General features: G+C 72.4%; 44 protein-coding genes, 6 tRNA genes and 2 pseudogenes (2 of these 52 running past the window's edge). 21 read left to right on the forward strand and 31 right to left on the reverse strand.

What is annotated here, in order from left to right; genetic code table 11:
• A protein-coding gene (locus ACXNSR_RS18200) for a MarR family winged helix-turn-helix transcriptional regulator (protein ID WP_030733189.1) crosses the window boundary here: on the reverse strand, window positions 1-277 show its 5' portion. 260 nt of this gene lie to the left of the window's left edge; only the first 277 of its 537 coding nucleotides appear in the window; the start codon lies at window positions 275-277; its stop codon lies beyond the left edge, outside the window.
• Between the two features lie 125 nt (window positions 278-402).
• On the opposite strand from ACXNSR_RS18200, the gene ACXNSR_RS18205 reads away from it, so the two are divergent.
• Entirely contained in the window at window positions 403-1,716 is a 1,314-nt protein-coding gene (locus tag ACXNSR_RS18205; protein WP_458643336.1) for an MFS transporter, read from the forward strand.
• 67 nt (window positions 1,717-1,783) lie between these two features.
• Here the strand turns inward: ACXNSR_RS18205 and ACXNSR_RS18210 are convergent, their stop codons facing one another.
• Window positions 1,784-3,622 carry an ATP-binding SpoIIE family protein phosphatase gene (locus ACXNSR_RS18210; RefSeq protein WP_458643337.1) on the reverse strand — a complete coding sequence of 613 codons (1,839 nt, stop codon included), beginning with the start codon at window positions 3,620-3,622 and terminating at the stop codon, window positions 1,784-1,786.
• 135 nt (window positions 3,623-3,757) lie between these two features.
• On the reverse strand, window positions 3,758-5,176 hold the full coding sequence (locus ACXNSR_RS18215; RefSeq protein ID WP_458643034.1) for an NAD(P)/FAD-dependent oxidoreductase: 1,419 nt from the start codon (window positions 5,174-5,176) through the stop codon (window positions 3,758-3,760).
• Window positions 5,177-5,514: 338 nt separating this feature from the next.
• On the opposite strand from ACXNSR_RS18215, the gene ACXNSR_RS18220 reads away from it, so the two are divergent.
• Together ACXNSR_RS18220 and ACXNSR_RS18225 are read left to right on the forward strand one after the other, a co-directional pair.
• On the forward strand, window positions 5,515-6,288 hold the full coding sequence (locus ACXNSR_RS18220; RefSeq protein ID WP_458643035.1) for a TetR/AcrR family transcriptional regulator: 774 nt from the start codon (window positions 5,515-5,517) through the stop codon (window positions 6,286-6,288).
• A 149-nt stretch (window positions 6,289-6,437) separates the two neighbouring features.
• A complete protein-coding gene (locus ACXNSR_RS18225; RefSeq protein WP_458643036.1) occupies window positions 6,438-8,426 on the forward strand; it encodes a sigma-70 family RNA polymerase sigma factor in 1,989 nt (662 codons plus the stop codon).
• Here ACXNSR_RS18225 and ACXNSR_RS18230 read toward each other — a convergent pair.
• Together ACXNSR_RS18230 and ACXNSR_RS18235 are read right to left on the reverse strand one after the other, a co-directional pair.
• The gene (locus ACXNSR_RS18230) at window positions 8,413-11,718 is read right to left on the reverse strand and encodes an ATP-binding protein (RefSeq protein ID WP_458643037.1); all 3,306 of its coding nucleotides are present in this window, start codon (window positions 11,716-11,718) and stop codon (window positions 8,413-8,415) included. The genes ACXNSR_RS18225 and ACXNSR_RS18230 overlap by 14 nt on opposite strands.
• A gap of 144 nt (window positions 11,719-11,862) precedes the next feature.
• On the reverse strand, window positions 11,863-12,369 hold the full coding sequence (locus tag ACXNSR_RS18235) for a MarR family winged helix-turn-helix transcriptional regulator (RefSeq protein ID WP_458643038.1): 507 nt from the start codon (window positions 12,367-12,369) through the stop codon (window positions 11,863-11,865).
• Window positions 12,370-12,509: 140 nt separating this feature from the next.
• On the opposite strand from ACXNSR_RS18235, the gene ACXNSR_RS18240 reads away from it, so the two are divergent.
• The gene (locus ACXNSR_RS18240; protein ID WP_458643039.1) at window positions 12,510-13,766 is read left to right on the forward strand and encodes an MFS transporter; all 1,257 of its coding nucleotides are present in this window, start codon (window positions 12,510-12,512) and stop codon (window positions 13,764-13,766) included.
• Window positions 13,767-13,776: 10 nt separating this feature from the next.
• On the opposite strand, the gene ACXNSR_RS18245 is transcribed toward ACXNSR_RS18240, so the two are convergent.
• A complete protein-coding gene (locus ACXNSR_RS18245; protein WP_458643040.1) occupies window positions 13,777-15,963 on the reverse strand; it encodes an asparagine synthase-related protein in 2,187 nt (728 codons plus the stop codon).
• A 630-nt stretch (window positions 15,964-16,593) separates the two neighbouring features.
• Between ACXNSR_RS18245 and ACXNSR_RS18250 the strand changes: the two genes are divergently transcribed.
• From ACXNSR_RS18250 to ACXNSR_RS18265, 4 genes are all read left to right on the forward strand, one after another.
• The gene (locus ACXNSR_RS18250) at window positions 16,594-18,375 is read left to right on the forward strand and encodes a sporulation protein (protein ID WP_458643041.1); all 1,782 of its coding nucleotides are present in this window, start codon (window positions 16,594-16,596) and stop codon (window positions 18,373-18,375) included.
• A 45-nt stretch (window positions 18,376-18,420) separates the two neighbouring features.
• Window positions 18,421-19,653: an L-2-hydroxyglutarate oxidase gene (gene lhgO / locus ACXNSR_RS18255; protein WP_458643042.1), complete on the forward strand. Its 1,233-nt coding sequence runs from the start codon at window positions 18,421-18,423 to the stop codon at window positions 19,651-19,653.
• A gap of 201 nt (window positions 19,654-19,854) precedes the next feature.
• The gene (gene trmB, locus ACXNSR_RS18260) at window positions 19,855-20,601 is read left to right on the forward strand and encodes a tRNA (guanosine(46)-N7)-methyltransferase TrmB (protein WP_458643338.1); all 747 of its coding nucleotides are present in this window, start codon (window positions 19,855-19,857) and stop codon (window positions 20,599-20,601) included.
• 43 nt (window positions 20,602-20,644) lie between these two features.
• Complete coding sequence (locus tag ACXNSR_RS18265) at window positions 20,645-22,054, forward strand: PrsW family intramembrane metalloprotease (RefSeq protein WP_458643043.1); 1,410 nt, start codon at window positions 20,645-20,647, stop codon at window positions 22,052-22,054.
• Here ACXNSR_RS18265 and ACXNSR_RS18270 read toward each other — a convergent pair.
• From ACXNSR_RS18270 to ACXNSR_RS18285, 4 genes are all read right to left on the reverse strand, one after another.
• Window positions 21,963-23,015 carry a M23 family metallopeptidase gene (locus tag ACXNSR_RS18270; protein ID WP_458643044.1) on the reverse strand — a complete coding sequence of 351 codons (1,053 nt, stop codon included), beginning with the start codon at window positions 23,013-23,015 and terminating at the stop codon, window positions 21,963-21,965. The genes ACXNSR_RS18265 and ACXNSR_RS18270 overlap by 92 nt on opposite strands.
• A gap of 302 nt (window positions 23,016-23,317) precedes the next feature.
• Window positions 23,318-24,487, reverse strand: coding sequence for a PP2C family protein-serine/threonine phosphatase (locus tag ACXNSR_RS18275; RefSeq protein ID WP_458643045.1), 1,170 nt, complete (start codon window positions 24,485-24,487; stop codon window positions 23,318-23,320).
• A 205-nt stretch (window positions 24,488-24,692) separates the two neighbouring features.
• Window positions 24,693-24,766 (reverse strand) — tRNA-Met (locus ACXNSR_RS18280).
• 74 nt (window positions 24,767-24,840) lie between these two features.
• Complete coding sequence (locus ACXNSR_RS18285; RefSeq protein ID WP_458643046.1) at window positions 24,841-25,362, reverse strand: GNAT family N-acetyltransferase; 522 nt, start codon at window positions 25,360-25,362, stop codon at window positions 24,841-24,843.
• Between the two features lie 510 nt (window positions 25,363-25,872).
• Here ACXNSR_RS18285 and ACXNSR_RS18290 point away from each other — a divergent pair.
• Together ACXNSR_RS18290 and ACXNSR_RS18295 are read left to right on the forward strand one after the other, a co-directional pair.
• The gene (locus ACXNSR_RS18290; RefSeq protein WP_458643047.1) at window positions 25,873-27,129 is read left to right on the forward strand and encodes an MFS transporter; all 1,257 of its coding nucleotides are present in this window, start codon (window positions 25,873-25,875) and stop codon (window positions 27,127-27,129) included.
• Window positions 27,129-27,677 (forward strand): annotated as a pseudogene (locus ACXNSR_RS18295) (IS5 family transposase); the annotation flags it as partial. The gene ACXNSR_RS18290 and the pseudogene ACXNSR_RS18295, both read left to right, overlap by 1 nt.
• 19 nt (window positions 27,678-27,696) lie before the next feature.
• On the opposite strand, the gene ACXNSR_RS18300 reads toward ACXNSR_RS18295, so the two are convergent.
• The 4 genes from ACXNSR_RS18300 to ACXNSR_RS18315 all read right to left on the reverse strand — a co-directional run bounded on the left by ACXNSR_RS18300 (window position 27,697) and on the right by ACXNSR_RS18315 (window position 30,798).
• Window positions 27,697-28,941, reverse strand: a complete 1,245-nt coding sequence (locus ACXNSR_RS18300) for an esterase/lipase family protein (protein ID WP_458643048.1) — start codon at window positions 28,939-28,941, stop codon at window positions 27,697-27,699.
• A 485-nt stretch (window positions 28,942-29,426) separates the two neighbouring features.
• Entirely contained in the window at window positions 29,427-29,930 is a 504-nt protein-coding gene (locus tag ACXNSR_RS18305; protein WP_458643049.1) for a hypothetical protein, read from the reverse strand.
• A complete protein-coding gene (locus tag ACXNSR_RS18310) occupies window positions 29,927-30,637 on the reverse strand; it encodes a phytanoyl-CoA dioxygenase family protein (protein ID WP_458643050.1) in 711 nt (236 codons plus the stop codon). Before ACXNSR_RS18310 ends, ACXNSR_RS18305 begins: the two co-directional genes overlap by 4 nt.
• On the reverse strand, window positions 30,637-30,798 hold the full coding sequence (locus tag ACXNSR_RS18315; RefSeq protein ID WP_458643051.1) for a hypothetical protein: 162 nt from the start codon (window positions 30,796-30,798) through the stop codon (window positions 30,637-30,639). The genes ACXNSR_RS18310 and ACXNSR_RS18315 overlap by 1 nt, the downstream gene beginning before the upstream one ends.
• A 177-nt stretch (window positions 30,799-30,975) precedes the next feature.
• Between ACXNSR_RS18315 and ACXNSR_RS18320 the strand changes: the two genes are divergently transcribed.
• Complete coding sequence (locus ACXNSR_RS18320) at window positions 30,976-32,238, forward strand: hypothetical protein (RefSeq protein WP_458643052.1); 1,263 nt, start codon at window positions 30,976-30,978, stop codon at window positions 32,236-32,238.
• Window positions 32,239-32,250: 12 nt separating this feature from the next.
• Window positions 32,251-32,805 carry a GNAT family N-acetyltransferase gene (locus ACXNSR_RS18325; RefSeq protein ID WP_458643053.1) on the forward strand — a complete coding sequence of 185 codons (555 nt, stop codon included), beginning with the start codon at window positions 32,251-32,253 and terminating at the stop codon, window positions 32,803-32,805.
• 452 nt (window positions 32,806-33,257) lie between these two features.
• Here the strand turns inward: ACXNSR_RS18325 and ACXNSR_RS18330 are convergent, their stop codons facing one another.
• From ACXNSR_RS18330 to ACXNSR_RS18345, 4 genes are read right to left on the reverse strand one after another with little or no spacing between them, the layout of a single operon-like run.
• Window positions 33,258-34,826 (reverse strand): hypothetical protein, encoded by a 1,569-nt coding sequence (locus tag ACXNSR_RS18330; protein WP_458643054.1) that lies wholly within the window; start codon window positions 34,824-34,826, stop codon window positions 33,258-33,260.
• Window positions 34,823-35,869, reverse strand: a complete 1,047-nt coding sequence (locus ACXNSR_RS18335) for a bifunctional DNA primase/polymerase (RefSeq protein ID WP_458643055.1) — start codon at window positions 35,867-35,869, stop codon at window positions 34,823-34,825. Before ACXNSR_RS18335 ends, ACXNSR_RS18330 begins: the two co-directional genes overlap by 4 nt.
• Window positions 35,870-35,873: 4 nt before the next feature.
• Window positions 35,874-36,176: a hypothetical protein gene (locus ACXNSR_RS18340; RefSeq protein WP_458643056.1), complete on the reverse strand. Its 303-nt coding sequence runs from the start codon at window positions 36,174-36,176 to the stop codon at window positions 35,874-35,876.
• Entirely contained in the window at window positions 36,173-36,394 is a 222-nt protein-coding gene (locus ACXNSR_RS18345; RefSeq protein WP_079431846.1) for an integrase, read from the reverse strand. The genes ACXNSR_RS18340 and ACXNSR_RS18345 overlap by 4 nt, the downstream gene beginning before the upstream one ends.
• A gap of 128 nt (window positions 36,395-36,522) precedes the next feature.
• Between ACXNSR_RS18345 and ACXNSR_RS18350 the strand changes: the two genes are divergently transcribed.
• Together ACXNSR_RS18350 and ACXNSR_RS18355 are read left to right on the forward strand one after the other, a co-directional pair.
• Window positions 36,523-37,026: a helix-turn-helix domain-containing protein gene (locus ACXNSR_RS18350; RefSeq protein ID WP_458643057.1), complete on the forward strand. Its 504-nt coding sequence runs from the start codon at window positions 36,523-36,525 to the stop codon at window positions 37,024-37,026.
• Window positions 37,023-38,621 (forward strand): annotated as a pseudogene (locus ACXNSR_RS18355) (tyrosine-type recombinase/integrase); the annotation flags it as partial. The gene ACXNSR_RS18350 and the pseudogene ACXNSR_RS18355, both read left to right, overlap by 4 nt.
• Before the next feature lie 37 nt (window positions 38,622-38,658).
• Here ACXNSR_RS18355 and ACXNSR_RS18360 read toward each other — a convergent pair.
• The 6 genes from ACXNSR_RS18360 to ACXNSR_RS18385 all read right to left on the reverse strand — a co-directional run bounded on the left by ACXNSR_RS18360 (window position 38,659) and on the right by ACXNSR_RS18385 (window position 43,439).
• Window positions 38,659-38,731, reverse strand: a tRNA-Lys gene (locus tag ACXNSR_RS18360).
• A 218-nt stretch (window positions 38,732-38,949) separates the two neighbouring features.
• Window positions 38,950-41,271, reverse strand: coding sequence for a DEAD/DEAH box helicase (locus ACXNSR_RS18365; protein ID WP_458643058.1), 2,322 nt, complete (start codon window positions 41,269-41,271; stop codon window positions 38,950-38,952).
• 278 nt (window positions 41,272-41,549) lie between these two features.
• The gene (locus ACXNSR_RS18370) at window positions 41,550-42,095 is read right to left on the reverse strand and encodes a hypothetical protein (protein WP_458643059.1); all 546 of its coding nucleotides are present in this window, start codon (window positions 42,093-42,095) and stop codon (window positions 41,550-41,552) included.
• A 110-nt stretch (window positions 42,096-42,205) separates the two neighbouring features.
• Window positions 42,206-42,580, reverse strand: a complete 375-nt coding sequence (crcB, locus tag ACXNSR_RS18375; protein ID WP_458643060.1) for a fluoride efflux transporter CrcB — start codon at window positions 42,578-42,580, stop codon at window positions 42,206-42,208.
• Window positions 42,577-43,092 carry a FluC/FEX family fluoride channel gene (locus ACXNSR_RS18380; RefSeq protein ID WP_458643061.1) on the reverse strand — a complete coding sequence of 172 codons (516 nt, stop codon included), beginning with the start codon at window positions 43,090-43,092 and terminating at the stop codon, window positions 42,577-42,579. The genes crcB and ACXNSR_RS18380 overlap by 4 nt, the downstream gene beginning before the upstream one ends.
• A complete protein-coding gene (locus ACXNSR_RS18385) occupies window positions 43,089-43,439 on the reverse strand; it encodes a metallopeptidase family protein (RefSeq protein ID WP_030012899.1) in 351 nt (116 codons plus the stop codon). The genes ACXNSR_RS18380 and ACXNSR_RS18385 overlap by 4 nt, the downstream gene beginning before the upstream one ends.
• A gap of 103 nt (window positions 43,440-43,542) precedes the next feature.
• On the opposite strand from ACXNSR_RS18385, the gene ACXNSR_RS18390 reads away from it, so the two are divergent.
• The 3 genes from ACXNSR_RS18390 (at window position 43,543) to ACXNSR_RS18400 (ending at window position 43,827) form a co-directional block, all read left to right on the forward strand.
• Window positions 43,543-43,615 (forward strand) — tRNA-Glu (locus tag ACXNSR_RS18390).
• Window positions 43,616-43,654: 39 nt separating this feature from the next.
• Window positions 43,655-43,728 (forward strand) — tRNA-Asp (locus ACXNSR_RS18395).
• A gap of 22 nt (window positions 43,729-43,750) precedes the next feature.
• Window positions 43,751-43,827: transfer RNA gene (locus ACXNSR_RS18400), tRNA-Phe, on the forward strand.
• Between the two features lie 38 nt (window positions 43,828-43,865).
• On the opposite strand, the gene ACXNSR_RS18405 is transcribed toward ACXNSR_RS18400, so the two are convergent.
• From ACXNSR_RS18405 to ACXNSR_RS18415, 3 genes are all read right to left on the reverse strand, one after another.
• Complete coding sequence (locus ACXNSR_RS18405; RefSeq protein WP_458643062.1) at window positions 43,866-44,711, reverse strand: cytochrome c biogenesis CcdA family protein; 846 nt, start codon at window positions 44,709-44,711, stop codon at window positions 43,866-43,868.
• On the reverse strand, window positions 44,708-45,451 hold the full coding sequence (locus ACXNSR_RS18410) for a DsbA family protein (RefSeq protein ID WP_458643063.1): 744 nt from the start codon (window positions 45,449-45,451) through the stop codon (window positions 44,708-44,710). Before ACXNSR_RS18410 ends, ACXNSR_RS18405 begins: the two co-directional genes overlap by 4 nt.
• Window positions 45,452-45,599: 148 nt before the next feature.
• Complete coding sequence (locus tag ACXNSR_RS18415) at window positions 45,600-45,788, reverse strand: hypothetical protein (protein ID WP_458643064.1); 189 nt, start codon at window positions 45,786-45,788, stop codon at window positions 45,600-45,602.
• Between the two features lie 804 nt (window positions 45,789-46,592).
• Here ACXNSR_RS18415 and hrpA point away from each other — a divergent pair.
• Together hrpA and ACXNSR_RS18425 are read left to right on the forward strand one after the other, a co-directional pair.
• The gene (hrpA, locus tag ACXNSR_RS18420) at window positions 46,593-50,516 is read left to right on the forward strand and encodes an ATP-dependent RNA helicase HrpA (RefSeq protein ID WP_458643065.1); all 3,924 of its coding nucleotides are present in this window, start codon (window positions 46,593-46,595) and stop codon (window positions 50,514-50,516) included.
• Window positions 50,517-50,597: 81 nt separating this feature from the next.
• A tRNA-Asp gene (locus tag ACXNSR_RS18425) sits at window positions 50,598-50,671 on the forward strand.
• Between the two features lie 645 nt (window positions 50,672-51,316).
• Here the strand turns inward: ACXNSR_RS18425 and bldC are convergent.
• Complete coding sequence (bldC, locus tag ACXNSR_RS18430; protein ID WP_003949541.1) at window positions 51,317-51,523, reverse strand: developmental transcriptional regulator BldC; 207 nt, start codon at window positions 51,521-51,523, stop codon at window positions 51,317-51,319.
• A 567-nt stretch (window positions 51,524-52,090) separates the two neighbouring features.
• Complete coding sequence (locus tag ACXNSR_RS18435) at window positions 52,091-52,945, reverse strand: hypothetical protein (RefSeq protein ID WP_458643066.1); 855 nt, start codon at window positions 52,943-52,945, stop codon at window positions 52,091-52,093.
• Window positions 52,946-53,124: 179 nt separating this feature from the next.
• Between ACXNSR_RS18435 and ACXNSR_RS18440 the strand changes: the two genes are divergently transcribed.
• Window positions 53,125-54,234 (forward strand): Leu/Phe/Val dehydrogenase, encoded by a 1,110-nt coding sequence (locus tag ACXNSR_RS18440; protein WP_458643067.1) that lies wholly within the window; start codon window positions 53,125-53,127, stop codon window positions 54,232-54,234.
• A gap of 290 nt (window positions 54,235-54,524) precedes the next feature.
• Complete coding sequence (locus ACXNSR_RS18445; RefSeq protein WP_030009392.1) at window positions 54,525-54,788, forward strand: DUF3073 domain-containing protein; 264 nt, start codon at window positions 54,525-54,527, stop codon at window positions 54,786-54,788.
• 79 nt (window positions 54,789-54,867) lie between these two features.
• On the opposite strand, the gene purM is transcribed toward ACXNSR_RS18445, so the two are convergent.
• Together purM and purF are read right to left on the reverse strand one after the other, a co-directional pair.
• Entirely contained in the window at window positions 54,868-55,938 is a 1,071-nt protein-coding gene (gene purM, locus ACXNSR_RS18450; protein WP_458643068.1) for a phosphoribosylformylglycinamidine cyclo-ligase, read from the reverse strand.
• 91 nt (window positions 55,939-56,029) lie between these two features.
• On the reverse strand, window positions 56,030-56,900 hold the 3' portion of the coding sequence (gene purF / locus ACXNSR_RS18455) for an amidophosphoribosyltransferase (RefSeq protein WP_030009390.1). The gene runs 647 nt beyond the window's last position; 871 of the gene's 1,518 nt are visible here — the last part of the coding sequence; the start codon falls outside the window, past its right edge; it ends in the stop codon at window positions 56,030-56,032.

Consider the following 56,900-nt stretch of genomic DNA (forward strand, 5'->3'; position numbering starts at 1 on the left):
TGAGGCCCAGCTGCTTCGCCAGTTCGCTCGGGCCCATCCGGTAGGGGGCGCCGGAGATGACGAGGGCCTTGAGGACCTCCCACTCCGCGTTGCTGATGCCCAGGGCCGCCGTCTGGCGGCCGTACGCGACGTTCATGCGGCGGTTCAGGCGGCTCAGTGCCGAGACGACCTTCTCGACCTGGGGGTCCAGGTCCTGGAACTCGCGCTGATAGACGGCGATCTGTTCGTCGAGGCTCGGCTCGTGGACGGCCGCAGTGCCGTCGGGGGTGTCACCCATGGGTCGAAGTATCGCACGAGCTCGTTGGCGTCTAACTCCTTCGATGTGTAGTGTTAAGGCTTGAAGTTTAGCTATGAAGTCTTCAGGCTTCAGGTCTCAAAGGCAGGTGAGAAGTGACCAAGGTGATGGGCGCTGCGATGCGGCGGATCCAGGCCGGCAACGCGCTGACCGCGTTCGGCATCGGCTTCACGGTTCCGTTCCTCTACATCTACGTGGCGCAGGTGCGAGATCTGGGTTCCATGGCCGCCACGTGCGCGTTCGTGGCCTTCGCCCTCGGCGCCCTGGTCGCGCTGCCCTTCACCGGTCGGGTCATCGACCGACGTGGTCCGGTGCCCGTGGTCATCGGGGCGGCCGTCACCGCTTCCGTCGGTGCGCTCGCCCTCGGGCTCTCCACCGACATCGCGGCGATCCTCCTGTCGGCCCTGGCGCTCGGCGCCGGGCAGGCCGTGATGCAGCCGGCGCTGGCCACGATGATCGTGTGGTGTTCCACCCCGTCCACCCGGACCCGCGCCTTCGCCCTGCAGTTCTTCATGCAGAACCTGGGTCTGGGCATCGGCGGTCTGCTCGGTGGCCAGATCGTCGACGAGAGCCGGCCCGGCAGCTTCACCCTGCTGTTCGGCATCGAGGCCGTCATGTTCCTGGTGCTGGCCGCCGTCATCCTCAGCGTGCGGCTGCCGCAGGCGCCGAGCATCAAGGACGCCGTGCCGAAGGACCCGTCCCAGGCGGGCGGCAGCGGCTGGAAGCGACTGCTCCGGCACAAGGCCATGGTGCAGCTGTGCGTGCTGGGCTTCGTGGTCTTCTTCGCCTGCTACGGACAGTTCGAGTCGGGTCTGGCCGCCTTCGGTACCGAGGCCGCCGGGATCTCTCCCTCCACCCTCGGGTTCGCGCTCGCGGCCAACACGGGTGCGATCGTCGTCGCGCAGTTCGTCGTGCTCCGGCTGGTCGAGAAGCGCCGCCGGTCGCGGGTGATCGCGCTCGTCGGGCTGGTCTGGACCGTGGCGTGGCTCATCGCCGGGTTCTCGGGGCTGGGGCACGGCAGCGCCATGATGGCCGCCGCCGCGTTCATCACCACGTACGCGCTCTTCGGCATCGGCGAGGCCATGCTGTCGCCGACCCTGGCGCCGCTGGTGGCCGACCTGGCGCCCGAGGGCTCGGTGGGGCAGTACAACTCGGCCTTCGCGCTGGTCAAGCAGATGGCACTGGCGCTGGGGCCGCTCGGGGTGCCGCTCGGTGCGGGGGTTCCGATGCTCTACATCGGGGTCTTCGTGCTCGTGTCGCTCGGGATCGCCGCTCTCGCGCTGCGGCTCGGCAGGCGGCTGAGTCCGGTGCAGGACAACCCGTGGGTGGCGAGCAGGGTCGTGGCGCAGGGTGGCCCCGCCGCCGAGGTGACTGCCGTGGACGTCGCCGAGGACGTCGCCGTGGAGCGTGTGCACGCGTAGGGACGTACGTATATATGTGCGGGAAGCAGGAGGGCCCCGGTCCGGGTGGATCGGGGCCTTCCTGCTTCTACTTGTCCGGCAGGGCGAACTCGCACCAGACGGCCTTGCCGCCGCCCGGGGTGCGGCGCGAGCCCCAGGCGGAAGCGATGGTCGCGATGATCGAGATGCCGCGGCCGGTCTCGTCGGCCGGTTCGGCGCGGCGGCGGCGCGGGAGGTGGTCGTCCCCGTCGGTGACCTCGATGATCAGTCGGCGGTCGGTGCGGCGCAGCCGCAGGCGCATGGGCGGGGTGCCGTGCTGGAGGGAGTTCGCGACGAGCTCGCTGGCGGCCAGGACGCCGAGGTCGCAGAGCTCTACGGGGAACCGCCAGGAGGCGAGGACACCCTGGGCGAAGGCGCGGGCGCGCGGGGCCGCCTCGATGCCGCCGAGGAGTTCCAGGGCGGCGTTGTGGAAGAGCTCGGCGTCCGATCCGGTACGGGCGGGCTGCTGGAGGACCATCACGGCGACGTCGTCGTCGTGGTCGGCGTCCACGCCGAGGGCGCGCATCAGGCGGTCGCAGATGACCGCCGGGGTGCCCTGGGCTCCGGAGAGGGCGCGTTCGAGGGCGGCGACGCCCTCGTCGATGTCCTCGCCCCGGCGTTCGACCAGGCCGTCGGTGTAGAGGACGGCGGTGGAGCCGGGGCCGAGCGCGATGGTGCCCGAGGTGTGCAGCCAGCCGCCGGTGCCGAGCGGTGGGCCGGTGGGGTCGGCGGCTCTGCGTACGGTGCCGTCCTCGTCGCGGACCAGGATCGGGAGGTGGCCGGCGGAGGCGTACGCGAGCAGGCCCTCGTTGGGGTCGTGGACGGCGTAGACGCAGGTGGCGATCTGGCTGGCGTCGATCTCGGCGGCGAGGCCGTCGAGGAGCTGGAGCACCTCGTGCGGGGGCAGGTCGAGGCGGGCGTAGGCGCGGACTGCGGTGCGCAGCTGGCCCATGACGGCGGCGGCGCGCACGCCGCGGCCCATGACGTCGCCGATGACGAGGGCGGTGCGGCCGGCGCCGAGGGTGATGACGTCGTACCAGTCGCCGCCGACGGCCGCCTCGGTGCCGCCGGGCTGGTAGGTGGCGGCGATCCGCAGGTCGTCGGGCTGTTCCAGCTCCTGGGGGAGGAGGGAGCGCTGGAGGGTGACGGCGGCCTCGCGCTGGCGGCGTTCGCTGGCGCGGAGGCGTTCGACGGCTTCGGCGTGGTCGGTGACGTCGGCGAGGTGGATCAGGACGCCGGTGTGGTGGGGTGCGGGCTCGCCGTCGGTGTCGGACTCGGGGAACTCGACGGGGGTGCAGGTGACGGTGTACGAGCTGCCGCCGCCCGGTGCGGTGCGGTTCTTGGCGGTCCGGGACCTGCCGCTGCGCTGGACCTGGTCGAGGAGCGGGAGGAGGCCGAGCTCGCCGAGTTCGGGGAGGGCCTCGTGGGCCGGGGCGCCCGGGGTGCGGGCACCGAAGCCGGCGGTGTAGGCGTCGTTGACGTAGGCGACACGGTGCTCGGGGCCGTGGACGAGGGCGACCAGGGCCGGGAGCCGGCCGAGGACCTCCCGTACGGAGAGTTCGTCGAGGGAGGGCACGGTGGTGAGGACGCCGGCGTGCCGGGGCGGGGATGCGGCCGGGGACGTCGGCGTGGGCGCGCCGGTGTCCGTGCCCGTGCCCGGGCCTGTGCCCGTGGTGCCGGTGCCGCCGTTTCCGGTCCCGGAGACCGTGGGGTCGGCGGGCCGGCCGTCGGCGGGCGTGGACCGCTCGGCCGCGGGGTCGGCGCGGCCGCCGCGGGCTGCCGGGACCGCGCCTTCACCTCGCTTGGCCTGGGCGGCGGCGTGTTCGGACCGGGCGGCGGCGCGGCGCTGCGTTCCGGGGAACCGGGCGCTCCAGCGCGTGAAGTTCACTGCGTTCAAGCCTCGTGGTGTCGCGAGTGGTCGCTGTGTCGCTCGTGGGCGGTCGCTGACTGGACGATGTCACTCTGTGCAGGGGTGAGCGCACCTATGGTCACACGTCCAGTGTGGCCGACCGCACTGACAACGTCAGCCCTGGCCGTTCTGCGGGGGGTTGGGGGCGGGGTGAGGTGGAGGGGGCTTGGGGCCGCCGCCTGCGGCCAGTTCGAATTCTGCCCTGGGGTGTTCGAGGGAACCCAGGGAGACGATCTCACGCTTGAAGAGGCCGGAGAGGGTCCATTCGGCAAGTACGCGCATTTTGCGGTTGAAGCTCGGAACGCGGCTGAGGTGGTAGGCGCGGTGCATGAACCAGGCCGGGTAGGCCTTGAGCTTGCGGCCGTAGATGTGGGCGACGCCCCGGTGCAGGCCGAGCGAGGCGACGGAGCCCGCGTACTTGTGGGCGTACTCGGTCAGGACCTCGTCGCGCAGGGCGGCGAGGAGGTTGTCTGCGAGGACCTTGGCCTGGCGGACGGCGTGCTGGGCGTTGGGGGCGCAGACGCGGCCCTTCTCGCCGGCGGTGATGTCGGGGACGGCCGCGGCGTCGCCCGCGGCCCAGGCGTGCTCGACTCCTTCGACGGTGAGGAAGGAGGTGCAGGCCAGGCGGCCGTGTTCGTTCCTGGGGAGGTCGGATGCGGCCAGGATGGGGTGCGGTTTGACGCCGGCGGTCCACACGACGGTGCGGGTGGGGAAGCGGGCGCCGTCGCTGAGGACGGCGACGCGGTTCTCGCAGGACTCGAGCCGGGTCTCCAGGCGTACGTCGATGTTGCGTCGGCGCAGTTCGCGGACGGTGTAGACGCCCATCTCGGGGCCGACCTCGGGGAGGATCCGGTCGCTGGCCTCGACGAGGACCCACTTCATGTCCTCGGGCTTGATGTTGTGGTAGTACCGCGCCGCGTAGCGGGCCATGTCCTCCAGCTCGCCGAGGGCCTCGACGCCCGCGAAGCCGCCGCCGACGAAGACGAAGGTGAGGGCTGCGTCGCGGAGGGCGGGATCGCGGGTGGAGGAGGCGATGTCCATCTGCTCGATGACGTGGTTGCGCAGTCCGATGGCCTCTTCGACCGTTTTGAATCCGATGCCGTAGTCGGCGAGCCCCGGGACGGGGAGGGTGCGGGAGATGGAGCCGGGGGCGAGGACGAGTTCGTCGTACTCCATCTCCACGGGGCCGGTGCCCTCGTCGGCGGTGGCGAGGGTGTTGACGGTCACGGTCCGTTTGGCGTGGTCGATGCGCTGGGCCTCGCCGATGACGATGCGGCACTTGCCGAGGACGCGGCGCAGCGGGACCACGACGTGCCGTGGGGAGATGGCGCCCGCGGCCGCTTCGGGAAGGAAGGGCTGGTACGTCATGTAGGGCTCGGCGCTGACCACCGTGACCTCGGCTTCGCCGGCTCTCAGCTTTCGCTGGAGGCGGAGCGCCGTATACATGCCGACGTAGCCGCCGCCGACGATCAGGATGCGCGTACGGGGCGGGGTACCGGGGTCCGTGCCCCGGGAGTTAGCAGCCTTCACCATCCCATGACGCAACGTGGCTGGGAGTTTGTCCACAGGCCCGGCAAATTGTGTGACCGGAGTGAGTGCTGGGGCGGAGGGCAAGAGGACCTCAGCTTGTGGCGAAAATCTGCAGGTCAAGGCATACGGAATGCAAGATTCCGGAGGCACGGATCGGAAAAGTGGGGGTGAATGCTCCGATCGGGCGGTGCTCCGTCCGGGGCTGCCTCTTCTGAATTGACTCTGGCTCAACTATGTTCGTATCTCGTCGAGGAGTAGGACCGGGCCCGAGACCGTGGCCACCTCGACGTGAAGGCGGGGAGTGTCTCCGGGGGGAGACAAATGATTACCGGGGGATACATATGAACATTTCCGATTTCCATGGTTCTGCGACCGCGCTCTCGGTCGAGAGCAACGGACGCGGCATCGCGGGCGGCACCACGCACGGTGTGGGCCGGTCCACGCCGCTGCGCGTCGATGCCCAGCGCAACCTGGAGCACGTTCTGCGGGCGGCCCGCGAGGTCTTCGGCGAGCTGGGCTACGGGGCTCCGATGGAGGACGTGGCTCGCCGCGCCCGGGTCGGCGTCGGCACCGTGTACCGGCGCTTCCCGAGCAAGGACGTCCTGGTGCGGCGCATAGCCGAGGAGGAGACCGCTCGACTGACCGAGCAGGCCAAGGCCGCGCTGGGCCAGGAGGAGGAGCCGTGGCAGGCGCTGTCGCGCTTCCTGCGCACCTCCGTGGCCTCGGGCGCGGGGCGGCTCCTGCCGCCGCAGGTCCTGCGGGTCGGCTCGGCCGCCGAGGACGAGGCCGAGGAGGCGGAAGCCGCCCGGGTGCCGCAGCAGCGGCAGGCCGTGCCGTCCGCCGGGGCTCCCGACCTGCGGGTCGTGGGCACGCGGAGCTCCGTCGAGAACGAGCCCTCGGACGACGCGGGTGCGGGTGCGCTGCTGGAGGTCGTCGGCCGGCTGGTGCACCGGGCGCGGGAGGCCGGTGAGCTGCGTGCCGATGTCACGGTGGCCGATGTGCTGCTGGTCATAGCGACGGCGGCGCCCGCGCTGCCCGACCCGGCGCAGCAGGCGGCGGCCTCGACGCGGCTGCTCGACATCCTGCTCGAAGGGCTGCGGTCGCGGACCGTGTGACCCGGACGGGCACGGGCGGGGCCCGGTAGGGCGATTCGCCGGAATGTGCCCGGACGGGTGGAAGGCGCGCAGACGGGTCCGGTGCCCGTCCCCCGTGTGACACGCTTGGCCGGTGTACCGGTTGAGAGTGTCGTGCGGGAGTCTCCGCGATGAGCGTTGACGGTCGGGAAGAGCCACGCGGTGGCGGCGGCAGCGAGGTGGAGGCGGGCAGTCCGCCCGCCCGACAGGTGCCGGCGCAGCGCGACCCGGGCGGGCGGCACGCACGCCCCTCGGGCTCTTCCGGACCCGGCCCCGCAGGCACCGGCGGCGAGCTGCCTCCGTCCGACGGGGACTTGATCGCCCGGATGCGGGGCGGTGACGACGGCGCGTACGAGGAGCTGTTCCGCCGGCACGCCGATTCGGTGCGCCGCTACGCCCGGTCCTGCTGCCGGGACGCGCACACCGCCGACGACCTGACCGCCGAGGTGTTCGCGCGGACCCTGCAGGCGGTACGGGGCGGGGCCGGGCCGGACCAGTCGGTGCGGGCCTACCTGCTGACCACCGTGCGCAGGGTCGCCGCGGCCTGGGCGAAGACCGCCAGGCGCGAGCAACTCGTCGAGGACTTCGCCGTCTTCGCCGAGCAGGCCTCCACGGGTTCGGAGGGCGGGGCCGCTCTGTCCGGGCTCTCCGGGCTCTCCGGTGGCGACACGCTCGAACTGGGCGCGGATGTCCGGGCGATGCACGAGGCCGAGCGGTCGCTGGCCATGCAGGCCTTCCGCAGCCTGCCCGAGCGGTGGCAGGCCGTGCTGTGGCACACCACCGTCGAGGAGGCGTCGCCGAGTGCGATCGCCCCGCTGTTCGGTCTGAGCGCCAACGCGACCGCCGTGCTGGCCAGTCGGGCCCGGGAAGGCCTCAAGCAGGCCTATCTGCAGGCCCATGTGAGTTCGGCGCTGAGCGAGGGCGGCGACTGCGCGCGCTACGCGGACCGGCTGGGCGCCTACGCGCGGGGCGGGCTGCGGATGCGGGCGGAGCGGGGGCTGCGGGGGCACCTGGAGGAGTGCGTGAAGTGCCGGCTGGCCGCCGGGGAGCTCCAGGACGTCAACGCGGGCATTCCGGCGCTGCTTCCGGTCGCGGTCATCGGGTGGTTCGCCGCCGGGTACGCGGGCAAGGCCGCCGGGGTGCTGGCCGGTGGAGCCGTCGCCGCGGGCGGGGCCGCCGCAGCCGCCGCCGGGGGTTCGGCCGCGGGCGGGGCCGCGGGTGCCGCCGGTGCCGGTGGTGGGGCTGCCGGAGCGGGTGGCGGGGCCGGGGGGTCCGTGGCCGCCGAAGGGCTCGGGCTGCCGGCCAAGGCCGCCATCGCCGCCGGGATCGCGGTGGCCGCGGCCGCCGGGGTGGTGTTCGCGCTGTCCGGGGACGACACCGAGCCGCGGGTCCGGGCGAAGCCCGCGCCCAGTGTGGCGGCGCCGGCGGTGCCGTCGGTGCCTTCCGTCCCTGCGGCCCCGGAGGCTCCGGCCCCGGCCGAGCCGGAACCGCCCGCGCCGGAACCGCCGGCGGCGCAGGGCTCCGTAGCTCCGCGGCCCGGACCGACGCCCTCGGCCTCCGCGGCTCCGGGACCCGCGCCCTCCGCGTCCCCGTCGCCCTCCCCCGGCCGGGAGAAGGCCTCCCCCACTCCGTCCCCGGAACGTCCCTCCCCGAAGCCGACACCGCCGCCGGCCCCGAAACCTCCGCAGGGGTTCCAGCTGGCCGGGCTCGCCCACTCCGTGTACGGGGACCACAGCGGTCCGGAGCTGCAGACCTGGCGCAGCGGCTGGGTGTGGCAGCGCCGCGGGCTGGAGGTGGGCGGCCGGCGCTTCGCGCACGGCATCACCGTGAACTCGCGGTCCTCGGTGGAGATCACCCTCAACCGGCAGTGCACGAGCTTCTCGGCGTGGGCCGGGGTGGACGGCCTGTCGCTGCTCACGAACGGCTCGGTGCGGTTCTCCGTGTACGCCGACGGGGAGCGGGTCTGGCAGTCCGCCGCCCTCGGGCACGAGGACCCGCCCGCGGCCGTGCAGGTCTCCCTCGCGGGGCGCACGTCGCTGCGGCTGGTCGTCGAGAAGGCCGGGCCGGGCGGCCTGCCGACGCTGGCGAGCTGGGCCGACTCCGTGCTCAGCTGCCGCTGAACGCCCCGGTCAGCGTCGCGGCGACGGCCGCCGGGGTGAGCCCGGCGCCGGCCTCCTCCTCGCGGCGGTAGCGGTCCGGGCCGAGCAGGGCGCGGGCCCGCTCCGGGAGGCCGTCCACGGCGACGCTCTCCGGAACCGGGCGCGGATGCCCCGCACGCCAGGTGGTGGCCGCCGCGAAGGCGCGTACGGCCTCGGCAGGGCGGTCGGCGTCGGCCAGCAGCAGGGCCGCCGCCTCGGCCATGCCGGCCAGGACTCGCTCGGCGCACCGGGCCTCGACGGCGGCGGCCATGGCCGGACCGATCCTGGTCAGAGCGGCCACCGGGCCCTGTTCGCGGCCGGTGAGGACGGCGTCGACGATGGCCAGCCCGGCGGTGAGCTGGGCGGGCACGGTGAACCGTTCGGCTTCGGCACGGGCCCGGTCGCACTCCTTGCGCGCCCGGGCGTCGTCGCCGCGCTCCAGGGCGACGAGGGCGGAGAGGAGCCGGGCGAAGGTGCTGACGTCGTACACCCCGCCGTACCGGTCGGATTCCCGGTCGGCCTCGGCCAGCAGCCGCTCGGCGTCGTCGATGTCCCCCGCGCAGTAGGCGGTCTCGGCGATCCGGGCGATGGCGAAGGGCGCCTCGACGGTGGCCCCGACCTCGCGGGCGAGGCGCAGGCACTCCTCGTACTCGATGCGGGCGTCGGCGTACCGGCCGCGCGAGAGGGCGACCTCCCCGGCCGCCCCCGCCACCTGGGCACGGGTCCAGCGGTCGCCGACGCGCTCGGCGAGCTCGTGCAGCTCGGCCAGGTCGGCGTCGACGTCGGCCAGGCCTCCGGTGACGTCGATGGCGACGTGGGCGCGGAGCATGAGGACCACGCCCAGTTCCCATTCCCCGGCGTGGGCGCGGCAGTTCGCGACGGACCGGTCGAGGTCGGCGTGGAAGTCGAGGGAGGTGCCGGTGAGGAAGGTCGTCGCGGGCCAGAGCATTCCGGGGAAGCGGGTGGTCTCCGGGGAGCCCTGCCGGAAGGTTTCCTTGATGCGGGTGGCGAGGTCCCGGTAGCCGGAGGTACGGAACTTCTCGGCGGAATTGCTCTCCGCGAGCAGGAACATGTCGAGGACGAGCAGGCGCATGAAACGCCAGTACGCGGGTGTGCCCTCGGGGGGCACCCCGGAGGTGAGGGCGAGGGTCCGGGTGGTCCACTCGGCGCCCTCGGCGCGGTAGTTGCGCAGCCACCAGAACCAGCCGAGGGCGAAGACGAGGCGCTCGCCGGCCTCGGTGTCGGCGTTCTCCACGACGGTGGTGTGGAGGGCGGCCCGGAGGTTGTCGAGCTCGGTCTCGACGCGCCGGATCCAGGGGAGCTGGGCGGCGGAGCGGATCAGGGGTTCGGCCTCCTCGGCGAAGGCGAGGTAGTGGGCGGCGTGGCGGCGGGCGGTGGCCCGGGCGTCGGCGGGGTGGGCGGCGGCGCGCTCGGCGGCGTACTCGTGGATGGTTTCGAGCATCCGGTAGCGCATGCCGTCACTGCCGGGGCCCTGGCCCGGTTCGGCCAGGACCAGGGACTTGTCGACGAGGGAGCCGAGGACGTCGGCGGGGTCGTGGTCATCGGTGGGGTCGGCGCAGACGGCTTCGGCGGCGGCGAGGTCGCAGCCGCCGGCGAAGACGGACAGTCGGCGCAGGACGGTGCGTTCGGCCTCGTCGAGGAGCTCCCAGGACCAGTCGACGACGGCGCGCAGGGTCTGCTGGCGGGGCAGGACGGTACGGGAGCCGCTGGTCAGGAGGCGGAAGCGGTCGTCGAGCCGGTCGGCGATCTGGCGCGGGGTGAGCAGCCGCAGCCGGGCGGCGGCCAGCTCGATCGCGAGCGGCAGACCGTCGAGGCGGGCGCAGATCTCGGCCACGGCGGCCGGGTCGTCGGCGGGGCTGAAGCCGGGGCGGGCGGAGGCGCCGCGGTCGGCGAAGAGCTGGTGGGCGGGGTCGGGCGGCAGCGGCTCGACGGGGCGGACCGTTTCCCCCGGGACACCGAGGGGTTCGCGGCTGGTGGCCAGGATCCGCACGCCGGGGCAGTGCGTGAGGAGCCGCTCGGCGAGCTCGGCGGCGGCGCCGATGACGTGCTCGCAGTTGTCGAGGACGAGCAGCAGGCTGCGGTGGGCGCAGTGTTCGACGAGTCGGGTGGTGGGGTCGGTGGCGGCCGGGTTCGGGGTCTCGCGGGTGACGAGGGAGCTCTCGCGCAGGCCGAGGGCGCTGAGGACGGCGCCGGGAACGGCGGCGGGCTGGTCCAGGCGGGCGAGTTCGACGATCCAGCCGGCTTCGGGGTGGGCCGCGGCGGCGTGCTCGGCGAGGCGGGTCTTGCCCGAACCTCCGGGGCCGGTGAGGGTGACGAGACGCAGGCGGCCCAGATCGCTGCGGAGGGCGGCCAGTTCGGGTTCGCGGCCGACGAAGGAGGTCAGGCGGGGGCGGAGGTTCCCGCGGGGGGCGCCGGGGGCATCGGGGACGTCGGAGCTGCCAAGGGTGTCCGGGGTGCCCGGGGTGTCGGACGCCTCCGGCCGGGGCTGCGGGGGCCTCGGGAGCGGCAGGGGCAGGGCCTGCGGCTGGAGGAGTTCCGCGTGCAGGGCGGCGAGTTCGGGGCCCGGGTCGGTGCCGAGGCCGTCGGCGAGGGCGCGGCGCGTGCGCTCGTACGCGGCCAGGGCCTCGGCGGGGCGGCCGGCGGCCCGCAGGGCGCGGAGCTGCTGCGCGCGGAGCGTTTCGTCGTACGGGGACTCGTGGACCAGTGTCTCGATCTCCGGCAGGAGCGCGGCCGGGGCGGTGGCGCCGCTGCGCAGGTCCGCCTCAATGCGCTGGCGGAGGGCGCCCGTGCGGCGGGCCTCGGCGACGGCCGCATGGGCGGTGCGGGCGGGCTCGGGCAGGTCGGCGAAGGCGGGTCCGCGCCAGAGGGCGAGGGCGGCGCGCAGGGTGCGGGAGGCGGCGGCCGGATCGGTGGCGAGTTCCTGGCCGCCCCGGACCGCGAGCCGGTCGAAACGGTGCAGGTCGATGTCGTCGCGGTCGGCGGCCAGGAGGTAGCCCCCGGTGGGGGCGGAGTGGACGGCGTCGCGGCCGCCGAGGGTGCGGCGGAGCCGGGAGACGAGGGCCTGGAGGGCGGCGGGGGCGTCCAGGGGCGGGTCGTCGCCCCAGACGTCGTCGACGAGTTCGGCGACCGAGGCCGGGCGGCCGGCCCGGAGGGCGAGGGCCGCGAGGAGCGCGCGCAACCGGGCGCCGCCCACGGGAAGAAGGGCGCCGCTCTCGTCGCGCGCCTCGGTGACACCCAGGATGAGATACCGCACCGGGCAATTCTGCCCGGCCCGTTGAGCCCCCGGGCCGGCTCTTTCGGATCTTGTCTGCCGATCCCGCGGCGTCCGGGCGCCCCGACAACGCGGCGAGGTGCGGTGCCGGGCAGCGCGGGCCCGGCAAGATCCGAAAGAGACGGCCTAGGTGAGCGAGGTGTCCCCGTTGTCCTCCAGGAGCGTGCGCAGGGCCTCGGCGACCGTGGTGCGGGTGGCGGGGTCGAGCGGGGCGAGCAGCTCCGCGTAGCCGCGCAGGTGCTCGGTGATCAGCGTCTCCGTCAGCGCGAGGCTCCGTTCGGTCAGCCGGATCCGCACCGTGCGGCGGTCCTGGCCGTCCCTCACCCGCTCGACCAGGCCCTTGGCCTCCATGCGGTCGATGCGGTTGGTGATCGCGCCGGAGGTGACCATGGCGGCCGGGATCAGGGCACCGGCGGTCAGCGCGTACGGGGGGCCGGAGCGGCAGAGGGTGAAGAGGATGTCGAGCTCGCCCACCTCCAGCTCGTGCTCGGTCGCGAAGGCCTTCAGGTGCTTGTCGATGACGCGGTTCATCCGCTGGATGCGGGCCACCACCTCCACCGGCCACAGGATGTCGGCCAGATCCGGGCGCTCCGCCGCCCACTGGCCGACGATCGCGTCCACTGCGTCGCTCATGCGCTGCTCCTCCTTCGCTCGTGCCCCCGCACCCCACCAAGATATCTCAACGTTCAGACATTTGACGTTGAGAGAACCGCATGCTTTTATCTCAACGTTGAGATTCTCAGCCTTGAGATGAATCGGAGCGGGCGCCACCCATGACCACCACCGCCATCACCCCCGTGACCACAACCGCCACCGCCACCGCCCGCGCCACGTTCCGGGTGGGCCCCGTCCCCGTCCTGTGGCTGGCGCTGCTGGCCACCCCCCTGGCCGCCGGGGCCAACGCCCCCGTGCTGATCCTTCCGGACATGGCCCGCTCCCTCGGGGTGAGCGCCGGGGCCGCGACCTGGTTCGTCGCCTCCTACGCCTGGGCCATGGCCGTCGGCACCCCCCTGCTGGCCGGACTGCTGCGCCGCCGCGGCCTGCGGGCGGCGCTCCACCTGGCCGGCGCCCTCCTCCTCGGCGGCACCCTCCTCGTCGCCGCGTCCCCCTGGCTGCCGCTCGCCCTCGCCGGGCGGGCCGCGCAGGCCGCCGGCGGCGCCGGCCTGGCGGCCATCGCCATGAGCCTGGCCGGCTCGGCCCGCCGGATGGGCGTGATCAGCGCCGGCTTCGGCGTCCTCGGCGCGTCCGGCCCGCTCCTCGGCGCACAGCTCTCACAGGCACTCTCGTGGCGGCTCTCGCTGTCCGTCTCCGTGATCGCGGTCCTGGCGGTACCCATGGTGAGCCGGTACGCGACGACCCCGGCGGCCGCACCGGCCTCGTCCGCCCTGCCTCGGGACGCATTCGACGCCCGCGGCGCGGCCCTGCTGACGGCGCTCGCCACCGCCCTGGTCCTGCTGCCCCACGCCCCGGCCGCGGCCCTCGGTTCCGCCGCACTCGCCGCCGTACTGCTCGCGCTCCACGTACGCCGGCGCCCCGGCGGATTCGTCCCGGCCGCGCTGGTCCGGCGGCCCCTCTTCCTCGGCTCCGCGCTGCTCGCCCTCACGCTCTCGGCCTCGTACTTCACCCTGCTGTTCTCCGTACCCCGGCTGCTCGCCGACCGGGCGGGCTGGGACACCGCCACCGCGGCCACCGGCCAGCTCGTGGCGCTGCTCGCCGGATCCGCGCTCTCCTGGCTGCTGGCCGCGGCCTCGGCGCGCATGAGCCGGGCGGCCGTCCGCACGGTGCTCGTCGGGGTCGGGGCGTCGGCCGCGGCGATCGCGGTGTTCGCGAGCTGGGGTCCGCTGCTGCTGGTCGCCACCCTGGGCGGGATGTTCGCGGCGACCGGCGCCAACGCCGTGCTGTCGATGCACGCCGCTTCGAGCGCCCCCGATCCCCAGCGCCCCACGGCCATCGGCCTGTTCGCCCTCTGCTACCAGCTGGGCGGGGCCTTCGGCCCGGCCATCGCGACCGCCCTGGTGCTCACCGCCTGAGCCCGGGCCGTCAGGACAGCGCCGGCCGGTGCACGGGGACCCCCTCCGGCACCGCCCGGCGCCGCGCCGTGGAGGTACCCGTCCAGCAGGTACCGCGCCGGGCCAGCAGACGGCCGAGCCACAGCTCCATCGAGACCAGTTCCGCCAGCCCGTCCAGCGGGACCGGGTGCCCGTCCGCCGCGTCGAGCAGGGCCTGGCGCACGACCCGGGCCTCGATCAGCCCGGCGTCCGCGAGCAGCGGCGACGCGAACAGGTCCAGCAGGCCGCTCAGGGCGGCGCGCAGCCCCAGCCGGGTCGCCGTCTCGTTCGGCACGCGGTCCGTGGCACCCCATCCCGGCGGGAACTCGCGGACCCCCGCCGAGGACAGGACGCTGCGCAGGATCGCGGCCCGGGCGCCGGGCTGGACCCGCAGCGACTCGGGCAGGGCGCGGGCGGCCCGTACGACCTGGTTGTCCAGGAAGGGGGCGTGCAGCCGCTGGCTGCGGACCTCCACCGCCTGCTCGAAGACCCGGTGGTCGGCGGCGTGACGGGCGAGCAGCGAGCGGGCGCGGGCCTCCCCCGGGCGCAGCGACACCGGTGGCCGGCCGGCCGCGACCATCAGACGGATCGATACTTCCGCCAGTGCCTCCCCCGTGAGCCAGCCCGCCGCCGGTCCCGGGCGCGCCCAGGTCAGGGCGGCGAGGGAAGCGTCCACCGGACCGGAGGATCTCTCGGTTACCCCGCCCTCGCGGAGCCGGGCGGCGGCGGCCTCCATGCCCGCGCGGTACGTCGTACGGGCAAGTCTCCTGGCCGCCGAGTACACGGTGAGCGGGACCAGCAGGGACTCCCCGGAGGCTCCGGAGGCGGAGGCCGAACGGGCCAGCGCCGCCACCGGGCGCAGCAGGTGCCGGCGCCGGCGGTCCATCAGGAGGTCGGCCATGCGGGCCGGGTGGGCGTCGAGGACCTGGCGGGCGCCGTGCCCGGTGAAGTGGTCGGCCGAGCCGGCGGCCAGCCGGCGCCGCTCGCGGGCGGCGAAGACCAGCGAGGGGCCGGGCTCGTCGGTGAGCGGGCCGTCGAGTTCGGCGTACGGGAGGGCTTCCGCGGCGGCGGCGACCACGACGTGGTGCAGGCGCGGGTCGGCCGCGATGGCCCTGGCCCGTTCCAGTTCGGCCTCGCGGCCCTGCGGGGTGGCCAGGTCGTTGAAGGTGACGGCCAGCAGCCGCGCCCCGGCGGGGCTCAGCAGGCTGCCCGGCGCCCCCGGCAGACCGGCCGCCAGCAGCGCCAGCGTCGCGGAGGCGCTGCCGCCGGAGAGGTCGGCGCCCACCCCGGGGGCCGGTGCGCCGCGGGCGGCGCGCCGGTCGGCGGGGCCCATTCCGGGCACGGGGCCGGGATCGTACGGCGGAGCCGCGTCGGGAGCATGCCGCGGAGCCGTGAGCCGGGCGCGCACTGCGTCCACCAACGCTTCCCGTACGCCCTCCACCGCGCGCTCGGCATCGGCCTCGGGGGCGGCCACGGCGAGCGAGGCGACCTGCTCGTAGCCGGTGATCTCGCGGGAGCCCTCGCGCAGGATGAGCGCGTGCCCGGGCGGGATGCGCCGGACCCCGGCGTACGGTGTGCCGTCGCCCAGTGCCTCGGGGCTGTCCGGGCAGGCCAGCAGGGCGGCGAGGTGACCGATGTCGAGCTGGGCCTCGATGAGGTCGGCGAGCGGGAGGGCGGCGGTGGCGTACGCCGTGCCGCTCGCCCAGGGGGTGTAGAAGACGGGCCGGGCGCCCGCGAGGTCACCGACGACGGTGATGCGGCGGCCGGCCTGGACGACGGCGGTGTAGCTGCCGGACCACTGGGTGAGGTGGCGCAGGGCGCCGCCGCGGGCGGCGTAGAGGGCGCGGCGCAGTTCGGCGTCGGTCGCGCCGCAGCAGCCGAGGACGGCGAGCCGGGTGAAGGGATCGGCGGGGTCGGCGGTGAGCGTGCGGATCTCGTCGGGGCGCCAGTCGCCGACGGCCCAGAGGGGGTCGGGGTCGCCCCAGAGCAGCTGCGCGCCGACGGGGTGGACGGTGCGTTCCGCGTCCGCGCCGGGGTCGTCCGGATGGGCGGCGTCCGCGAGGCCGCCGCGCAGGGGCGCGCCGCCGTCGCCGTATCCGTTGTGGCCGCCCTGGCCGGAGACCCTTCCGGCCGTGCCGAAGCTCGCGGCGATACTGCTCCAACCCACCAACCAGCGCACCGCCGCCTCCCCAGCCCGTGGGCACATGACCGGGGCACAGGCAGCACGGACAGCGCTGGGCGCGCGGCCGCGGGACCCCGGGTGGCTCGGGGTCCATGCTGCCACGGGACAGGCGTGCGAGAGGGGTTAAAGGGGGCGCACACGCAAACGAACACGCCCCGGCAACTCGGTATTTGACGTTCCGTTCCCACCGCCCCACAGGTCGCTTTCAGCCATTCTTCGGCCGCCGGAAGGGCCGTCACGGGCGGCCGGCGCCCGGCGCGGGGGGCGCGGTCCGGGGGGCGCAATCCGCCCCCCGGACCGTTCCGCCACCCGCGGGGATTGAGGCAGCGGCGTCCCCCGACCCGCCCGGTCAGGCGGCGGGCCGACCCACGCACCGCACATCGAATCGCCGGGTCCGGGGACCGGCCAGAGCGCACGGGCGGGCGCACGGCCACACGGACGGAGCACGCGATGACACGTGCGCCCCGGCTCCGGGGTCGGGGCGGACTGTGCAAACGGACAACAATCCCGCCATACGGAAGTAAGGGCCTTAACGCTTGGGAGGCGGGGAACTACGCTGGGTTTACGAAATGCCGGGCGCCTATGCCCCGGCGGCGTCTGCGTTCCGCGTGTGACGAGGGGTGGCGCATGTCCAGGGAGCTCCGCGAGCCCAATGAGAAGCTCGGCGCCGTCCTCGCCCTCGCGGGCATCAGCAACGCGGGGCTGGCCCGGCGGGTCAACGACCTCGGCGCACAGCGCGGCCTGACGCTTCGGTACGACAAGACGTCGGTGGCCCGGTGGGTGTCGAAGGGGATGGTGCCCCAGGGCGCCGCCCCGCATCTGATCGCCGCCGCCATCGGCGCGAAGCTGGGGCGGCCTGTGCCGCTGCACGAGATCGGCCTGGCGGACGCCGACCCCGCGCCGGAGGTCGGGCTGGCCTTCCCGCGCGACGTGGGCGCGGCGGTGCGCTCGGCCACCGACCTCTACCGGCTCGACCTCGCCGGGCGGCGCGGCGGTGGCGGGATCTGGCAGTCGCTCGCGGGTTCCTTCTCCGTGGCGGCGTACGCGACCCCCGCCTCGCGCTGGCTGATATCTCCGGCCGACAGCTCGGTGGCCCGGGAGCCGGCGGGCAGCCGCGCTCCGCACCACTCGTCCGGCACCCCGACGCCGGACGAGACGGCGACGGACGACGCGGCGGGCGGCAGCGCGGCAGCCGGCCACGCGGCGGCCTGCGCGCCGACGGCCGGTGCCTCCGCCTCAGCACCCGGCTCCGCCGCGCCCGACCCCGCGGCGCAGCACTCCATGGTCCAGAGCCCCGTATCGGCGACCCCCTCGGCTCACGGCGCGCCGGCGCGCGAAGCGACGGCGGCACCAGCTTCCCGGCCCTCCCCGGACGGCCGCACGACCGGCCCGATGACAGGTCTGGCAGGCCCGATGACGGGACCGTCGACAGGCCCGCCGTCCACGGTTGTGCCCGCCCAGCCCGGACCCGAAACGCCGCGCGACCACGGCCAGCGCGTGGGCCACAGCGACGTGTCGAAGCTGCGCGAGGCCGCCGAGGACGCGCGCCGCTGGGACTCCAAGTACGGCGGCGGTGACTGGCGTTCGTCGATGGTTCCCGAGTGCCTGCGGGTGGACGCGGCGCCGCTGCTGCTCGGCTCGTACACCGACGAGGTGGGCCGCGCGCTGTTCGGCGCGACCGCCGAGCTGACCCGGCTGGCCGGGTGGATGGCCTTCGACACCGGCCAGCAGGAGGCGGCCCAGCGCTACTACATCCAGGCGCTGCGGCTCGCCCGCGCGGCCGCGGACGTACCGCTCGGCGGCTACGTGCTGGCCTCGATGTCCCTGCAGGCGACCTACCGGGACTTCCCCGACGAGGGCGTGGACCTCGCGCAGGCGGCCGTCGAGCGCAACCGGGGCCTCGCCACCGCCCGCACCATGAGCTTCTTCCGGCTGGTCGAGGCGCGCGCGCACGCGAAGGCCGGCGATTCGACCGCCGCCGGGGCGGCGCTGCGGGCGGCGGAGGGCTGGCTGGAGCGGTCCCGGGAAGGCGATCCGGATCCGACTTGGCTGGGTTTCTACTCGTACGACCGTTTCGCGGCGGATGCCGCGGAATGCTACCGGGACCTGAAACTCCCCCGGCAGGTGCGGCGGTTCACCGAGCAGGCCCTGTCCCGCCCCACCGAGGAGTACGTGCGCTCGCACGGGCTGCGGCTGGTGGTGAGCGCGGTCGCCGAGCTGGAATCGGGCAATCTCGACGCGGCGTGCGCGGCGGGCACCCGGGCGGTGGAGGTGGCGGGCAGGATCTCCTCGGCGCGGACGACCGAATACGTACGGGACCTGCTGCACCGCCTGGAACCGTACGGGGACGAGCCGCGTGTGGCAGAGCTGAGGGAGCGGGCCCGGCCGCTGTTGGTGGCGCCGGCCTGAGTCCGGTCTTCCGGGGGGCCGCGTGGCCGCGTTGTCGGTGCCGGGGTGCAGTATGCAGGGGTGGGAGGTGTCAGCGTGGGTGGCGGCGTGGACTGCGATGTGCTGGTGATCGGCGGCGGGATCGTCGGCCTGTCGACGGCGCATGCATTGTCGCGCCTGGCTCCGGGGACCAGGGTCGTGGTCCTGGAGAAGGAGTCGGGCCCGGCCCGGCACCAGACGGGCCGCAACAGCGGGGTGATCCACAGCGGGATCTACTACCGCCCGGGTTCCCTGAAGGCGCGCTTCGCGGTGAGCGGGGCCGCGGAGATGGTCAAGTTCTGCGCGGAGCACGGGATTCCGCACGAGGTGACGGGCAAGCTCATCGTCGCCACGGAGCGGGAGGAGCTGCCCCGGCTGCACGCCCTGGTCCAGCGCGGCCGGGAGAACGGCATCCCGGTGCGCGAGCTCGGCCCGGCGCAGATCACGGAGTACGAGCCCGAGGTGCAGGGGCTGGCGGCGATCCATGTCGGCAGCACCGGGATCGTCGACTACGGCCGGGTGAGCGCCCAGCTCGCGGAGTCCTCCGGCGCCGAGATCGTCTACGGCGGCGCCGTGGACCTGATCTCCCGGCGCGCCTCGGCCGTGGCGGTGCGCACGACGTCCGGCCTGGTGGTCAGGGCGCGGGTGCTGGTGAACTGCGCGGGCCTCCAGTGCGACCGGATCGCCCGCCTCGCCGGGGACGACCCGGGCATGCGGATCATCCCCTTCCGCGGCGAGTACTACGACCTGGCACGGCCGGACCTGGTCCGGGGCCTGGTGTACCCGGTGCCCGACCCGGCGTTCCCCTTCCTCGGGGTGCACCTGACCCGGGGCATCGGCGGCGGAGTCCACGTCGGCCCCAATGCCGTGCCCGCGCTGGCCCGCGAGGGCTACGCCTGGTCGACGGTGCGGCCCGGGGACATCGCGGACGAGCTCGCCTGGCCGGGCTCCTGGCGGATGGCGGCACGGCACTGGCGGTACGGGACGGGAGAGATCCACCGGTCGTTGTCGAAGCAGGCCTTCACCCGGGCGGTACGGCGCCTGCTGCCGGCCGTCACCGCCGCCGACCTGCGGCCCGCCGAGGCCGGGGTCCGCGCCCAGGCCGTGCTGCGCGACGGCACCCTGGTGGACGACTTCCTGATCCGCGACGCCCCGCGCACGGTCCACGTCCTCAACGCCCCCTCGCCGGCCGCGACGGCCTCCCTCCCGATCGGCCGGGAGATCGCCACCCGCGCCCTGCGGACCCTCGGCTCGTCCTGACCGTCCCCGGGGGCGGGGCGACGGCTGCGGGCCGCGGGCCGCTCCGGCCTTCCCCCGGGGCGGCCTCGCCGGGCACCGGCGGCAGTGGCGCTCGCGCGGCGGCTCCCACGCCCCCCGTCGTAGAATCAGCGCATTGTGTCTGAGTCCCTGAACCCCCAGTCGCCCCGCCTCCAGGACGCCGAGCCGGAGACGAACTCGTACGTGCCGCCCAAGTGGCGCACCGAGCCCCGCTTCCCCGACGGGCCCTCGCCGGACCCGGCCGGCTCGCACCACGAGCGGCGGATCCGGAGCTTCCAGCCCCGGCGCAGCCGGGTCACCACCGGCCAGGGCGAGGCCCTGAAGCGCCTGTGGGGCACCTGGGGCATGGACATCGACGGCCACCGGGTCCTCGACCTCGAGGAGCTCTTCGGCGGCCTCCCGGTCGTCCTGGAGATCGGCTTCGGCATGGGTGAAGCCACGGCCCAGATGGCCGCCGACGACCCCGGCACCGGGATCCTCGCGGCCGACGTCCACACCCCCGGGCAGGGCAACCTGCTCGCGCTCGCCGAGCGGGGCGGGATGACCAACGTCCGGGTGGCCAACGGCGACGCCATCATCCTGCTGCGCGAGATGCTGCCGCCCGACTCGCTGGCCGGTATCCGTGTGTACTTCCCGGACCCGTGGCCCAAGGCCCGCCACCACAAGCGCCGGCTGATCCAGCCCGACTTCCTCACGCTGGCCGCCACCCGCCTGGCGCCCGGCGCCGTGCTGCACTGCGCGACCGACTGGGAGCCGTACGCCGAGCAGATGCTCGAAGTGCTCACCGCGCACCCGGACTTCGAGAACACGCAGCCCGACGGCGGCTTCTCCCCGCGGCCCGCCTTCCGGCCGCTGACCCGCTTCGAGGGCCAGGGCCTCGACAAGGGCCACCTCGTACACGATCTGCTCTTCCGTCGCACGGAGAACTGACAAGGTCACCGCGCGTGTCGGAGCGGATCGCTAGGGTCATGGTGTGTACCGAGCGCTCCAACTCGTGCTCCCACGTCCGTCCGGCACGGTCCGCACGTGCGTGCTCCTCGCCCTGCTCGCCGCGACCGGGATCGCCATCCTCGAACTCGTGCGGGAACAGACCGGCACCGAAGGCTTCTTCGTCGGTCTCGGTCTGGCCCTGCTGCCGGTGGCACCGCTCATGGCGGCCTTCCGGTGGCTGGGCCGGGCCGCGCCCGTGCCCTGGTCCCAGCTGCTGTTCTGCTTCGGCTGGGGTGCCTGCACCGCGGCGCTGATCGCGATACTGGCCAACAACTTCGCCACCGAGTGGATAGCCGCGGCCACCACGGACGCCTCCGCCGCCGATCACCTCGGTTCGGTGGCCATCGCCCCGGTGGTGGAGGAGAGCGCCAAGGCGGCCGCCCTGCTGCTGGTGTTCACGTTCCGAAGACGCCATTTCAGCGGCCCCGCCGACGGGTTCGTGGTGGCCGGCTTCACCGCCACCGGCTTCGCCTTCACGGAGAACATCCTCTACCTGGGCAATGCCTTCGTGGAGGACCTTGCCGACCGCAGCGGCGTGCTGGAATCGGTGACGGTGGCGACCTTCTTCGTGCGGATAGTGCTGTCGCCGTTCGCGCACCCGCTGTTCACCGTGCTCACCGGACTGGGCTTCGGCGTGGCCGCCCTCAGTGTCCGCCGCTCCCGCCGGATCTTCCCGCCGCTGCTCGGCCTGGCACTGGCCATGGGCATGCACGCGCTGTGGAACGGTTCCTCGCAGTTCGGGGATCACGGGTTCTACGTGGTCTACAGCTGCGTGATGGTGCCGGTGTTCGGGCTGCTGGTGTGGCTGGCGGTGCGGATAAGGCGCGACCGGCTGCGGGCCGTCGAGGGCGAGCTCGCGCTGTACGCGGCCGCGGGCTGGCTCGGCCCGGCCGAGGTCCCGGCCCTGGCTTCGATGCCGGCCCGGTCACTGGCCCGCGCCCTGGCCCGGCACAGCGGGGGCCGGGCGGCCGGACGCACGGTCGCCCGCTACGAGGCGGACGCGGCGGCCCTGGCCCTGCTGCGGAACCGGGCGCGGCGCGGCGGCCCCGTACGGGAGCGGGACTTCGCGGGCCGGGAGCAGGAGTTGCTGCACCGGCTCTGGCGGTCCCGGGCGACGGCGGGTCCCGCGCTGGCCCGGGCGGCGGTCCTGGAGGAGCTGGTTCCGCCGTGGTTCGACCCTCTGGACCCGGCGGCCGCGAGGACGGACGTACCGGGGCCGCGGCGGACGGACCACGACCGTGGCGCGCCGGACCTCGACCGCGGCGCGCCGGACCTCGACCGCGGCGCGCCGGAGGCGGGTCTCAGACGTTCAGGCCCTTGGAGTTCAGCCACGCCAGCGGGTCCTGCGTCGCTCCGCCCTTGCGTACTTCCAGGTGGAGATGAGGTCCGGTGACGTTGCCGGTGGCGCCGACGCGGCCGATGGTCTCGCCGGCGCCGACCGCGCCGGAGGTCACCGACATCGAGGAGAGGTGGCAGTACCAGATCTCCGTACCGTCCGGGAGCTCCAGCACGATCCGGTAGCCGTACGCGCCTGACCAGCCGGCCGAGGTGATCTTTCCGGCGGCCACGGCCTTGACCGGGGTCCCGGTCGGGGCCGCGAAGTCGAGGCCGGTGTGGTGGCCGGAGGACCACATGGAGCCGGAGTCCCCGTAGTGCGAGGTGAGGGTGTAGGCGGAGGTGGGCAGGGAGTAGCTGCCGGACGGCTTGGCGAGGCGCTCCTGCTCGGCCTTGGCGGCCGCCGCCTCCGCTGCCTCCGCCGCGGCCTTGGCCTCGGCTTCTTCCTTGGCCTTCGCCTCGGCCTGCGCCTTCGCCTCCTCGGCGGCCTTGCGGGCCTCCTCCAGCTTCTGCTTGGCCTCCTGGGCGGCAGCCTGCTGCGCGGCCTGCTCGGCTTCCGCCCGGACCTTCGCCTCGGCGGCGTCCTGCTGGGACTCGGCCTGCTGGAGGATGCGGTTGCGCAACGCCTCGCCCGCGTCCGCGCCCTGGGCGGACTGCTGCTCGATGATTCCCGTGCGGCCGTTCGCCTGGGCCGCGGATCCGGAACCGCCGTCTTCCTGCCGGGCGTTGTCCCCGGTCATCAGGTCGGGCAGATCAGGCAGGGCGGGCATGGCCGGCAGGGATATGGCGACCTGGGGCCGGTCCTGCGCCGTGGCGATGCCGCCGGCACCGACCGCCGCGATGACACCGACGCCGAGCACGGTGGAGCTGCGGGCAAGTCCCCCGCGCTGCTTGGCGACCCGGTGCTTGCCGCGGACGGGCCGCACCGAATCCTCGGTGGGATTCCACTCGCCCCAGGCACCCGCGGTGGGCGGCTCCTGGATCTCGGTGCCTTCAGGGGCAGGCAAGTTGGAGGCCACCAGGGCACGCTCCTCATCGACGCGCGGGGACGCGCGGGCGCACGGTGCCGTCTCTTGCGACGACTGGGACGACCGCGCTGCGTTATCGAAAGGTAATAGACGTAGGGGAGTGATTCCAAGCTGCTCCGCTTGATCGTTCCGGCCAATCAGCCACGCACCGACTAGCTTTGGCCACCCCTTTCTCCAACAAAAACCCACCAATCGGTGCAAAAAGCAGGCGACTCCCCCACCTCTCCAGCCACAGGCCGAAAATGACGGTCAATCAAATACCTTGCGGAGAGCGCCCTCTCCGCTACCGAGCGTCACATCGCATCGCCGCGCGGCACCACCGGCACGGTCCGCCGCCGCTCCGGTTCGCGCTCCCCCGGCCGGCCCACCGCGAGCAGCGCCATGTCGTCCGTCGCACCGCCGCCCGTATGCCGGCGCACATCGCTGCTGAGCGCGCTGAGCAGCGCCTGCGGCCCGGGGAAGATCCGCCCGCGCAGCCGGTCCGCCGGATCGTAGAACTCCCCCGCCCCGTCCCGGGCCTCGGTCAGCCCGTCCGTGTAGAGCAGCAGGGTGGTCCCCGCCGGGAAGTCCCACTCCTGCACCAGGTCCGGCCGGCCGCCCAGCTCGCCCATGCCGAGCGGCAGGGCCGGCTCGGCCGGGGCGAGGACCGCCAGCTCACCGTTCCCGTGCAGCAGCAGCGGCTCGGGGTGGCCCCGGTTGAGCAGCCGCAGCACACCCACGCCCGGCGGGATCTCCCCGAGCACGCACGTCGTGAACCCCTCCACCGCGTCCAGGCCGTCGCGCCGGGTGCCCTCCCGGGCCAGCGCCCGCTCCAGCCGCTGCGCCAGCGCCTCCAGCGTGGGCTCGGTGTCCGCCGCCTCCCGGAACGCCCCGAGGACCACCGCGACGGCCTCCACCGCCCCCAGCCCCTTGCCCCGTACGTCGCCCACCGCCAGCCGCACGCCGTACGGGGTCTCCTGGACCGCGTACAGGTCGCCGCCGATGAAGGCGTCCGCCTGCGCGGCCTCGTACCAGGCGGAGACGTGCAGCCCCCCGATGCGCTCGGCGGGCTTCGGCAGTACCGCCCGCTGCGCGGCCTCGGCGATCCCGCGCGCCGAGGCGAGCCGCTCGCCGCTGCGCCGCACCATGCGGTTGATCAGGAGTGCCAGTCCGGCGACGGTCAGTACGGTCACCAGCTCGGTCAGCGCCTCGACCTGCCGGCCGGTGCCGTCGAGGAGGTGCAGCACGAACACCGCGCACACGGCCAGGGCGCCGGTCAGCGCCGTGGCCCAGAGGGTGAACAGCGGGGCGGCGATCAGCGGGGCCGCGGTGAAGAACGGGGATCCCGTGAAGCTCGGCGGGGTCAGCACGTCGAAGACCATCCCCAGGGCGATCAGCGCGACCGGCAGCACCCGGACCACGCGACGGGTCGCACCGCTCCCGCCCGCGCGCCCGCCGTTGCCCTGCCGGCCCTGCCCCACCACGCTGCTCTCCTGCCGCCCGGTCCGCCGCACGGGTCCGGGCCCGCAGCCTCCTCGCCCCTCAAGGCTGGCGGCAGGAGCATCCACGGGCGACCTGACGGCGGCCGGACGGATGACGACGGATGACGGGGCACGGGAAGAGGGGCCTGCGGGGCCGGAGCACGACGAAGGCCCGGTTCCTCTGGAGGAACCGGGCCTTCGTACTGAGTAGCGGGGACAGGATTTGAACCTGCGACCTCTGGGTTATGAGCCCAGCGAGCTACCGAGCTGCTCCACCCCGCGTCGGTAAACACAACTCTACGCCATCCGGGGAGGGCTGCCGACCAATTAACCGCCGACACGCCCGCGGGCACGCGTCACCGCAGGTCGAAGTCCCGATCCCGGCGGCGGGTCAGCACGCGGGTGGTGCTCCCGTCGTCCTCCCGCACGTCCCGGACATGGGTGAAGCCGATGCGCTCCAGCAGGACCAGCGAGGCCGCGTTCGCGTCGGCCACGGTGGCGTGCACCTCGGTCAGGCCGAGGGCGCCGAAGCCGTACGCGACGAGCGCCCCGGCGATCTCGGACCCGAGGCCCGCCCCCCAGGCCTCGGGGGCCAGGGCGTAGATGATCTCGTGGCCGTCGACCTCGTCGGTCCGCTTGATCTCGGCGTGCCCGACCAGCCGGCCGTCCCGGCGCACGGCCCACACGTCGAAGAGGTTCTCGGCGTAGACCTTGGTGAAGACCCGCCCGAAGAGCGCCCGGTCCTCGGCCTCGGAGGCGGGACCGTCCCCCATCCACCGGGACACCCGGGTGTCCTGGAAGAGCGCGACGAACCCTTCCTCGTCCTCGGGGGTGTACGGGTCGAGGAGCAGGCGTTCGGTACGGAGTACGGGCGTCATGATCGGCGACGCTACCCTCACCGGCCCACGGGGTCACCGGATTTGGCGGGTACGAGAAAGCGCCCCACCCGAAGCGGGTGGGGCGCTCTCGTGCAGGTCGGAGGATGTCTCCCCGTCCCTGTGAGCGGTAGGCCATGTCGGACTCGAACCGACAACCAACGGATTAAAAGTCGAGGAGCCCGAGTGATGTCGGCTGGGGCCCCGTTCCTGTCCATGCCGTTCCGGCTGGTCAGAACGGGTGCCCCGGCCACCCGACCACCGGCCCGTGACACCCCGTCCGTAGGCGTCCGGGCTCACAGCGGGCTCACGTCGTACACCCTCTGACCTGCCCGTCTGGCTGCTTCCGCCGGTGTCCGTGACGATCTCTACGCAACCTCGGCTACCGGCTGTGCCGCATTCGTGTGAGGCGTAGGAGAACGCTGCGCCGGTTGCTCCGATCGGGCCTAGGGTGGGCCGCGATTCGGCCGGGGCTGCTGCGCCCGGTCTGGCACAGCTCGGCCCGGAGGACGCATGGAACACCTGCGGCTGCTGCGACGGCGGCCCGTACTGGTGCTGTGGCTCGCACAGAGCCTCTCGGTCCTTGGGGACCGCCTCTATGCCCTCGCGGTCATGTGGGTCGTCTACGCCGCGACGGGCTCGGCGTCACTCATGGGCTTGGTCGCCGTGGCTGAGTCGCTGCCGTACATCGCCCTCGGCACCGTGGGCCGGCGGATCGTCTCCCGCTTCTCTTCGTACCGGGCACTCGCATGGGTCGACGGGGCGCGGGCAGCGGTCGCGGTCGCGCTGCCGTTCCTGTGGTCGCCCGACGCGCGGGGCATCGCTCTGCTGCTCGTCGGTGTGCTGCTCCTCGGCGCGCTCGGGGCGCTGTTCGATCCCAACCTCGGCGCCCTGGTACCCGATCTCGTCGAGCCCGAGCGGGTGCAGCAGATCACGGGTCTCCTCGACCTCACGGGCCGCATCGCCCGTATCGCGGGCCCGGCCAGCATCGGCCTGCTGCTGCTCTTCGTCTCCGAGGTGCAGCTCTTCGCCCTGAACGGCGCGACGTTCGCCGTGTCCGCCGTGGCTCTGCGCTGGCTGGCTCGCCGCTACGCGACCCCGGCAGGCGGCGCCGCCGAGCGCCCTCGGGGCAGGGCACGGTCGTCCGTCCCGGCGGGGCCGGTGCTGCGTGAGCACCCGCGGGTCGGACTGGCGATCGGCCTGCACGGGGTAGCGCTGTTCTGCTCGGCCGTGACTGCCATCGGTATGCCTGCCCTGCTCGCCACCCGGTACGGGGCGGGCGCCGCGGTGTACGGACTCGTCACGGCGGCCGTGGGCGTCGGGGCGCTGCTCGGTAATCCCCTCGCGAGCAACCGGCGCTCGGGCGGCTGGCTGACCGTCTACTGCGGTGCGTGGGCTCTACAGGGCGCGGCGACCGCCTGTATGGGCCTGGTGCTCGACCTGCCCGCGCTGCTCCTGCTCGCCCTGCTGACGGGCATCGTCGCCCCGGCTACGAGCGTCACCCTGCGCGCGCACCTCGGCGCGTTCGCCCCGGCGGAGCGGCTGCGCCTGATGTCCGTCGATCAGACGATCATCCGGGCCGGCGGCACGGCCGGAATGCTGGTTCTGCCATTTCTCGTTGATGTCTCCCCACGGCTTGCGTTCGGCGTGGGCGGCGGGACGGTCGTGCTCTCAGCTCTCATCGCGCTGCTTGTTGCCCGTCGACTGCGGCGCGAGCCGGCCCCGGCTGTGCCGTCGGGTCAGCGCGGGGATGCCGTCGCCATCGACTAGGCCAGCGGCGACGTGTCCGACGCAGACGAAAGCTCCGTCTGAAGGCAGCCCTGCTCGGAAGGTCCAGAGGCGGGCAGGCCCGCAAGGTCCATATCGCCGGCGACCGCAAGTGCCGCCCGCTGGCCTTCGTCCTGACCGAGGGACAGGCCGCCGACAGCCCGCAGTTCATTCCCGTACTGGCGAAGGTCCGGGTTCGCGGGCCCGTCGGCCGTCCCCGCACCCGGCCCGACGCGGTCGCCGCAGACAAGGCCTACTCCTCCCGCGGCAACCGCGCCCACCTGCGCGAACGGCACATCAAAGCCGTCATCCCGGAGAAACGGGACCAGGACGCCAACCGAAAGAAGAAGGGAAGCAGGGGCGGCCGACCCATCGGCCACGACGCCGAGCTCTACAAGGAGCGGAACACCGTCGAGCGCCTGATCAACAGGATCAAGGCCTGGCGGGGCATCGCCACCCGGTTCGACAAGACACCCGAGAGCTACCTCGCCGGCCTTCACCTCCGCGCCGCGATGATCTGGATCAAGGACCCCACCAAGACCATCCCTTGATCACGACCGAATACGGTTCCTAGGACGGCAGGCGCTCGATGATCCAGCTGCAGAGTTCCTCGGTGATGATGGTGTGCCCGGTGGTGTTGGACGAGCAGCGGAACTCGTCCAGCTCGCTCTCACTGGGCTCGATGGCGTCGACCTTCGCGTAGAGGTCCTCCTGCCGGTCGATGTCCCGGATCGCGACCGCGCTGACGGTGGGCACGAAGCAGACGGTCGGGTGGTTCAGCTCCGCCTCGCCGCCCTTCGCCGTGAGCTCGTCGGCGACGATCCGGTACGAGTCGAGCGTGCCGCCGGGCGCACCGTCCAGTTCCGGGAGGCCGCTGGTCTTGACCGTCTTGGTCTTGAACGGAAGCAGGCGGCGCAGTTCGGCGACCGTGACGTCGTTGCCGGCGGCCTGGCTGAAGAACGTGGTGCCGGGGAAAGCGATCTGGCCGGTGCTCTTCAGCGCGACGACCCCGGGCGGCACGTTGACGCCGGTGCCGTCGCCGCTGCCGTTCGCGACCGCGATCTTGTGCGGACGCATCGGCCAGCCGCCCATGTCCTCAAGCTCCTTGAGGAAGGCGATGCGCAGCGGGTCCACCCGAACCGTGTCGGTGCCGCTGTCGTAGTGGCGCCAGAGCAGCTGCCGCGCGGCGTCGCTGTTCATCTGCCGGGCGAAGTCGTTCGCGGTCGGGATGAAGTGCGCGAAGGCCTGCAGACCGATCGGGATGACGGCGCCGCGGTGCGGGGTGTCGTAGGAGAAGTACAGCGAGACCCGGTGGTCCATCCGCAGCCTCTCCAGCTTGAGCAGCGCGTAGCGAGTGACCAGGCCGCCCATGCTGAAGCCGCCGACGGTGAGCGTCGTGTCGTCCAGCTGTTCCGCGATCGTGCGCTGGATGGCGGCGATGGCGGCCTTGGCGTTGTCCTGGATGCTCGCGGCGCGCTCGTGGAAGCCGAGCAGGATGACGGTGCGGCCCTGCTTGCGCAGTGTGCTCAGGAACTTGTACGGCTGTGCGGGGTCGCCGGAGACGCCGCTCTCCAGGCCCTGGGCGAGCCATTGGAGGTCGCTTTGGCCCAGGTTGAAGCCGTCGGCCATGATGACTGGCCGCTCGATGCCGGTGCTGCCCTCGCCGTAGTAGATCCAGGCGAAGCCGTTCGGAAACTCCCACTCATCATCCCGCTGTTGTACCGGGACGGGGATGATCGGTTCGGAGCCCAGGGGATCAGCGGCGATGTTCCTGCCGTCGAACTGCTCCGCCTGGTTGTCCTGCTGTCCGGACATCGGCCACTCCTCAGGGATCTGCGCACGCCAGTGCGACCCGGTCGGGCCGGGCGGGCTGTCGTGCGGGGGAGAATTGTGCTGATGGCCTCATCATGATCGGGTCGGAATGCAATTGACGATCGATCAGTTCGGCCACCGCTCGTTCGAGTGATATGGCATGTAGGGCGTTTGGTCGATCGGCAGCGTGCCTGAATGGCTCGTCCTTGTGCGGCGGACGGGCGGCGGTAACTGTCCCCATGCTGCTGAAGACCGTTGGTGCTCAGCCCACTCGCCCCACCCACCCAGCTCCCGCGGGGAGGTTGGACATGAAGGTCGGCCTGCACTGGTCCATCGGATCAGGCGCGACCGCGAGGGCGAAACCCGCACATTGATCACAACCCAATACACGCCCTAGCAGGCACGACGGATCTCGGCCCCCGCCGGCTGCACTGCGATGGGGGCCGAGACTGCGATTCTCTATGGCACGTGGCTGTATGCGCTCGCCCCTAGCGAGCCACGCCCTCCGGCTTCCACTCGGCCGCGTCGAGCGCGAGCCAGTGCTCGACGGTCACGTTCTCGAACGGGACGCCGATCTGCTGGTAAATGCGGGTGTGCATGGCGCCGAACCAGGCGCCCCGACGGTCGTCGAAGAACGCGCGGTCGTACCAGGCGACGCCCAGCAGGACCGTCCCGCCGCCGTTCTCGTTGTCCGGGTCGGCCTCGAAGTACGTGCACTCCCAGTCCCAGAGCATCTGCTCGTCGGGGCGGGAGCGCAGCCGCTCGTCGCTGGCGCGGAGGTGCTCGATGCACCGCTCGACGGTCGCGGCGTCGGGGCAGTAGTACCGGCAGTCGCTGAACGCCACGACGCTCTTGCTGCCGCGCCGGGCGGGGTCGGCGTCCTCGCCGGTGAGCACCCGGACACGGGTGATCGGCGGAGCGCTGGTTTCGAGGATGGTCACGGTGGTTCCCCTCTCGTTGCCGATGGTGCGTTGCAGGTGGTGCGTGATCACCAGCTCGACCCGGTCAACGGGTACAGGCTGGGGCTGTGGGCGCCGCTCGACCGGATGGCACCGGGAGCGACGTAGCGGATGTTCAGGCCGATCCGGGCGCCGGCGGTCGTGTTGCTGTCCGAACGGTGCAGGAGACGGACGTCCATCAGGCATGCCTGCCCGGCGTCGAGCGGCAGCCATAGGCCGTGGTCGTGCGGTCCGTTGGGCATGCCCTGCACTCCGAGGGCTCTGGCGCGGCGGGCGCTGCTCGCCTCAAGGTTGTTGCCGAGGTAGCCGCTGGCGTGTGAGCCGGGGATGACCTGCAAACAGCCGTTGGCGGTGGTCGCGTCGGTAATGGCGAGCCAGGCCGCGACCGAGCGGGCGGGGTCGAGCTCCATCCGTCGGTTGGTGCCGTCCTGGTGCCAGGGCACGCGGAACTCGCGGCCGGGCCACTTGATCATCAGAAAGGTGTTCTCGACGGCGACCGCCTCGCCGATCGTCTCCTGCACGGCGGCGAGCAGTCCGGGGGCGCGTACCGCGTGCGCGGCCCACTCGGAGCGCAGGTGCGCGTCGAGCACGACCTCGGTCCGCTCGGCCCGGTGCTCGGCGATGACCTCGGCCGCTCGGGCGCGGGCTCGGCTGTTGGTGTTCCACTCCAGCCCGGTCCGGTATCCGTCCTCGCCGAGCGGGCTCGGTCCCGTGCAGCTGATGGTGAGGGGCGCGCTCATCAGGCTTCGTCCTTCGGCCGGCAGCGGGTGCACTGGCAGGGCGGGAAGGCGAGGGAGTTCATGGGCGGGCTGTCCCGGACCCCGGGCCCGACGACCACCTCGGCACGCTCGTGGACGACCTGTCCCGTCTGGCCGTTGACGTCGTACACACGAATGGTCATGGGCATGCGCACTCCCGCTGCTCAGGGGCGTTGTGGTTCGGTGTGTCACCAGTGCACCGCTTGAGAGGGCGTCATGGGCGACTGGGCACCGGACGTTTGGGCGGACATTTCCGCGCCCGAGTCCGGGGCCAGATCACTACGGTGGGTGCACGACCCGTAGCTGCGAGGGGGAAGCGCATGACGGAACAGGAGTCGGGCGGGCTGGCACAGTTACGGCGGGCTGCCGGCCACACTCAGGAGACGCTCGTCAAGGCGTTCCGGCAGGAGTCCGCCCGCCTCGGCGTCGCCGCCGCGGTGAGCGTCCGCCAACTGCGACGGTGGGAGAGCGAGACGCCCCCGCCCCTGCCGCACCCAGGCCAGCAAGCCGTACTTGAAGCCATGTTCGGCATGCCCCTCGCCGAGATGGGGTTCGACGTCCCCGGTCATCGCGTGACGGTTGCGGCACCGATCAGCGACGCTGGAGAGGTGAAGAGGAGAACGTTCGTCGCAGACGCGGGCGCCCTCGCTGCCGCTGCTCTGCTGCCCGCCGCGCCGGGCCCACGCATCGGCACGGCGGATCTCGGGCGGCTGAGGGAGCGCCTCGACGGGCTCTACCAGACAGACCACACCGCGGGCAGCGTGCCGGCGAGCACGCAGGCTGAGCGCATCGAGGCGGAGATCACGCGAGCCCTGAGCGGCGCCTCGTACACCGCCGGTGTGGGCCGTGAGCTACAGACGATGCTCGCCGAGCTGCACGGACACCGGGCCTGGTACGGCTACGACGGCGGACGCATCACGGAGGGCCGCGCCGCCTGCATGGAAGCCCTCGCCGCGGCGCAGCTCGTCGACAACCCGCTGCTACAGGTCTCCGTGCTGGAGACGCTCGTACTCCTCGCGGTCAAGGCCGGCCGATCCTGGGAGGCCGCTAGCGCCGTCGAGAACGCCTACCGCCTCGCAACCCAGGCAGGGGCGGGTGCGACGGTGCACCTCGTGATCGCGCTCCGCGATGCCAACGTCGCCACGCACGCCGGGGACCTGTCGGGCGCACGCCGTGCCCTGTCCCGTGCCGTCAGCTACCAGGGGCGCGCGGATGCCGATACGGACGTGCCCAACTGGGCCAAGTTCGTGGGTCCGTTCGAGGTCGACTACGCCACGGCGGACATGTACGTACGAGCAGACCAGCCCAAGCGCGCCGTGCCGTTCCTCCGGGCGGCCGTGCGCGGGATTGGCGGTGGGCTCGCCCGGAACAGTGCCTCGTACCGCGTCAAGCTCGCCGGTGTTCTCCTCGCTGCGGGGGAGGTCGACGAGGCGTGCGCCGAGGTGGGCGGCGTGCTGGATACCTGGGGAGGCATCGCCTCGCCCCGGCTGCTGGGCAAGGTGCACGATTTCCAGCGGGCGGCCGGGGTAGTCGACAGCCCAACCGCCCGCGAATGCGTGGCACGTATCCGCGAAACCGTGTGAAAGGGCCGCCGGATGAGTCAGCCAGCACCGCCCAGCGTCGAGCAGCTCGACGGGCCGGCCGCCGCAAGGGCCGAGGAAGCGTTCCGTCTGGTCTACGCCGAGGCGTTCGCCGAGCCGCCCTACGACGAGACCGAGACCGACGTCGCAGCCGCGTTCCGCCGCTTCCGTTCCCAGACCCGCAAGGCCACCTTTCGCGGCGCCCTGGCGAGCGCCTCGGACGGTGAGACCGTCGGCATGGCGTACGGCTACCCCCTCGGGCCGCAGACGGGCTGGTGGGACCAACTGACCGTGCCCGTGCCCGACGAGATGCGGCGCGAGGACGGCCGCCGAACGTTCGGCCTGATGGAACTCGCCGTGCGCGCCGCATGGCGCAGGCAGGGCATCGCCCGCCGCCTGCACGATGCCGTCCTCGCCGGCACCGAGGCCGAGCGGGTCCTGCTCAACGTCCACCCGGACAGCAAGGCGGCCGTGTCCGCGTACCGAGCATGGGGATACCGCAAGATCGGCGACGCCCGCCCATGGGCGGGCGCGGACCTACACGACGTGATGCTGCTCGACCTTCACTGAGCTGATCCCGCGCGCGTAAGTCGCAGCGACCGGTCGCGGGAGCCTTCCACCAGGCGCGCCGCCCATGCGCGCGAGGGAGGGGGGAACCGGGTGCGCGCCAACGCTTCCGGGGTGGTTGTCAGTACCCTGCGGTATTCGCGCGCGCCCGCGCACAAGGCGCGACCGGTCGCGGCACAGGCAGGTCCCGCGATCCAAGGGGACGCGGGGGACGTGGGGGACGATCTTCGCGCTCTGCTCTCCCTTTCCCTCTTCCTTCACTGGGTGAGACAGAGGGGAGAGGGGGCGGAATCGTCCCCCACGTCCCCCGCTTGGTCCGAGGTGCCGTTCCCGCTCGGCTGGGAGGGGGACGACTCGCGACCGAGGAGGCGTACCCGTCGTCCCCCGTGCGTCCCCCGCACGTGGAAGCGTCCCGGGTGACGGTTGCCGTTCCGGGGCGCGCGTCGGAGGCGGGGTCATGAGACGGGGTCGCGGGTGACGGCGTAGACCTTGCCGTTCTTGTTGCTGCCCGACGTGCGCGCCACGGAGATGCCGCGGGCGCGGAGTGCCGGGGCCACCTGTCGGATGCGGGCGCTCAGCACGGCCGGGGTCTTGGGCCAGCCATCGGCGAAGCCTCGGCCGTCGCTGCTGAGCTGCCGGTGCAGCTCGCCCATGGTCCCCTGCCATCCGCCGGGCGGGAAGGCAAGAGAGGCTGTCCAGTCGCGCAGCGCGCCGGCAACCGGATGACCGTCGAGGACGGCATCGTTCAAGGCGTCCTGCGCCCCGTTGAACGCATCGAGGCTGCGCCAGCCTGTGACCCTGTCGAGTGCGTGCAGCAGCTCGGCGAAATCGGCGAGCCGAGGCCGTTCGGTGAGGTCGGCGGCAGCATCGGGGAGGTCGGCCCATACCTCGGCGGCGAGGTCGAGCAGGGCGCCGAGGATGCGAGGGTGCGCCTGCTCGTACGCGGCCCACAGGGCCCCCGCGGTGCGGCGCTGGTCTCGGCGGATCGGCTGGAGTTCGAGCGGCATCATGCGCTCGGCAAGGTCGTTGCGGAGCGCCCCGAGGTCGATGCCGGTCAGCAGTACGGGCCGCTGGTAGGTGAGCACGTTCACGTCGTCGTCGGTGTAGAGAGCGCGGGTCACCTGCGCGTCGCCGGTGACGATGCGGCACAGGGCATCGGACAGCCAGCCGGGCAGTCCCGAAAGGTTGTCGAGAGCGAGTACCCATCCGGCCGCGGTGGTCGGGCCGAGGTCGCGCAGGTTCTCGGGCGCCTGCCGCAGGGGCGCGCGGGCGCCCTCGATGATCCCGGTGAGCATCTGGCCCGAGGTGCTCTTGCCCGTGCCCTGCTCGCCGGTCAGGTACGCGATGGGGCGGGGCATCCCGGGGCGCAGTGCGGCCAAGAGCCAGCCGATCGCGAGCGGCAGCGTCTCAGGGGTGAAGGGCAGCAGGGCGGAGAGTTCGCCGATGCCCTCGCGCCAGCCACCGGCGGGGCGGTCGGGGCGGGGCAGTGGCCGAACCAGTTTGGTGCGGCGCCAGACCGGACCCGCCTCGGGGTCCGGGCACGTCAAGGTCCACCCGTCCGGGGCGATGCGGACCGACTCCCCGTCGGGGCGGCCGAGGTCGAGCCAGGACACCGCCGTGTTCTCGGGGTCCGTAGCGACGCGCAGGTGCAGCTCGGTCTCGGGCACGCGCATGGCGAGGGCGTCGAGCGTGGCGACGGCATCCGCGAGTGCGGTCTGCGAGGGGGTGCGGTCGTGCTCGGTGACGTAGATGCGGGTGAGGTGCTGCCGCAGGCTGCCGGTTCCGGTGTGCGCTGCTGCGCGCAACGGCACGGCGACGGCCGGACCGTCGTACGGGACTGCGTACGGGGCGCCGTTGTGGTGCAGGTACCGGAACCGGTTCTGCCCGAGGACCCGCAGTACCTCGGCCTGCGGGGGCTGCTTCTCCTGCTTCGCGCTGCGCGGCTGCCCCCCGCCCTGCTCCGCCCGCGGAAAGGGGACGACGGAGCGGGCGGCGGCGATCGGGTCAAAGGCCGGAGTGCTCATGCGGCGGCCCCGGTGTGCGTGCGCGGGTTCCGCTCGCCTGCGCTGAGGCCGGAGCGAATCGCAGCCTCGGCCTCGCGGTCGGACAGCCCACCGTGCCGGGCCGCGTCGAGCAGTACGTCGACGAGCTGCCCGCGGTCGAGTCGGCCGGCCACGCAGAGGGTGCCGAGGTTGAAGGAAGCGCGGTTGAGCGTGGCGTTCCGAGTGCCGGGCTGCGCCTCGGCGACAGTCCGCAGCTCGGCCTCGACGGCAGCCGCGGCGTACCCGCTGCCCATGGGGCGGGAGCGCCAAGGCAGCACGGTACGGGGCCGCTCGGGGCGTACGCGGTGCCCGGTGCGGTCGAGGTCGCGCGCCAGCCAGACGGGCAACTCGGCGACCGCGCGGCAGTCACCGAGCGCGGTGTACGTACCGGCGCGGGTGACCGTGCCCGGGGCCACGGCGTACGAAGCACCGGCGCGCACGTCGAGCTGCCAGCCCAGTGCGCCGGCGAGCGGGCGCCATGTCGTACCGGCCGGGGCACGGAACCAGTAGTGCAGCCCGCCGGAAGGGGTGAGCACGGTCAGTGTCTGCGGCCCGCAGCCGGGCAGCGTCGCACGTCGCGCCTCGACGAGCAGTGCGAGGGTGTCGCGGCCGTCGGCGATGCTGCCGGGGGCGACGTCCCCGGGCAGGTCGACGCCCGGGAGCAGCTCGGACTCCTCCTCGGGAGGCTGTCCGCCATGGCAGTCCACATCGAGGATCACCAGGCCGGACGACCCCGCGGCTACGCCGACGCCGGCGGACGGCATCCGGGCCCACCATGCGGCGATGCGCTCGGCGTCGGTGGTCGCGGCGAGCACGCCGTGACAGGGGCGGCCGGCGGCGATGCACTCGCAGCCGTGCCCATCGTGCGGGACGTGGTGAGGGTTGGGACGCTCCTTGGTCCCGGCTGCGCAGCGGTCGCAGCCGCGCACGGGCAGCTTGGCACCCGGGGCAAGCGGGTGCACCGCGTAGCCCTGAGCGGCCAGCCACAGGGCGACGCGGAGCGGGTCAGGGGTCGGGGTAGTCAAACCGTCACCGCCCCAGCAGTGCGGCGAGGGTGGCCACGACAACGGCGAGTCCGCCCGGGTCGGTGCCGTGCACCTGATACCCCGCGCTGCGAGCCAGTACGGCGGCGAGCGTCCGGGCGGTGTACTCGTCGATGTCGCGCGCACTTCCGATGAAGAGGCGCGCACGGAACCCGTTGGGTGTCGGGGTCAGTCCGCCCAACTCTCTGGTGGCGTCAGGAAGCACCGCCCACCCGTGCGAAACGGGCAGGCGGTAGCTCATCGTCGGCAGGGCTGCCGAGCGGCGAGGAGTGATGACCGGGCTAATCACGCGGCACCCGCCTCGGTCGGCTCCTGGCTCTGAAAGCCGAGAAAGCGCAGCAGGTCGTACCGAGTGACGCGGTACTGCCGCCCAAGGCGCAGGACCCGCACCGGATACTCGCCGTTCTTGGCCAGGGCGTACCCGGTTGTTCGGCCAAGGGCCAAGGCTCGGTTCGCCGTGTCGAGGTCGAAGCTGACGGGCAGGGCCATCAACTCGGCCGCTGTCATCCCCTTCACGTTCTGATCTTCGAGCGAGCGCAAATCATCCTCCAGAGGGTTGGATGCATCATTCCCCTTGAGCATGATCCCCTAGATCGGCTGGTGTCAACCCCACCCAGGGTGTAGCGTCCATTCCCGTGGAGAATGAACAGGGTCAGCAGGCAGACCGCATGTGGGGCTACGGCTACGAGCCTGAAAAGGCACTGGGCGAAGCCCTGCGCTCACTCCGCACGGCACGCGGCATGTCGCAGGAAGACGTGGCGACGATGATGAGCCGGAGCGGCTTCTCCTGGCGTCAGACAACGGTCGCGAAGACGGAGGGCGGTTCACGCCCCGTCCGCGTCAACGAGGCTGCCGCTCTGGCCCTGTGCTTCGGCGTCTCCGTTAACGAGCTGCTCGGCAACCAGGCGGACAGCCCGGAACAGTCGCTGATCGAATCGACGTACCGGGTGTCGTTCTCGCTCTACCTGAGCACTCGGCTCCGCACCGAGGAAGCACTCCGGCGCAAGGAAGCCGCAGAACGCGAGTACGAGGAATCCCTCGCTCAGCTCCGCGAGACGAAGCAGTCCTACGAAGAGGCAAGTCGGGCGTTCGAGGAGGCGTTCCTCGAACCGCTCGGCGAGGGGGAGGAGAAGGATTGACCGGCTCGACCTTCAAACGGTGCGCCTGCCGCAACCCTGAAACGGGCAAGCAGTACGGGCAGTCGTGCCCCAAGCTCACACAGAAGCGCCACGGCCTGTGGAACGTCCGGCAAGAGCTGCCGAACGACAAGGACGGCAAGCGCCGCACCTTCCGCCGCTCGGGCTACGCCACGAAGAACGAGGCGCAAGGCGACCTCGACCGGCTGCGCGCGCTGCTCGGTATCCCGGGTGACGACGACCCCGACGGCCGCCTGCTGATCGGCGACCTCCTCGAAACCGTCGCCTCCAACAAGGAGGCCATACCCGACTACGAGGAGACGCAACGCCGGTTCCGCACCGGCCAGTCCCTCACCGCCCGGCTGACCGTCGGCGACTGGCTCGACCAGTGGCTCGCCGGCAAGCGGCGCCGCGACTCCACCCTCGACGGATACGAGTCGCACATCCGCGTCCACTTGAAGCCGCATATCGGGCAGCACCGCCTCGACCGGCTGAACGTGGGCCACCTGGTCGAGCTGTTCGACGCGATCGAGGAGCACAACGAGGAGATCCTCGTCGAGAACGCCAACCGCCGGGCGCAGGTCGCGCTGAGCAAACCGACCACACCGGGGCGACCGCTCCCCGCCGAGCGCGAGCGGATCGCCGCAGAGCGCGCAAAGCTCGCCGAGATGAAGCCGTTCCGGAAGGTCACCGGGCCAGCGACCCGACAGCGCGTTCGGGCGACCCTGCGTGCGGCCCTGAACGATGCCATCGCGCAGCAGCTCATCACCTTCAACCCGGCGTCACATGTCGAACTGGAGACCGGTAAGCGGCCCAAAGCACTCGTCTGGACCGAGGAGCGCATCGCCCAGTGGAAGCGGACGGGAGACAAGCCGTCGCCCGTCATGGTCTGGACGCCCGAGCAGACGGGCGCGTTCCTCGACCGCGCGGCGAAGCACCGCCTCTACGCGCTGTACCACCTGATCGCCTTCCGCGGCCTGCGCCGAGGCGAGGCATGCGGCCAGCAGTGGACCGAGACCGACCTCGGGGCCGGGCTGCTCACCGTCGCCACTCAGCTCGTACAGCGCGGCTGGAAGGTCGAGGAGTCCGCGCCCAAGACAGATAGCGGCGAGCGCGTGGTCGCCCTCGACTCCGAGACGGTGAAGGTGCTCGCGAAGCACCGCAAGCGGCAGATGCGGGAGCGCCTCGCGTGGGGTGAGGCGTACGTCGACACCGGCCGCGTGTTCACGCAGGAAAACGGCGAGTGGCTCCACCCGGCATGGGTGACCGACCAGTTCCGGCGGCTGGCTGCCGAGGCGGGTCTGCCCCCGATCCGGCTGCACGACCTGCGCCACGGCGCGGCAACCCTCGCCCTTGCGGCCGGCGCCGAGATGAAGGTCGTACAGGAGATGCTCGGCCACTCCTCCATCACCATCACCTCGGACACGTACACCAGCGTCCTGCCCGAGGTCGCGCGGAAGGCTGCCGAGGCCGCGGTAAGGCTGGTCCCGCGGCAGGCCGTTCGTACCGCCGGGCTCACCTCGGGCTCACATCAGGCCACAGGACGCCCCGGGCACAGCAAAGCGCCCCACCCGAAAAAGTCGGATGGGGCGCTAAGGCGCAGGTCAGAGGAAGGTTCCTCCGCCTCGCGAGCGGTAGGCCATGTCGGACTCGAACCGACAACCAACGGATTAAAAGTCCGCTGCTCTGCCAATTGAGCTAATGGCCCTCCAGGTGCTCACCCCAGAGCATAGCCGGACCGCGCCGGTCAGCCGATCGGGTATCCGCCGACCGGCCTGTCGGCATCGGTCCGGTGGGGCCGCGCAGGGCCTCGGAGCCGCCCCCGAAGGGGGGTTACGCGCCATCAGTTCCCGGAAGCGAGGAAAGGGCCCGTACGGCACCTTGGTGTCGTACGGGCCCTTTCTCAGGGGTTCAGCTCAGCTGCGATCAGCCGTTGCGCTTCCAGCGCGGCTTGTCGTCGCGGCGGCCGCCGAAGCCGCCGGTGGAACCGGAGCCGGACGGACGGTGGTCGTCACGACGGCCGTACGGGCGGTCGCCGCCGCCGGAGCGGAAGCCGCCGGCCGGGCGGTCGTCACGACGGTCGCGGTTGAACGGGCGGTCGCCACCACCGGAGCGGAAGCCACCGGAGGAGCGGTCGTCGCGGTTGAAGCCGCCGGAGGGACGGTCGTCGCGGCGGAAGCCACCACGCTCGCCACCACGGTCATCGCGGTTGAAACCACCGGACGGACGGTCGTCGCGGCGGAAGCCACCCGACGGACGGTCGTCGCGGCGGAAGCCGCCGGAGGGACGGTCGTCGCGGCGGAAGCCACCACGCTCGCCACCACGGTCATCGCGGTTGAAACCACCGGACGGACGGTCGTCACGACGGAAGCCACCACCGGACGGACGGTCGCCACCGGAGCGGAAGCCGCCCGACGGACGGTCGTCGCGGCGGAAGCCACCACGGTCGCCACGGTCGCCACCACGGTCGTCACGGTTGAAGCCACCCGACGGACGGCCACCGCGGTCACCGCGGTCGTCCCGGCGGAAGCCACCACGGTCGCCACCGCGGTCGCCGCCACGGTTGTCGCGACGCTCGAAGTTGCCACGGTCGTCACGCTGGGCGCGGTGCTCCTCGCGGCGCTCCTGCGCGGCGATCTCCGCGGCAGCGGCGGCGGCAGCGGCCGCGACCTCGGCCTCGGCGGCCTCGGCCACCTCGGCGACAGCGGCCTCCGGGTCCTCGCCGCGCTCACGGGCGGAGCGGGCGACGAGGCGGTCGGCCTCCTCGCGCAGCTCCACGGCGCGGCGCGACAGGCGCTCGAGCTGCTTGGTGAGCTCGGCGACCTCGCGCTCGGCCTGCTTGGCGGCGTTGTTCGCGGAGTCGGCCTGGACCTCGGTCAGCGAACGGGCACCGGTGATCTCGGCGACCTCGGGCTCGAAGGCGCCGGCGCCCTGGACGATGTGGCGCGAGGCGTCGACGCCCGCGTCCTCCATCAGGCGGAAGATCTGGCGGCGCTGGTGCGGCAGCGCGAGGGAGACCACGACACCGGACTTGCCGGCGCGGGCGGTACGGCCCGAGCGGTGCAGGTAGTCCTTGTGGTCGCCGGCCGGGTCCACGTTCAGGACCAGGTCGATGCCGTCGACGTGGATACCGCGGGCGGCGACGTCGGTGGCGACGAGCGCGTTGACGTAGCCGTCCTTGAAGTCGGCGAGGACGCGGGTACGGGCACCCTGCGTCATGCCGCCGTGCAGCGCGTCGGCCTTCACGCCGGCCTCGACGAGCTGCTCGGCGATGCGGTCGGCGCCCAGCTGGGTGCGGACGAAGATGATGGTGCGGCCCTTGCGGGCGGCGATGGCGGCCGTGACCGGCGCCTTGTCCTTCGGCTTCACGACGAGGACGTGGTGCGTCATGGTCGTGACGTTGCCCTGCGCGCTGTCGACCTCGTGCGTGACGGGGTTGGACAGGTAGCGCTTGACCAGGGTGCCGATCTCGTTCTCCATGGTGGCGGAGAAGAGCATGCGCTGGCCGCCGCCGGGGATCTGGTCGAGCAGCTCGGTGACCTCGGGCAGGAAGCCCAGGTCGGCCATCTGGTCGGCCTCGTCGAGAACCGCGACCTGGACGTTCTCCAGGGAGCAGGCGCCACGGTTGATGATGTCGCGCAGACGGCCCGGGGTGGCGACGAGGATGTCGACACCGCGCTCCAGGGCGTAGATCTGGTTGCTCATGGAGGTGCCGCCGCAGACGACCTTCATCTTCAGGCCGAGCACGTCGCCGTAGGGCTGGAGGGCGTCCGCGACCTGCATCGCGAGCTCACGCGTCGGCGTGAGGATGATGGCGCGGGGCTTCTTCTTCTCGGTGAAGCCGCCGGCGAGCTGCGCCAGGGTCGGCAGACCGAAGGAGAGGGTCTTGCCGGAGCCGGTGCGGCCGCGGCCGAGGATGTCCTTGCCGGCCAGGGCGTCCGGGATGGTCGCGGCCTGGATCGGGAAGGGGGTGGTGACGCCGTTCTGCGCGAGCTTGCGCACGACGCCCTCGGGGAGACCGAGGTCGCCGAAGGTGATCGAGGGCTCCGCGTCGGCGTCGTCGTCGTCGAAGTCGGTGGTCGAGTCCTCGAAGGACCCGTCGGTGTTCACGTCGGCCTCAAGAGCCTCGATGATCTCGTTGGCCTCAGCGGCCTCGATCGCCTCGGTGACCACGAGGGCCTCGGCGTCGATCATCTCGTTGGAGTCGTTCTCGGGCATGACGGAACGGTCAGAGCTGGAAATGGACATGCGAAATGCGAAACCTTCCGGAGTCTCGGCACGCGCCCAAACTCCGTGAATCGCAAATCGACCGCCTCAATGCGGTCAGCCACGGCTAGGGAGAGTACGCGCCACACGGCGCTCTTCGGATTCGGCGCCGGGCAATGGGATCAAACGATCTATAACCATACGCACCCTCCCCGGGGTCTGGCAAGTCGCTCCCGCAGAAACGTCCCTGACCTGCGAAGACGCCCCCGGCATCGGTTCCGGAGCGGGCCCTGCCGGACCCGGCCGGGCGCCCCCCGGGCCTACAGCTCGGGGATCGGCTGGGTGGTCGGCTCCGGCTGCGGACTCGGCGGTGCCGGCGTGGGTTCCGTCACAGGGGGAGTCGTGGCGGGGGCCGCCGGGGTCGGGCTCGCCGACTGCTGCCCGCCGGCCGAACCGCCCGGGCCGCCGGATCCACCGCCCGACCCGCCCGACCCTCCCGTGGTGGGCTGCTGCGGACCCTGTCCGCCCGCGCCGCCGCCCGGTCCCGCCGTCGGCGCGGGCACCCCCGGCCGGCCGCTCGGCGCACCCGGGCTCGGCGAGGCCCCGGTCGCGCCGGAGGCCTTGCCGTCCTCCTTGGGCCTGCCGTCCTGGCTCCCCGCCCCCTCCTTCGTGCCGTGTCCGTTGCCTCGGACGCCGGAGCCCCGTCCCGAGACGGTCCCCGCGCCCGCCTCGGCGCCGCTGCGGCGGTCCCCCGGAGCGGAGGGCCCGGGCTTCGCCGCGTCCTGACCGACACTCATGCAGCCGGCCGTCGCCGCGACCGCGAGCGCGGTGACGGCCAGTCGGAGGGAAGCGGACAACTGGCGCACGGGGGCACCTCCGGAGCCTGAGGGTGAACTTTCCGCATGAGCGGGTCAATGTGCCCAACTCCCTTTGACCCGTAAGGGACACGCCCTCCGGCGAACCCCGGGCCGCGCCCTCAGCCGAAGAGCTGCCGCGCCACCTGCGACCCGAGGTGCACCGCGCCCAGCCCGACCAGGACCGACATCACCACGTTCGCCGCGGCCAGGAACCCCCGGCCGCGCTCGGCCAGCCGCAGCGTCTCGTACGAGAACGTCGAGTACGTGCTGAGCGCCCCGCACAGACCGGCCCCGAGCAGCAGCTGCAGCCGCGAGGAGGCGGCTCCCGCCAGCGCCGCCCCGGCCAGCGACCCGAGCACCAGGCAGGCGGCCGCGTTGACCACGAAGGTGCCCCAGGGGAAGAGGGAGTCGTGCCGCGCCTGCACCGCACGGTCCAGCAGGTAGCGCAGCGGCGCGCCGACGGCCGCACCCGCCACCACGAGCAGCCAGTTCACCGCGGAACCCGCCCGCGGACCGCGAGCCGGGTCGCCGCGGCCGCCGCCCACACCGCGCCGAGCGCCGCCACCACCGTGAGCCCGCCGTAGGCCAGCGCGGTCCGCGTCTCCCCCTCGTCCAGGAGTCGCGAGAAGTCCACCGCGTAGGTGGAGAAGGTGGTGAAGCCGCCGAGCACGCCGACGCCGACGAAGGGCCGCAGCAGCGGATGGGGGGCCGTCCGGCCGCCCTCGCTGATCAGCACCATGAGTACGCCGATCAGCGCGCTCCCGGAGGCGTTGATCCACAGGGTCGCCCACGGGAAGGCCCCGGGCCCGGCCGGCCACAGCAGGGAGATCCCGTACCGCGCCGCGCCCCCGATCGCACCGCCGGCCGCCACCGCCGCGAGCACCCGGCCCTGCGGTTCGGCGCGCTGCGCGGGTACGTGCAGGTCGACGTCCGGATCGATCGCCTCCGCCGCCACCCGCGCCGCCCGCTCCGCCCCGCCGCCGGGAACCGGGACCGGCCGGGTCACCCGTACCCCAGCGCGTGCAGCCGCTCGTCGTCGATCCCGAAGTGGTGGGCGATCTCGTGCACCACGGTGACCTCCGTCTCCGCGACCACGCTCTCCCGGTCCTCGCACATGCGCAACGTGGGATTGCGGTAGATGGTGATCCGGTCCGGCAGCACCCCGGCGTACCACTCGCCGCGGTCCGTCAGCGGAGTCCCCTCGTACAGACCGAGCAGCTCGGGATCGTCGGCGGGCGGCTCGTCCTCGACGAACACCGCCACGTTGTCCATCAGCCGCGTCAGCTCCGGCGGGATCCGGTCCAGGGCCTCTGCGACGAGCTCCTCGAACTCCTCGCGCGTCATCTCCAGCACCCGGCCATTGTCGCTCCGGGGGAAACCGTTTTGGCGATAGCTCCCCGGATCCCATATGCTTCTCACGTCCCCGACGCGCTGAGAAGTGCCCGGCGGGCCTTTAGCCCTCATCGTCTAGTGGCCCAGGACGCCGCCCTTTCAAGGCGGTAGCACGGGTTCGAATCCCGTTGGGGGTACGCATTACCGTGTGCAAGACTTGTTCTCGCACACTGCAAGGTCCTGTGGAGCAGTTGGTTAGCTCGCCACCCTGTCAAGGTGGAGGTCGCGGGTTCAAGTCCCGTCAGGATCGCTGAAGCCGGAAACGGTTTCGTGGCTGGGTAGCTCAGTTGGTACGAGCGATCGCCTGAAAAGCGATAGGTCGCCGGTTCGACCCCGGCCCCAGCCACCATCAAGAAGGCCCCGTCCATCGGACGGGGCCTTCTGTGGTTACTCCCCCTCGGTCTCGGCCGACGCCGCGCGCTCCCTGCGGCGCCACTGCACCACACCGACGGCCACCGCCCCGGCGGCGACCAGGGCGAGCAGCGCCCCGTCCGGCACCGCCTCGGCCAGCGAGCGGACCCGCTGCTCCACGGCGAACGAGTCGTCCACGTCCAGCAGCCCCGGAAGCGCGCTCGCCCCGTCGTAGGCGAGGAACAGCGCGCCCAGGGTGATGAAGAACAGCCCGGACAGCAGCGAGGTGGTGTGCAGCTCGAAGCGGCCGAGGCGCAGGGCCCGCCCGCGCAGCCAGCGCCGCCTGCCCAGGTCGAACCGCTCCCACAGCAGCGCCAGTACGAACAGCGGTACGGCCATCCCCAGGGCGTAGACCGCGAGCAGCAGACCGCCGTAGACGGGGCTGCCGCTGACCGCCGCGACGGTCAGGACGCTGCCCAGGATCGGGCCGGCGCAGAACCCGGCCAGCCCGTAGACCGCCCCGAGCGCGTACACCGACAGGGCGGTGGTCGGCCGGATCCGGCCCGAGAGCTCCGAGATCCGCTTCGGGGCGAAGCCGAGGCCCAGGATCTGCGCGAGGCCGAGCGCGATGATCAGCCAGCCGCCCGCCAGCACCAGCTGGTCCCGGTTGCTGTGGAAGAACCGCCCCGCGTACGAGCCGGCCGCCCCCAGCGGTACGAGGGTGCTGGCGAGGCCCGCGTAGAAGATCCCGGTACGCGCCAGGAGCCGCGAGGTGGAGTCGATGGAGTACGCGAAGAAGGCCGGCAACAGCAGGGCGCTGCAGGGGCTGAGCAGCGCGAGGAGGCCGCCCAGCAGGGCGGCCAGGTATCCGATGTCGGTCACTGCTTCGCCGCCTCGGCCTTCGCCCGGGCGATGGCCGCCGTGAAGGTGCCGAGGGGCTGGGCGCCCGCGATGGGCTTGCCGTTGAGCAGGAAGGACGGGGTGGAGGTGACGCCGATGCGGTAGCCCTCCTCCTGGTCCTTCTTCAGGGCCGCCGCGGCCTGCTCGCCCGCCAGGTCCGCCTTGAAGCGCTCCAGGTCGGGGACCCCGGCCTCGCGGGCCAGTTCCACGAGCCGGGACTCGGCGAAGCCCTTCTCCTTCGAGCCGTCGGCGTAGGCGGCGGCGTGGAAGGCGTCGAAGCGGTCCTGCTGCCCGGCTGCCCAGGCGGCCTTGGCGGCGGCCTCGGACTCGGCGCCGAAGATCGGGAAGTTGCGCCACTCGATGCGCAGGGTGCCGTCCGCGACGTACTTCTTGACCAGTTCGGGCTCGGTGTCCCGGGCGAACTTGCCGCAGTAGCCGCACTTGAAGTCGGAGTACTCGATGAGCACGACGGGCGCGTCGGCGCGGCCGACGGCGAGCTTGTCGCCGGACTCGCGCCGGGCCAGCGCCTTGAGCTCGGCGGCGGGGTCGGTCCGGGGCGCGGCGACGGCGCCGGAACCGGCACCGGCCGAACCGGTCCCGGTGGGAGCGGTGGCCTTCCAGGAGACGAGGCCGAGGGTGATCGCGGCGAGGGCCACCCCGGCGGAGATCAGCAGGGGCTTCGTGGAGGACTTCTTGGAGGCGGACTTCTTGGAAGAGGGCATGCGGGTGCTCCGGTGCTGGGGTGAGGGCGGGTGGGACGGGACCGGTGGGACCGGTCCCGTCCAGGTCGTCTCTTTCGGATCCTGTCGGCCGAGCGCGCGGCGTCCGGTGCCGGGCGTCGCGTGACCGGCAGGATCCGGAAGGGACGGCCTAGACCCGCATCACGCAGAGCTCCAGCCGGTCGGGGGCCGGGCGGTCGGGGCCGCGCACGGAGGCCCGTACGGGCACGGCCGCGGCCGGACCGGCCTCCTCGGGCGCCGCCCGCACCGGCGGGACCTGGGCGTGCTCGCCCCAGGCGCGCGCGGGGACGGCGGGCGTACCGCCGCGCTCGGGGGCCACGGGGGCACAGGCGGGCCCGCCGCCGCCGGCGACCACGACCGCCCGGGGCCACCCGGCGGCCGAAGCGGGCACAGCTGCCGAAGCCGGGATCCGCGCCGAAGCCGGACCCACGGCGGAAGCCGGCCCCGAGGCGGGAACCGAACCCGAGGCCGGAGCGCGAGCCGGACCTGGAGCGGGAGCCGAAGCCGAAGCCGAGCCCACGGCCATAGCCGGGACGGCCGCCGTGGCCAGGTCGGGAGCCAGGTCCAGGACAGGGTCCAGGACCGTGACCGGCGCCGGGGTCAGGACCGGCGCCGCAGCCGACCCCGCGGCGGAAGCCAGGGCCGGAGCCGAAACCGGACTGAGGGCCGGGGCCGGGGCCCCGACCGGAGCCGGAACCAGCGCCCGCGCCCGCGCCGGGGCCGGAGCCAGGACCGGGGCCGAAGCCAGACCCGCGGCGGAAGCCGGAACCGGAGCCGGGCCCAAAGCCGGACCCGAAGCCGGACCCGGGGTCGGGGCAGGAGCCGGAAGCAGCGCCCGTGCCGGGGCCGGAGCCAGGACCGGGGCCGAAGCCGGACCCGCGGCGGAAGCCGGAGTCGGGGTCGGCGGGCGCGTCGGAGGCGCGTCCGCGGCCGCCGTCATCGGGGCCGCGCAGCCCAGGAGTACCGCCAGTACCGCGAGCACGGCGCAGCCGAAGTGGCGGGGGCGGGACAAGGTGGGCTGCCTCTCACTCGTACGACCGGCGGACTCGTCCCGAAATGGTACGGGTCCGCCCCACAAATGCGTTCGCCACCCGGAGGGCCCAGGTGAGATCCTCGACCAGGTATGTCTACTTCCTTCGCCGCCCTGCAGACGCTTCTCGGTGAGATCTCCCTCCGTGACGCGCACCGCCTCGGCCGCCGCCTCGAAGGCGCCCGCCGTATCCGCAAGCCCGAGGCCAAGCAGGCCGTGCTCGACGAGATCGCCGCGGAGGCCGCCAAGGCCGCCGAGCGACTGGCCGGCCGTGCCTCGCGGATGCCGGAGGTCACGTATCCCGAGAACCTGCCCGTCAGCCAGAAGAAGGACGAGATCGCCGAGGCGATACGCGACCACCAGGTCGTGATCGTCGCGGGCGAGACCGGGTCCGGCAAGACCACGCAGATCCCCAAGATCTGCATGGAGCTGGGCCGCGGCGTCCGGGGCATGATCGGGCACACCCAGCCCCGCCGGATCGCCGCCCGCACGGTCGCGGAGCGGATCGCCGAGGAGCTGAAGTCCGAGATCGGGCAGACCGTCGGCTGGAAGGTCCGCTTCACCGACCAGGTGGACCAGGACGCGACCTTCGTGAAGCTGATGACGGACGGCATCCTGCTCGCGGAGATCCAGACGGACCGCGAGCTGCGCGCCTACGACACGATCATCATCGACGAGGCCCACGAGCGCTCGCTCAACATCGACTTCCTGCTCGGCTATCTGGCCACGCTGCTGCCGAAGCGGCCCGACCTCAAGGTCGTCATCACCTCGGCGACCATCGACCCCGAGCGCTTCTCCCGGCACTTCGGCGACGCGCCCATCGTCGAGGTCAGCGGCCGGACGTACCCGGTGGAGGTCCGCTACCGGCCGCTGCTGGAGGAAGAGGGCGACGACAGCGACCGCGACCAGATCACCGCGATCTGCGAGGCCGTGGACGAGCTCCAGTCCGAGGGGCCGGGCGACATCCTGGTCTTCCTCTCCGGCGAGCGGGAGATCCGCGACACCGCGGACGCGCTCAACAAGCGCAACCTGCGCTTCACCGAGGTGCTCCCCCTCTACGCGCGCCTCTCGCACGCCGAGCAGCACCGCGTGTTCCAGCAGCACACGGGGCGCCGGATCGTCCTCGCGACCAACGTAGCCGAGACCTCGCTGACCGTCCCGGGCATCAAGTACGTGATCGACCCGGGTACCGCCCGGATCTCCCGCTACAGCCACCGCACCAAGGTCCAGCGCCTGCCGATCGAGCGGATCTCGCAGGCCAGCGCCAACCAGCGCAAGGGCCGCTGCGGCCGTACCAGCGACGGCATCTGCATCCGGCTGTACTCCGAGGACGACTTCGACGCACGTCCCGAGTTCACCGACGCCGAGATCCTGCGGACGAACCTGGCCTCCGTCATCCTGCAGATGACCGCGGCGGGCCTCGGCGAGATCGAGAAGTTCCCCTTCATCGACCCGCCGGACCACCGCAACATCCGCGACGGCGTGCAGCTCCTCCAGGAGCTCGGCGCGCTGGACCCGGCCGAGAAGGATCCGAAGAAGCGGCTGACGCAGATGGGCCGCCAGCTCTCGCAGCTCCCGGTGGACCCCCGGCTCGCCCGCATGGTCATCGAGGCCGACAAGAACAACTGCGTCCGCGAGGTCATGGTCATCGCGGCGGCCCTGTCCATCCAGGACCCGCGCGAGCGGCCCTCGGACAAGCAGACCCAGGCCGACCAGAACCACGCCCGCTTCAAGGACGAGACCAGCGACTTCCTCTCGTTCCTGAACATGTGGCGCTACGTGCGCGAGCAGCAGAAGGAGCGCGGCTCGTCCTCGTTCCGCCGGATGTGCAAGCAGGAGTACCTGAACTTCCTGCGGATCCGCGAGTGGCAGGACATCTACTCCCAGCTGCGCACGGTCGCCAAGGGCATGGGCATCCACGTCAACGAGGCCGACGCCCCGGAGCAGGTCGTCCACGTCTCGCTGCTGGCCGGTCTGCTCTCGCACATCGGGCTCAAGGACACCGACAAGAACGAGTACCTCGGTGCGCGCAGCGCCAAGTTCGCGATCTTCCCGGGATCCTCGCTCTTCAAGAAGCAGCCGAAGTTCGTGATGTCGGCCGAGCTGGTGGAGACCTCGAGGCTGTGGGCCCGGGTGAACGCCAAGGTGGAGCCCGAGTGGGTGGAGCCGCTGGCGCAGCACCTGGTCAAGCGCACGTACAGCGAGCCGCACTGGGAGAAGGACCAGGCGGCCGTGATGGCGTACGAGAAGGTCACGCTGTACGGCGTACCGATCGTGGCCCAGCGGAAGATCAACTACGGCCGGATCGACGCCGAGGTCTCGCGCGAGCTGTTCATCCGCAACGCGCTGGTCGAGGGCGACTGGCGCACCCACCACAAGTTCTACGCCGACAACCGCAAGCTCCTCACCGAGGTGGAGGAGCTGGAGAACCGGGCCCGGCGCCGCGACATCGTGGTGGACGACGAGACGCTCTTCGACTTCTACGACCAGAAGATCCCCGCACACGTGGTCTCGGGGGCGCACTTCGACTCGTGGTGGAAGCACAAGAAGCGCGAGGAGCCCGAACTCCTCGACTTCGAGCGCGAGATGCTGCTCACGGAGAAGGCGGCCGGGGTCACCAAGGCCGACTATCCGGACTCCTGGCGGCAGGGGCAGCTGAAGTTCCGGGTGACCTACCAGTTCGAGCCGGGCGCGGACGCGGACGGCGTGACCGTCCACATCCCGCTGCAGGTGCTGAACCAGGTCACCGACGAGGGCTTCGACTGGCAGATCCCGGGCCTGCGCGAGGAGGTCGTCACCGAGCTGATCCGCTCGCTGCCCAAGCCGATCCGCCGGCACTACGTGCCCGCGCCGAACTACGCGGGCCGCTTCCTGGACACGGCCGTGCCGCTGCAGGAGCCGCTGCCGGTCACCCTGGCGCGCGAGCTCCAGCGGATGGTCGGGGTGCCGGTCTCGGCCGAGGACTTCGACCTGGCCCGGATCCCGGACCACCTGAAGATCACCTTCCGGATCGTCGACGAGCGCCGCAGGAACCTCGCCGAGGACAAGGACCTGGAGGCCCTGCGCCTGCGGCTGAAGCCGAAGGCCCGCCAGGCCCTCTCCAAGGCCGCCGCGGCCACCGCCGAGCGGGCGGGCGGGGAGTCGGTGGAGCGCACCGGGCTGACCGACTGGACGATCGGCACGCTGACCAAGGTCTTCGAGACCCGGCGGGCGGGGCAGCCGGTGAAGGCGTACCCGGCGCTGGTGGACGCGGGCTCGACCGTGTCCGTACGGCTCTTCGACACCGAGGCCGAGCAGCAGCAGGCGATGTGGCTGGGCACCCGGCGGCTCATCCTGCTGAACATCCCGGTGAACCCGGCGAAGTTCGCCTCGGACCACCTGACCAACCAGCAGAAGCTGGCCCTGTCCAGGAACCCGCACGGTTCCATCCAGGCGCTCTTCGACGACTGCGCGACCGCGGCGGCCGACAAGCTGATCGCCGACCACGGCGGCCCCGCGTGGGACGAGGCGGGCTTCCGGCGGCTCTACGAGGCCGTCCGCGCCGACCTGGTGGACACGACCGTGCGCACGGTGGGCCAGGTGCAGCAGGTGCTGGCCGCCTGGCAGGCCTGTGAGCGCCGGCTGAAGTCCACGGGAAGCCTGGCACTCGTCGCGAACGTCCAGGACGTCAAGACGCAGCTGGCGGCCCTCATGCCCGCCGGCTTCGTGACGCTCACGGGGCTGCGCAGGCTGCCGGACCTGATGCGCTACCTGGTGGCGGTGGACCGGCGGCTCCAGCAGATGCCCACGGGCGTCCAGCGCGACACCACGCGCATGGAGAAGGTCCACGAGATGCAGGACGAGTACGCCTGGCTGCTGGAGCAGTTGCCGAAGGGGCGGCCGGTCCCGTCGGCGGTCACCGACATCCGCTGGATGATCGAGGAACTGCGCGTCAGTTACTTCGCGCACGCGCTCGGGACGGCGTACCCGATCTCCGACAAGCGGATCGTGAAGGCGGTGGATGCGGCGGCGCCGTGACCGGCGCCGTGATCCGGTTCGACTGCACCCCCTGAGCTGCGGTACAGTCTGATTCGCAGCCGCCGAGCGGCCGCAAATCAAGGACCTGTGGAGCAGTTGGTTAGCTCGCCACCCTGTCAAGGTGGAGGTCGCGGGTTCAAGTCCCGTCAGGTTCGCAGAAACGTCAGGGCCCGTATCCCTCTGGGGATACGGGCCCTGACGCATTGACGGCCGGCACCGCCCGGGCGGCCTCGGGAGCCGCCGTGGGGCCCGTGGAGCGCCCGCGCCGCCCGTGAGTGCACCTCGGGGCCCCTCGGACCTTCCCGGACCTCTCAGGACCTCCCCGGACCTCCCCGGACCCATCCGACCCTTCCGGACCTCTCGGAACCACGTGCGGGCCGCGCGCGGGCGGTCCGCACGACCCCTCGGCGCGGCCCCCTGACCGGCCGTCGCCCGGAATCCCCCGTTCGCATGATGCGCCCGGCGATGCACATCCCCTTTACGGGGTGGATTACCGGATATACAAGAGTGATCATCTGTGACGGGAGTCACCGCATGAGTTTTTGGGACTCATACTTTTATCGCACCCATACGCCCGCTCGATAGAATATGTGCAATGGCACCTACTCCGCCGGCGCTCCGGTGCGCGCTCTGGATCGCCCTGACCTGGGCATAAAAAGATCGCGCTGGACCCGGCGGAGTCCAGCGCGATCGAACGGCCGCGAACCTGTTGGGGCAGGCCCGGCCGCATGAAGCCATGTGGGTTTCATCGGATTGGGGGACCCGACATAAACCCGTTAAAGCGGGGTGTTTACGCGACCTCAGGCCTCGCTGCGCTGCTGCGGAATTCCCGCGAGCAGTGCGCGAACCTCGGCCTCGCGGTACCGGCGGTGTCCACCCAGGGTGCGGATGGACGTGAGCTTGCCAGCCTTGGCCCAGCGGGTGACCGTCTTCGGGTCCACGCGGAACATCGTGGCAACCTCAGCCGGGGTCAGCAGCGGCTCGGCATCAGGGGTGCGAGCGGTCATGAGCGGCCTCCTCGGGAGAACCGAACCATCTCGGTTCTTTCCTCTAAATTCTGCACCTTGGCCCGCGTTGCCCGAAATGGACATACGCGGGCCGAGTCGGTTATAGGACGAACGGCTTGTCCTCGGCACTACAACTACACCATCCGTCCAGCCTCGACGGCCAAACCGACGGAATTGCCCTCCGAGGTGTTCATCAGCGGCGGAAGCCGATGGACCGCCCTATAACGGACAGTCACCCCACTGTGACGATCAGTCACAGAGCGATCAGGAGTCATCAGACCCCCCGTAGAGTGCAATGCCGAGCATTCCGCCCTTAGTTGGGCGGAAGGAACCCTCCCCGGACTCCTTGTCCTATTTTGGCACGAGGGTAGGGGAAGGGCGCAAGGGTGTAGTTAGTGCGGTCCGTCACGCTTGGGCCAATGGCCCGTATCGGGACGAAGGTCCTGGCACTACGTCCCAAATGCCATGATCAAGCCTCTGATCAGCCAGTATTGACCGATCGACCGATACCGGGCGATACGTACTGACCCCTCCCGGGTGAAACCGGCCACACAGGCTCCTTTCGGCCTAATTCGCAAAAAGCCGCTCCCGGACCGCCCGCCACCGCTCCGCCAGCTCTTCGTAGACCTCGGTCGCGCCCCGCGTGTCCCCGGACCGCAGGGCCGCGATTCCCGCCGCGATATCCCCGGCCGAGCGGTCGGCCGCGAGCCGGTCCGCCGGCAGCGCGTGCACCAGCCCCCCGTAGTCCAGCTCCACCATCGAGCGCGGATGGAACTCCTCCAGCCAGCTCCCCACCTCCACCAGCCCGTCGGCCAGCATCCCGTACGCCTCCGCGTCGCGCAGGGTCCGCAGCGCGCGGGCGAGCCGCCGCCGGGCCTGCACCATCGGCGTGCGGTAGCGCAGCCGCTCGCCCGGCACGAGCTCCCGCTCCTCGTCCGCCACCAGCACGAACCAGCGCAGCGGCACCTGCCACACCCCCGTACGGATCCAGGGGCGCGCGTCCGGGTTCCCCTCGCGCCAGCGCTCGTAGTCCTCGGCCGCCCTGCGGCGCGCTCCCGGCGGGAGCGCCGCGTCCAGCACCGGGCGCGGGAACGACTCGACCAGTTCCTGGAGGGCCAGCCAGCCGCGCAGCCGGGTGCGCCACGGGCAGACCAGCAGCACCCCGTCGACCACGGCCGTGAAGGCGTCGCCGCTCTCGTGGGCCGGCACCCCCACGAGCGGGACCCGCACCAAGTCCGACAGCGACCGGCGCAGTTCGTCCTGGGCGGTCGGGGTCCGCCCGCGCCGGGCGTAGTCGGCCCAGTGCGTGCGCTCCGGCTCGGCGAAGGCCGCCAGGGGCTCGTAGACGCGCAGGTAGGAGGCGTACGGGACGGTCGGCGCCGAGCGCGCGGACGGCAGCGGGAGATCGGAGGATTCGCTCACGCTCTCGTACTGCCCCTCCGCACGCTCCGGTTCACCTCCGGGGCGCCCCCGCACCCGCGCACCACGGGAGTGTTTCGATCCTCGGACAGGTCCCCTACGGGCGGCCCTCAGGTCTTACTCTGCTCCCAGCACGCCCTCCCCCACCCGCAGGGCGGGCGTCTTTCCGCCGCATCTCTTCCATGGGAGTCACCACCGTGACCGAAATGACCGACGGCGTCCTGCACACCCTGTTCCGTACGGAGCAGGGCGGCCACGAGCAAGTCGTGCTGTGCCAGGACCGCGCCACCGGCCTGAAAGCCGTCATCGCCATCCACTCCACCGCCCTGGGCCCCGCCCTCGGCGGTACGCGCTTCCACGCGTACGCCTCCGACGAGGAGGCCGTCCTCGACGCGCTGAACCTCTCGCGCGGCATGTCCTACAAGAACGCCATGGCCGGCCTCGACCTCGGCGGCGGCAAGGCCGTGATCATCGGCGACCCCGACGTCATCAAGACCGAGGAACTGCTGCTGGCCTACGGCCGGTTCGTGGAGTCCCTCGGCGGCCGCTACGTGACCGCCTGCGACGTCGGCACCTACGTGGCCGACATGGACGTCGTGGCCCGCGAGACCCGCTGGGCGACCGGCCGCTCCCCCGAGAACGGCGGCGCCGGCGACTCCTCGGTCCTCACCGCCTTCGGTGTCTTCCAGGGCATGCGCGCCAGCGCCCAGCACCTGTGGGGCGACCCGACCCTGCGCGGCCGCAAGGTCGGCGTGGCCGGCGTCGGCAAGGTCGGCCACTACCTGGTCGAGCACCTGCTGGAGGACGGCGCCGAGGTCGTGATCACGGACGTTCGGGAAGAGTCCGTGCGCCGGATCCTGGACAAGCACCCGGGCAAGGTCACCGCCGTCGTCGACACGGACGCGCTGATCCGCACCGAGGGCCTGGACATCTACGCCCCGTGCGCGCTCGGCGGCGCCCTGAACGACGAGACCGTCCCGGCGCTCACCGCGACGATCGTCTGCGGCGCGGCGAACAACCAGCTCGCCCACCCGGGCATCGAGAAGGACCTCTCGGACCGCGGGATCCTCTACGCACCCGACTACGTGGTCAACGCGGGCGGTGTCATCCAGGTCGCCGACGAGCTGCGCGGCTTCGACTTCGACCGCTGCAAGGCCAAGGCCACGAAGATCTTCGACACCACGCTGGAGATCTTTGCTCGTGCGAAGTCGGACGGCATTCCGCCGGCCGCGGCGGCCGACCGCATCGCCGAGCAGCGGATGGCCGACGGCCGCGCCGCGCGCACCGTCTAGGACCCTCCCGGGGCCTTCGGGTGCGCCCGCCGGGGTGCGGCGAGACGGAACTCACTGCACTTCGGCGGGTCGCCCGCCAGGAAAAGGTTAAAATCGCAGCTGACCAGCGAGGACGGGGCGCCTTGTTGGTTCTGCACCGGGGCGCGTCATGCGGGCGGCGTACCGTATGGCCGCGGAAGCAGGTACCGTTAAACCCCTACGGACGGTCTCTCCACGGAGAGCCCGCTCCGAACCATGAACGCGTGTCAGACTCTGGGGCCGTCGAGCCCCGTCACCGAGGGGGTCGAGCCATGGGGCGCGGCCGGGCAAAGGCCAAGCAGACGAAGGTCGCCCGCCAGCTGAAGTACAGCAGCGGCGGGACTGACCTCTCGCGTCTGGCCAACGAGCTGGGCGCATCGACCGTAGAACCGCTGCCTGTCAGCGAGCCGGTCGAGGTAGACGACGACGAACTGGACGAGGACGACCCGTACGCTCGGTACGCGGACCTCTACAACAGGGATGACGACGACGAGGACGAGGAGTCCGGGCCGTCGTCACAGCGTCGCGGCGCTTGACGCCCTGAGGCGTCTGCACGACAGACAGAAGACTGAAACCCGGTCCAGGGCATCGCCCCGGGCCGGGTTTCAGTGCTGCTCAGCTCGCGTAGGAACCGGTCATGGTCGCGCCCTCGGTGTGGTCGCCGCGGTCCAGGATCTCTCCCGCGACCCACGCGTCGACACCCCGGTCGGCCAGCGCGGTCAGCGCCACGTCCACCGACTCCTGCGGAACGACGGCCATCATGCCGACGCCCATGTTCAGGGTCTTCTCCAGCTCCAGCTGCTCCACCTGACCGGCCTTGCCGACCAGGTCGAAGATGGCGCCGGGGGTCCAGGTCGAACGGTCGACCGTGGCGTGCAGGTGGTCCGGGATGACCCGGGCCAGGTTCGCCGCGAGGCCGCCGCCGGTGATGTGCGAGTACGCGTGCACCTCGGCGGTACGGGTGAGGGCCATGCAGTCCAGCGAGTAGATCTTGGTGGGCTCCAGGAGCTCCTCGCCGAGGGTGCGGCCGAGCTCCTCCACGTGCTGCTCCAGCGACATCTTGGCGCGCTCGAAGAGGACGTGGCGGACCAGCGAGTACCCGTTCGAGTGAAGGCCGGACGAAGCCATCGCGATGACGGCGTCACCCGTACGGATGCGATCCGCGCCGAGCAGGCGGTCGTACTCGACCACGCCGGTGCCGGCACCGGCCACGTCGAAGTCGTCCGGGCCCAGCAGGCCGGGGTGCTCGGCGGTCTCGCCGCCGACCAGGGCGCAGCCGGCGAGGACGCAGCCCTCGGCGATGCCCTTGACGATCGCCGCGACACGCTCGGGGTGCACCTTGCCGACGCAGATGTAGTCGGTCATGAAGAGCGGCTCGGCGCCGCAGACGACGATGTCGTCCATGACCATCGCGACCAGGTCGTGGCCGATGGTGTCGTACACGCCGAGCTGGCGGGCGATGTCCACCTTGGTGCCGACGCCGTCGGTGGCCGAGGCGAGCAGCGGGCGCTCGTAGCGCTTGAGGGCGGAGGCGTCGAAGAGGCCGGCGAAGCCGCCGAGGCCGCCGAGGACCTCGGGGCGCTGCGTCTTCTTCACCCACTCCTTCATCAGCTCGACGGCGCGGTCGCCCGCTTCGATGTCCACGCCTGCGGCTGCGTAGCTGGCACCGGTGGTCTTCTCTGTCATGACAGGAGAGAGCTTTCGTGTCGTTACTGCGTGTGGTGCCGGGCCCTGGGAGAAGCCTCAAAGACAGGGCCCGGCGCAGGTTGAGCGAGGGCTACGGGCGGCGGAGCGCGTCGGCGGCGTCCGTGCCGCCCGCGAGCTCGGACTCCAGCAGCTGCTTGCCCAGGAGCTGCGGGTCGGGCAGCTCCATCGGGTACTCGCCGTCGAAGCAGGCACGGCAGAGGTTGGGCTTCTGGATCGTGGTCGCCTCGACCATCGCGTCGAGCGAGATGTACGAGAGCGAGTCCGCGCCCAGGGAGGTGGCGATCTCGTCGACCGTCATGCCGTTGGCGATCAGCTCGGCCCGGGTGGCGAAGTCGATGCCGAAGAAGCACGGCCACTTCACCGGGGGCGAGGAGATCCGGATGTGGACCTCCGCCGCGCCGGCCTCGCGGAGCATCTTGACCAGGGCGCGCTGGGTGTTGCCGCGGACGATCGAGTCGTCGACGACCACCAGGCGCTTGCCCCGGATGACTTCCTTGAGGGGGTTGAGCTTGAGCCGGATGCCGAGCTGGCGGATCGTCTGCGAGGGCTGGATGAAGGTCCGGCCCACGTAGGCGTTCTTGACCAGGCCGGATCCGTACGGGATCCCGCTGGCTTCGGCGTATCCGACGGCGGCCGGCGTGCCGGATTCCGGCGTCGCTATCACCAGATCGGCGTCGACCGGGGCTTCCTTGGCCAGGCGCCGGCCCATCTCGACACGCGAGAGGTAGACGTTCCGGCCGGCGATGTCGGTGTCCGGGCGCGCCAGGTAGACGTACTCGAAGACACAGCCCTTGGGCTTCGCTTCCGCGAATCGAGAGGTGCGCAGACCGTTCTCGTCGATCGCGATGAGCTCGCCCGGCTCGACCTCGCGGACGAAGCTGGCGCCGCAGATGTCGAGGGCGGCGGTCTCGCTCGCGACCACCCAGCCGCGCTCCAGGCGG

The sequence above is a fragment of the Streptomyces sp. NC-S4 genome (assembly GCF_054353315.1).

What these genes read in the sequence shown, in the direction of transcription:
- ACXNSR_RS18410 (WP_458643063.1), bottom strand. Translation starts at nt 45,451, where the DNA reads ATGCCCTCTTCCAAGAAGTCCGCCTCCAAGAAGTCCTCCACGAAGCCC.
- hrpA (WP_458643065.1), top strand. Translation starts at nt 46,593, where the DNA reads ATGTCTACTTCCTTCGCCGCCCTGCAGACGCTTCTCGGTGAGATCTCC.
- ACXNSR_RS18250 (WP_458643041.1), top strand. Translation starts at nt 16,594, where the DNA reads ATGTCCAGGGAGCTCCGCGAGCCCAATGAGAAGCTCGGCGCCGTCCTC.
- bldC (WP_003949541.1), bottom strand. Translation starts at nt 51,523, where the DNA reads ATGACCGCTCGCACCCCTGATGCCGAGCCGCTGCTGACCCCGGCTGAG.
- ACXNSR_RS18345 (WP_079431846.1), bottom strand. Translation starts at nt 36,394, where the DNA reads ATGACAGCGGCCGAGTTGATGGCCCTGCCCGTCAGCTTCGACCTCGAC.
- ACXNSR_RS18320 (WP_458643052.1), top strand. Translation starts at nt 30,976, where the DNA reads ATGACGGAACAGGAGTCGGGCGGGCTGGCACAGTTACGGCGGGCTGCC.
- ACXNSR_RS18300 (WP_458643048.1), bottom strand. Translation starts at nt 28,941, where the DNA reads ATGTCCGGACAGCAGGACAACCAGGCGGAGCAGTTCGACGGCAGGAAC.
- ACXNSR_RS18315 (WP_458643051.1), bottom strand. Translation starts at nt 30,798, where the DNA reads ATGACCATTCGTGTGTACGACGTCAACGGCCAGACGGGACAGGTCGTC.
- ACXNSR_RS18235 (WP_458643038.1), bottom strand. Translation starts at nt 12,369, where the DNA reads ATGAGCGACGCAGTGGACGCGATCGTCGGCCAGTGGGCGGCGGAGCGC.
- ACXNSR_RS18440 (WP_458643067.1), top strand. Translation starts at nt 53,125, where the DNA reads ATGGGAGTCACCACCGTGACCGAAATGACCGACGGCGTCCTGCACACC.
- ACXNSR_RS18325 (WP_458643053.1), top strand. Translation starts at nt 32,251, where the DNA reads ATGAGTCAGCCAGCACCGCCCAGCGTCGAGCAGCTCGACGGGCCGGCC.
- ACXNSR_RS18290 (WP_458643047.1), top strand. Translation starts at nt 25,873, where the DNA reads ATGGAACACCTGCGGCTGCTGCGACGGCGGCCCGTACTGGTGCTGTGG.
- ACXNSR_RS18445 (WP_030009392.1), top strand. Translation starts at nt 54,525, where the DNA reads ATGGGGCGCGGCCGGGCAAAGGCCAAGCAGACGAAGGTCGCCCGCCAG.
- ACXNSR_RS18330 (WP_458643054.1), bottom strand. Translation starts at nt 34,826, where the DNA reads ATGAGCACTCCGGCCTTTGACCCGATCGCCGCCGCCCGCTCCGTCGTC.
- ACXNSR_RS18220 (WP_458643035.1), top strand. Translation starts at nt 5,515, where the DNA reads ATGAACATTTCCGATTTCCATGGTTCTGCGACCGCGCTCTCGGTCGAG.
- ACXNSR_RS18365 (WP_458643058.1), bottom strand. Translation starts at nt 41,271, where the DNA reads ATGTCCATTTCCAGCTCTGACCGTTCCGTCATGCCCGAGAACGACTCC.
- ACXNSR_RS18215 (WP_458643034.1), bottom strand. Translation starts at nt 5,176, where the DNA reads ATGGTGAAGGCTGCTAACTCCCGGGGCACGGACCCCGGTACCCCGCCC.
- purM (WP_458643068.1), bottom strand. Translation starts at nt 55,938, where the DNA reads ATGACAGAGAAGACCACCGGTGCCAGCTACGCAGCCGCAGGCGTGGAC.
- ACXNSR_RS18310 (WP_458643050.1), bottom strand. Translation starts at nt 30,637, where the DNA reads ATGAGCGCGCCCCTCACCATCAGCTGCACGGGACCGAGCCCGCTCGGC.
- ACXNSR_RS18225 (WP_458643036.1), top strand. Translation starts at nt 6,438, where the DNA reads ATGAGCGTTGACGGTCGGGAAGAGCCACGCGGTGGCGGCGGCAGCGAG.
- ACXNSR_RS18240 (WP_458643039.1), top strand. Translation starts at nt 12,510, where the DNA reads ATGACCACCACCGCCATCACCCCCGTGACCACAACCGCCACCGCCACC.
- ACXNSR_RS18285 (WP_458643046.1), bottom strand. Translation starts at nt 25,362, where the DNA reads ATGACGCCCGTACTCCGTACCGAACGCCTGCTCCTCGACCCGTACACC.
- ACXNSR_RS18205 (WP_458643336.1), top strand. Translation starts at nt 403, where the DNA reads ATGGGCGCTGCGATGCGGCGGATCCAGGCCGGCAACGCGCTGACCGCG.